The following is a 55502-nucleotide window of genomic DNA, read 5'->3' on the forward strand; positions in this document are numbered from 1 at the left end:
GCAGCTGATCATCGGCATGATGACGGTATCCATCGCGCTGATCGCCTTCGCGCCGCCCTATGCCGCGATCGGTGTCGCCGCACCACTGCTCATCGTGCTCGCCCGCCTGCTGCAGGGCTTCGCGACCGGAGGTGAGTTCGCCAGTGCTACCTCCTTCCTGATCGAGAGTGCGCCGGCCAATCGCCGCGGGCTCTATGGCTCTTGGCAGATGTTCGGCCAGGGCCTGGCAGTGTTCTGTGGCGCCGCCATTACCGCACTGGTGACCAACGGACTAACGCCGGAGGCGCTGGACGCCTGGGGCTGGCGCATCCCCTTCATCATCGGCTTGATCATCGGTCCGGTTGGTCTGTGGATGCGCCGTCACCTGTCGGAAACCAGTGCCTTCCTCGAGGCTCGGCAGGCACCTAAGGAAAAGCAGTCGCTCGCCCGCATGCTGCGTAATCATCTGCGCGAGGTGATTACCGTCATGGGGCTCACCGTATGTGGCACCGTCGGCTTCTACGTGATCCTTGTCTACATGCCGACCTTCGCCAATCGGCAATTGAGCTTGGCGCTGACCGACGCCTTTACCGCCCAGGTGATTGCCGTCGCCCTGATGACGCTGCTGATGCCGGTATTCGGCGCGCTGTCCGACCGGCTTGGCCGCAAAGCGCTGATCATCAGCGCGACCGCCGGCCTGCTTATCGCCCTGTATCCATTGTTTAGCTGGGTCCATGCGGCGCCATCCTTTGCTCGCCTGATGACCATGCAGGTGGTGCTGTGCACCCTGCTGGCCGCGTACTTCGGGCCAATATCCGCGGCGATGGCCGAGCAATTTCCCGCCGGCGTGCGCTCCACGGGGCTTGCGTTGGCCTACAACCTGGCAGTGATGATCTTCGGTGGCTTCGCCCAGTTCATCGTCACCTGGCTGATTCACACCACCGGCCTGGCCATTGCTCCGGTGTTCTACGTGATGTTCGCCGCGGCCCTGGGCCTGGTGGCTGCTTTCTTCCTCATCGACCGCACCCACGAGGCTCGTCTGGCAGTCGTCGATGACAGGGGGGCGGCGAGTCCTGAGGCGTCATCGAGCAAGGTCGACCTGCCCAGCAGTCGGGTGAGCACGCAAGGCCTTTAGGCTCAGGCCATAGACCAGTCCTGGCGTAAGCCGTTGGCATTCGAGACCAGGCGCCGTCACCGAGTCGAGCGCCCGGGCTTGCCAGGCAGCGGGCTGGTCACCACTTCTTGCCGCCCCACTCGCACGATGTCTGCGAGGGGCGGTGCGGGGAACCCCATGCACTGAGCATGGCGGTTGATCAAGACTACCTGTCGGGAATAATAACAATGCACCATACCCAATCGAGTGGCGCGAGCGCGCTCGCGCGCCTGTCCGTCGCCCCCTGTCTGCTGATGGCATCCATGGCCATGGCCGGCGTCGTCGACGATAGCAAGGCCAGCCTGGAACTGCGCAATTTCTACCTGAATCGCGACTTCCGTCAGGAGTCGGCCCGCCAGGCAAAAGCTGCCGAGTGGGGCCAGGGCTTCATCGCCCGGTTCGAGTCGGGCTTCAGCGAGGGCCCGGTAGGCGTCGGACTCGACGCCATCGGCGAGCTTGGAATCAAACTGGACTCCAGCCGCGATCGTCGTGGCACCGGGTTGTTGCCGTTCGACCCAGCCAGCAAGGAGCCGGTGGACGATTACAGCGAACTGGGCTTGACCGGGAAGCTGCGCGTCTCGAAGAGCGTGTTGCGCCTGGGCACCCTGCAACCATGGCTGCCGGTCGCCCTCTACAACGACACCCGCTTGCTCCCATCGACTTTTCAGGGCGGCATGCTCACATCCCAGGATATCGAGGGCCTGACGCTCGATGCTGGCCGCCTGACCCGCACTAATCTGCGCGACTCCTCAGGACGAGACGAGATCGGCTACGGCAGTGCCCGCAGCGACGCCTTCAACTTCGCGGGGGGCAGCTACGCGATCAATCCGCAGCTCGCCCTCAGTTACTACTACGGCCAGCTCGACGAGATCTATCGCCAGCAGTTCGTCGGCCTGGTGCACAACCAAGTGCTTCCCGGTGGATTCAGCCTGCGCAGCGATATCCGCTACTTCGACAGCCGCGGCGACGGCAGTCGGCGCGCGGGGGAGATCGACAACCGCAACTTCAATGGCATGTTCAGCCTCAGCCACGGTGGTCACAAGGTCAGTGCGGCCTGGCAATCCCTGTCCGGAAACAGCGCCTTTCCCTACCTGAACGGCGGAGCGGCCTACGTCGTCAACCTGGTGACCCTCAACGACTTCACGCGTGCCGATGAAGACTCCTGGCAGCTGCGCTATGACTACGACTTCGCCGCCATGGGCGTTCCCGGACTGACGTTCATGACCCGTTACGTCGATGGTCGCAACGTCAGAACGGCGACGACCGGCAACGGCGAGGAATGGGAGCGCGATACGGACCTGGCTTACGTTGTGCAAAGTGGCAGCCTCAAGGGCCTGAGCCTGCGCTGGCGCAACCTGAGCTTCAGGTCTGGTAATGGCCTCACGACCGATATTGACGAGAATCGCCTGATCCTCGGCTACACCCTGGCGCTCTGGTAGGGATCGAAGCTCTGCTGCGGAGTGACTCAGGCGTTCCTGGGCTTTGGAAGTCCAGTTGGCGGGTGTACCGCGGCTGTTCAACGCTAAGGACTAAGCTACAGCCAATGCCATCTGCCGAGAGCATCGCCTTGCGCTCGTTGCTCCATTGCTGCTTGTCCCAACTGCGCGGCGGTGCGCGATGCCGGCTACCGCGTGCAACTCGGTGCGATCCGGGCGCCAACCCTGATCGTCGCCGACAGCGCCGATCCGGTGACCACCGTGGCGGGCGGCCGCTTCATGGCCGAGCGCATCGCCGACGCGCGGTTGCTCGAACTGCGCGCCGCCCACCTGTCCAACGTCGAAGCAGGGGAGGCCTTCATCCGTCCTGTGCTGGACTTCCTCAAAGGCTGAGCGAAGGTTAGGGAAAGGGCGGCGAAGCAGAGCGGCTGTCCACCCGAGTAGTGGCCTACAGCCGAGCAATGAAGTGCCCTTTGGTCGTGGCGCCGGAAAACTGAGTGGGCGGTCAGTCCGGTCTGAGCTTCAAGTGCGTCGCAGGGATTGGATCTACCTATCGGGCGACTCTGAACAACTCTGCGTCGAAGTTAGACAGATTCTGTAGCCGGTAGCGGCCGAAAATCCTCATCAAATCACGCACCGGATGGTGCGCAGTGATAGAGGATTCGCTATGGCCATCAGTGTGTTCGACCTGTTCAAGATCGGTATTGGGCCGTCCAGCTCCCATACCGTTGGCCCCATGCGCGCCGCGGCCCTGTTCGTCGGCGCCCTGCGCGAGCGTCATATGCTCGAGCGCGTCGGCCGTGTCGAGGTGCGCCTGTACGGCTCGCTGTCGGCCACCGGCGTCGGTCACGGCAGCGACACCGCGGTGATCATGGGGCTGATGGGCGAGTGGCCCGACAGCATCGACCCGAGCCAGATCAACTCCCGCATCGAGGCGCTGCGCGCCAGCGGCCAGCTGCAGCTGGACGGGCGTCTGGCGGTGGCCTTCGACTGGCAGCGCGACATGCTGCTGCTCGACGAAAACCTGCCGTACCACCCCAATGCCATGACCCTGACCGCGTTCTGCGGCGAAGGCCGCGAGCTGCACAGCGACACCTACTACTCGATCGGCGGCGGTTTCGTGGTCGACGCCGAGCAGGCCGCCGCCGGTCAGCTCGACCAGGACGGCACCCAGCTGCCCTACGACTTCTCCAGCGCCGCCGAACTGCTGCGCCTGTGCAAGCAGCACGGCCTGCGCGTATCCCAGCTGATGATGGAGAACGAGAAGGCCTGGCGCAGCGAGGCGGAGATCCGCGCCGGCCTGATGCGCCTGTGGCAGGCCATGCGCGAGTGCGTGGACAACGGCCTCAAGCACGAGGGCATCCTGCCCGGCGGCCTCAACGTCAAGCGCCGCGCGGCCAAGCTGCACCGCAGCCTGCAGGAGATGAGTAAGCCCAACGTGATCGGCTCGACCCTGAGCGGCATGGAGTGGGTCAACCTGTTCGCCCTGGCGGTGAACGAGGAGAACGCCGCCGGCGGGCGCATGGTCACCGCGCCGACCAATGGCGCGGCGGGGATCATCCCGGCGGTGCTGCACTACTACGTGCGCTTCAGCCCGGCGGTGAGCGAGGCCGACGTGGTCGACTACCTGCTGGCCGCCGCCGCGGTGGGCATCCTGTGCAAGAAGAACGCCTCGATCTCCGGCGCCGAAGTGGGCTGCCAGGGCGAGGTCGGCTCGGCCTGCGCCATGGCCGCCGCTGGCCTGGCGGAGATTCTCGGCGCCACCCCGGAGCAGCTGGAGAACGCCGCGGAGATCGGCCTGGAGCACAACCTCGGGCTGACCTGCGACCCGGTCGGCGGCCTGGTCCAGGTGCCGTGCATCGAGCGCAACGCGATCGCCGCGGTAAAGGCGATCAACGCGGCGCAGATGGCCCTGCGCGGCGACGGCGAGCATTTCATCTCCCTCGACCGGGTGATCCGCACCATGCGCGATACCGGTGCCGACATGCACGACAAGTACAAGGAAACATCGCGCGGCGGCCTGGCGGTCAGCGCGGTCGAGTGTTGAGCCCCGTTATTCATTCGTTAGTGAGCCGCTTGCCGCTCCATTGCCAGGCCGTTGCCGAGGAGATATCCCCATGTCCGCTTACCAGGCGCTGAAGCAGCCGGCTGAGGTTGCGATCCAGTCGATCGGCTTCATGCTCAGCGACGATTTCAGCCTCATCACGCTAGCCGCGGTGCTGGAGCCCTTGCGCCGCGCCAATCAGTTTTCCGGCAGCAACCTGTATCACTGGCGAACCCTGACGATGGATGGCCGGCCGGTACGTGCCAGCAACGGCATGCTGGTCACGCCGGATGGCGCCGCCACGTTCGAGGGCGACTTGGATGCGTTGATCATCTGTGGTGCGGAAAACCTCCAGCGCCGCTGCGATCCGGAACAGATTCGCCTGCTGCAGCGGCTGGCCGATCGAGGCGCCCACCTGGGCAGCCTGGGTTCTGGCAGTTGGCTTCTGGCCAATGCCGGCCTGCTGGACGGCTATGAATGCTGCACCAGCTGGGAGTACCGGGTCGATATGCAGGAAGCCTTTCCCGGCGTCGTGCTCAGTGGCCGGCATTTCGTTCTGGATCGTGATCGCTTCACCGCGGGGAACGGCAGCGATGGGGCGGACATGATGCTGCAGCTGATCCAGCGCAGCCATGGCCCCGTGCTGGCGCAGGCGATCGGCGATACCCTGGTGCTGGAGCGCATCCGCAGTGAGCAGGTGCCTCAAAGACTGACGCTACGGCAGACCTTGGGCAGCGCCCAGCCGAAGTTGCAGGAGGCGATCGGGCTGATGGAGGCGAATCTCGAAGAGCCCATCGAGTTAGGAAAGCTGGCGAGCTTTGTCGGCTTGTCCAGACGACAGCTCGAGCGAATCTTCTGTCAGCATCTGCATTGTTCGCCGTCGCGCTACTACCTGAAGTTGCGGCTGCTGCAGGCCCGCCAGCTACTGAAGCTGACGAGGCTATCGATACTGGAAATCGCCACCGGTTGTGGGTTCGTATCCCCGCAGCATTTCTCCAAGTGCTATCGCGAGCACTTCGGTGCGGCTCCGAGTCGCGAGCGTCAAAACAGTTCGCAGTGCGCTGCTTTGGCCATGCACTGACCTAATCAACGCCTGGATTTTCCTTAGGCTCGCCCGTGCGACATAGCACCGGCGGGCTTTTTTGTTTTCGGGAACGCGTGGGGGCGCAACCAATGCCCGGTGCGAAGCAAGCGCGCAGTCGGTGCCCGTGTGCGTTGAATGGGCCTGCTCGAGCCTTGTGCAGGCTCCGTTCCGCTGGGCTCCGAAGGCCATGGTCCGCCGCGTGGCCAGTGCCTGGAGGGCGCCCCAGGCGGGGTAGCGGATCTGACCAATTTCGGGTCGGAAACGTACAAAAGTGGCAGAAGTGCATCTGGTGGAATGCGTTCCAACGGCTCGCCAAACCGGCGGACCGAGTCACTGGAAAACGAAAAGGATTCACGCCATGCAAATGCCCAAGACGATCCGGATTCAGAACGGCGACAAGGTCAACTCCACGTTCTCCGCCCAGGAGTATGCCAACCGCCAGGCCAAACTGCGCGCCCACCTGGCGGCGCAGGATATCGACGCCGCGGTCTTCACCTCGTACCACAACATCAACTACTACAGCGACTTCCTGTTCTGCTCGTTCGGTCGTCCCTACGCCCTGGTGGTGACCCAGAACGACGTGGTCAGCATCAGCGCCAACATCGATGGCGGCCAGCCGTGGCGCCGCACCGTCGGTACCGACAACATCGTCTACACCGACTGGCAGCGCGACAACTACTTCGTCGCCATCCAGCAGGCGCTGCCGAAGGCGCGTCGCATCGGCATCGAGTACGACCACATCAACCTGCAGAACCGCGCCAAGCTGGCCGACCGCTACCCGGACGCCGAGCTGGTCGACATCGCCGCCCCGTGCATGGGCATGCGCATGATCAAGTCCGCCGAAGAGCACGAGATGATCCGCCACGGTGCGCGCATCGCCGACATCGGTGGCGCTGCGGTGGTCGAGGCGCTGCGTGATCAGGTGCCGGAGTACGAAGTGGCCCTGCATGCCACCCAGGCCATGGTGCGCGAGATCGCCCGTACCTTCCCGGACGTCGAGCTGATGGACACCTGGACCTGGTTCCAGTCCGGTATCAACACCGACGGCGCGCACAACCCGGTGACCACCCGCAAGGTGAACAAGGGCGACATCCTCAGCCTGAACTGCTTCCCGATGATCGCCGGCTACTACACCGCGCTGGAGCGCACCCTGTTCCTCGATCACTGCTCCGACGACCATCTGCGCCTGTGGCTGGCCAACGTCGAGGTGCACGAGGCCGGCCTGAAGCTGATCAAGCCGGGCATGCGCTGCAGCGATATCGCCCGTGAGCTGAACGAGATCTTCCTCAAGCACGACCTGCTGCAGTACCGCACCTTCGGCTACGGCCACTCCTTCGGCACCCTCAGCCACTACTACGGCCGTGAAGCAGGGCTGGAGCTGCGCGAGGACATCGACACGGTGCTCGAGCCGGGCATGGTGGTGTCCATGGAGCCGATGATCATGCTGCCGGAAGGTCTGCCGGGCGCCGGTGGCTACCGCGAGCACGACATCCTGATCGTCAACGAGCAGGGCGCGGAGAACATCACCAAGTTCCCGTACGGGCCGGAGAAAAACATCATTCGCAAGTAATACGCGTAACAGGCGGCGCAACGCCGCTTGGTTACTACGTTCCTGGCCCACAAGGTGCGGAGGAGTTTGGGTCTCCGTGCCTTGTCCCCGCCTATCAAGCCCGATGCAGCCACGGCCCATTGCAGAGTGTCAGGCACGGAGTCCGCGCATGAGCAGGCACACCAGTGCCAGCGCTTGCTCTGTGGCGAGCAACCAATCTCCTATGAGCGCTTGCAGCTGACGGGCCTTCCTGGCGAAGGTGATTCATCCTGGATGTCACCCCGGAAAAAATACTGTCTTACGCAGAGCGCCGCGAACTTTATCATCGGTTAATGAATAGCTTCGTTCTCAATCTACCCAATGAAACCGCGATGAGGTCCTGGCAGCCTACGATTCATCGGCACCCTGAGATCGGCATGAGCGAGTTGGCGCCAAGTCCGTTGGTTGCTGAGTGCCGGGCAGCCCTCGTGCGGATGCACCGCGAAGGACGTCTGTCGGGTAGAGCTAACGGAACCTGATCTTTTATCCCGCCGAGAGGCTGGTCGATGGCGGAGTAGGGCGCATGTTCGGCGAGGGAGCGTTCGAGCGCTTTCCTTGATGCCCCTTTTTTAGTGCCAACGAGTAAGCGTTAGTGAGCGTCCGCAGCAGAGCCGAAACTGGCTATCTGCTGGTACGGCTGACGAGTCAGGCAAGTAGGAAGCGTACTCGCAGCCGGCTTCATTACTGCCAACGCGCTGGTTGGTGGTTCCGCCCCCCAAAAAAGAGTGGCCACCTGGCTGTCTGCACAGACAGGTATCACCCCGGCATCGCCCGAATGCACTGGCCGCCGCTGCTGCTCTTTAGAGGGCGGGCGGATGATCAGCGAGGCGGCACATAGGCGCGCGCTGGCCCGCATCCTGGCGAGTGTGACCAACTTAGGGTCGGGTATGTACAAAAACGGCACTGCTGCTTCTGCTGCAATGCCAGGCAGTGAGAGGCCACCTGCGCCTGCACTCTCAGGAGACGAATTGATGACTAGAAGCGTTTTTGTAGGCGAACTGACCTGGAAAGAATACCAATCCAGGGTCAGTCGAGGCGATTGCGTGCTGATGTTGCCGGTAGGTGCGCTGGAGCAGCACGGTCACCACATGTGCATGAATGTTGATGTGCTGCTGCCCACCGCCGTATGCCAGCGGGTCGCCGAGCGCATTGGGGCGCTGGTCCTGCCGGGGCTGCAGTACGGATACAAGTCGCAGCAGAAGTCTGGCGGTGGCAACCACTTTCCTGGCACCACCAGCCTGGATGGCGCCACCCTCACCGGCACGGTGCAGGACATCATCCGTGAGCTCGCACGTCATGGCGCGCGCAGGCTGGTGCTGATGAATGGCCACTTCGAGAACTCGATGTTCGTAGTCGAGGGTATCGATCTCGCCCTGCGCGAGCTGCGTTATGCCGGCATCGACGATTTCAAGGTGGTGCTGCTGTCCTACTGGGATTTCGTGAACGACCCGCAGGTAATCGCCCAGCTCTATCCCGAGGGATTCCTCGGCTGGGACATCGAACATGGCGGCGTATTCGAGACCTCGCTGATGCTGGCGTTGTACCCCGAGCTCGTCGACATGACCCGTGTCGTCGACCACCCCCCTGCAAGCTTCCCCCCCTATGACGTCTTTCCCATCGTGCCGCAGCGAACACCTGCATCCGGCACCCTGTCCTCCGCGCGCGGCGCCAGCCGGGAGAAGGGGGAACTGATTCTTGACGTCTGTGTTGCGGGAATCGCCGCCGCGGTGCAGGAGGAATTCGAACCGTTTCGTTGATTCGACCACTTCGTACGCTCGACCAGCACCCACAAGAACAATCAGAGGGCTGTAACATGAAACCAGAAGAATGCGCGGTCGAGGCCGCGCCCACGCTCTTGAGTCACGACCTGAGGAGTGACTTGCACGAGGCCAGTGTAGCGATCTCGCAGAGTCCCTGGCTCAAGGGCCTCAATCCAGTTGTCACCCTTGGTTCACTGGCGATTATCGTCGGTGTGATCTTCGCGGTACTGGGATTTCAGGAGGAGGCGGCGGCGCTCTTTGATCGTGTCCGCAGCGGCATCACCTACTACTTCACCTGGTACTACGTGCTGATTGCCGCGTTGTTCCTGATCTTCAATGGTTGGCTGGCGTTCAGCCGTTTCGGCAGCATCCGCCTCGGGCACGCCGACGAGAAGCCGCAATACGGTTATTTCTCCTGGTTCGCCATGGTGTTTTCCGCCGGCCAGGGCATCGGCCTGATTTTCTGGAGCATCGCCGAGCCGATCTTTCATCTGCAGAGCAACCCGTTCGCGGCCGAGGGCATGACCCCGGAGGCGGCGGAAAGCGCCATGCGCATCACCTTCTTTCACTGGGGGCTGCATGCCTGGTCGATCTACTGCATCGTCGCGCTGGCACTGGCGTATGCCGCATACCGCAAGGGCCTGCCGCTGACCATCCGCTCCACGCTGCGGCCGCTGTTCGGCAGGCGCATGGATGGCCCGCTCGGCCATACTGTGGACATCATGGCCATTCTGGCCACCATCTTCGGCGTGGCGACATCCCTGGGCCTTGGCGCGCAGCAGATCAACGCGGGCCTGAGTCGCCTGGTCGGGCTGGACAGCTCGGTGGCGGTGCAGCTGGCGATTATCGCGGTGATCACCCTGGTGGCGATGTTCTCGGCGGTCTCGGGGGTCGATCGGGGGGTCAAACGCCTCAGCGAGCTGAATATCTGGCTGACCGTGGCGCTCGTCTTGTTCTTCTTTATCTGGGGACCATCGCGTTACCTGATCATGTCGCTGGTCGACGCCACCGGCGATTACCTGGCCAGCTTCATCGAAATGAGCTTCTGGACCGACGCCAGCCATCAGGACCCGGCCAAGTGGGAAGGCTGGAAGTCGAGCTGGCAGGGCTGGTGGACGGTGTTCTATTGGGGCTGGTGGCTGTCCTGGGCGCCTTTCGTTGGCGTGTTCATCGCCCGCGTTTCCCGCGGCCGCACCATCCGCGAGTTCATTTTCGGCGTAATCGGCGTGTCCTCACTGCTGACCTTCATCTGGGTCGTCGCCTTCGGTGGTACGGCGGTGAGCAATGAGCTGTTTGCCGACGGGGGTATCAGTGCCGCGGTTTCCAAGGATGTGGCCAATGCCTTCTTCGCCACTGTCGACTCCATGTCACTGGGCGGGTTGGGGACCATGGCGCTCTGGTTGGGCGCGGTGCTGGTGGCCACCTACTTCATCACGTCTTCGGACTCGGCGACCTTGGTGATGACTACCATCATGTCCCATGGTGCTGTGCATACCGCGACCCGCCATCGCGTGTTCTGGGGCGTGCAGCAGGGCTTGGTAGCGGGCGTGCTGCTGGTTGCAGGAGGGGCAGCATCTCTGGCCACACTGCAGACTGCCGCCATCGCCAGTGCGCTGCCGTTCTCTGTGATCATGCTGTTGATGTGCGCAAGTCTGGTGCGGGCACTGCAGCAAGAGAGCATCGCCAAGGACTGAGCCAGACCTGGGGCGGTGACCCTTCCGACACCCACTCGGGGACCGAGAGTGGAACGCCCATGAAGACAAAGCCACGGACTTGGAGAAGTCCGTGGCTTTGTGCTGTCAGTGCTCCGTTCTGTGGTCAACAGACACCGAGTGGAGTGATGGCAGGGCGTCAGGACAGGCGCGGCAGGCCGAGGCAAGCTCAGGCCTGGGGAAGCCCAGGGACGGCAAGCGGATCTGACCAACTTCGGGTCGGGAACGTACAAAAGCGGCAGAAGTGCATCTGGTGGAATGCTTTCCAACGGCCCGCCGAACCGGCGGACCGAGTCACTGGAAAACAAAAAGGATTCACGCCATGCAAATGCCCAAGACGATCCGGATTCAGAACGGCGACAAGGTCAACTCCACGTTCTCCGCCCAGGAGTATGCCAACCGCCAGGCCAAACTGCGCGCCCACCTGGCGGCGCAGGATATCGACGCCGCGGTCTTCACCTCGTACCACAACATCAACTACTACAGCGACTTCCTGTTCTGCTCGTTCGGTCGTCCCTACGCCCTGGTGGTGACCCAGAACGACGTGGTCAGCATCAGCGCCAACATCGATGGCGGCCAGCCGTGGCGCCGCACCGTCGGTACCGACAACATCGTCTACACCGACTGGCAGCGCGACAACTACTTCGTCGCCATCCAGCAGGCGCTGCCGAAGGCGCGTCGCATCGGCATCGAGTACGACCACATCAACCTGCAGAACCGCGCCAAGCTGGCCGACCGCTACCCGGACGCCGAGCTGGTCGACATCGCCGCCCCGTGCATGGGCATGCGCATGATCAAGTCCGCCGAAGAGCACGAGATGATCCGTCACGGTGCGCGCATCGCCGACATCGGTGGCGCCGCCGTCGTAGAAGCGCTGCGTGACCAGGTGCCGGAGTACGAAGTAGCCCTGCATGCCACCCAGGCCATGGTGCGCGAGATCGCCCGTACCTTCCCGGACGTCGAGCTGATGGACACCTGGACCTGGTTCCAGTCCGGTATCAACACCGATGGCGCGCACAACCCGGTGACCACCCGCAAGGTAAACAAGGGCGACATCCTCAGCCTGAACTGCTTCCCGATGATCGCCGGCTACTACACCGCGCTGGAGCGCACCCTGTTCCTCGATCACTGCTCCGACGACCATCTGCGCCTGTGGCTGGCCAACGTCGAGGTGCACGAGGCCGGCCTGAAGCTGATCAAGCCGGGCATGCGCTGCAGCGATATCGCCCGCGAGCTGAACGAGATCTTCCTCAAGTACGACCTGCTGCAGTACCGCACCTTCGGCTACGGCCACTCCTTCGGCACGCTCAGCCACTACTACGGCCGTGAAGCAGGGCTGGAGCTGCGCGAGGACATCGACACGGTGCTCGAGCCGGGCATGGTGGTGTCCATGGAGCCGATGATCATGCTGCCGGAAGGTCTGCCGGGCGCCGGTGGCTACCGCGAGCACGACATCCTGATCGTCAACGAGCAGGGCGCGGAGAACATCACCAAGTTCCCGTACGGGCCGGAGAAAAACATCATTCGCAAGTGATGTCCGGGCGCTGCCGTGCCCTCCACGCGGGGCACGGCAGCGCCACGGCTGAGTCGAGTCAGCCAGCGCCTCGATACGGCGCCGATCAGCAGTCTTAAGAGTGAATTCAAAGGGAAGGTTTTATTGCGTCCATCCGGACGGCGCTCATTGTGTGAAGTGGTGATTAAACCGATTGGCGAAGTTAAGTGCGCCAAGTTGGTGAGTGGCTTCTTCAACAGTTATTACAAATACAATAATGAGGCATTTGTTATGAATTCCTGGGTACTTACGCTCTTCGTAGCGCTCAACATTCTCATGTTCCTGATTGCGGCCGGAACCTACCTGTGCCGCTCCGCCAACGAACAAGCCAGGCAGCGAGGGTGAGCGCAGTGGACTTCTATGAACTGTTCAATTGGGGCCTGCTGCTCGTCACCTTCGCGGTAATGATCGGCATCGGCTTCCTCTCATCGCGTAAAGTCAAAGACAGCGATGAAGGCGGATTTCTTCTCGCGGGCAGGAGCCTCGGTGCTTTTGTCGGCGCGAGTACCATAGTGGCCACCGGCTTCAGCGGCTGGGGCTTTATGGGGTCGCCGGCGGTGGCTTACGAGTTCGGGGCCATCGAGCTGCTGGGCAACTTCTTCTTCGCTCCGGCGATCATGATCGCGGTGCTGTTCTTCGCCAACCATATGCAGAACCGCGCCATTCACATGGGCAGCAACACCATTCCCGAGTACATCGGCCAGATTCATGGCGGCGGTGCGGGTGGGCGACTGCTGCAGGGTGTGGCGGCGTTCATGACCATCATCCTGCTGATGGTGTTCCTGGTCAGCCAGATCAAGGCGGTCGGCATGCTCGGCGCCTCCTGGCTGAACATCGAGATGACCAGTAGCGCCTGGCTGATGATTTCGGTGATCATCCTCTACACCATGCTGGGTGGCCTGGCCGCCGTAGCCTGGACCGACACGGTGATGGTCTGCGGCATGGCCCTGGCGGCGATCGTGATCATGGTGCAGATGTTCACCAGCGTCGATCTGGGCCAGTGGCAGGCCAACCTCAACGCCATCAATCCCAGTCTGCTCAACCCGGAGACCGCGGCGCCCTATGGCCAGAGCAAGGGTTCGGTGTTTCTGGTGTTGCCTTACGCCTTCCTGTTTGCCGCGGTGCTGCCGTACATGGCGATCCGTTTCCTCGCCTTCAAGCCGAACGTGAAGATGCACAAGGTCGGCATCTACGTGGCGATTCTCGGCGCGCTGCTGAGCCTGATCCCGCTGGTTGGCCTGTACATGCGTGCCTTCGGTCCGCAACTGGCCGATCCCGACAGCGCCATGCCGATGTACCTGCAGACGTTCATGCACCCGGCGCTGCAGGGGATCATCACCCTGTTCATCATCTTCGCCATGAAGTCCACCGCCAATTCGATGCTGCACACCGTAGCGTCGGCGACCTCCCATGACCTGCGTCTGGCGCTGAACAAGCATGCCGAGGTGGACTCACCCCGTGCCCTGACCGTCAACCGGATTGCGGTAGTGGTGTTGGGCCTGCTGGGGCTGCTGATGATGATGTATGCGCCGCCGTTCATGCTGTCCTGGCTGGGCATCCTCGGCTCCGGCACCCTGCTGGCGGCGATGATCGGTCCGGTGTTCATCTCCACCTTCTGGCAGGGCAACGTGGCCGGTGCCCTGGTGGCGATGCTGGTCGGTTTCTTCACCAGCGCCGGCCTGCTGTTGACCACCGATATCGGCTGGGTCGAGGGGCCGCTGATTGGTTGCCTGGCCTCATCCCTCGCCTATGTCGCGGTCTCGGTGCTGACCCGCACCCGAATGCCGGTGGTGAGGCGGGCGCGATAGTCCAGCCGTTCTAGGCAAGGGCCACTGACACGGCGCAGTCAGTGGCCCTTTGCTTTTTGACGGTCTTTGCTGGGGGCGCTAGCTGCACATGCCGCAGGTGAGATGACTCATCCCAGGGCGCTCTGCTTGCGTTCGTCCCGTGGCGAGTGGCCGAACAGGCGGCTGTAGCACTTGGAGAAGTGCGCCGGCGAGGCGAAGCCGCAGGATAGCGAGACGTCGCGTACCTGCGCATCGGTGCGCAACAGCAGGTCGCGGGCGCGATTGAGGCGCAGCTCCAGGTAGTACTGGCTGGGCTTGCGCTCCAGGTACTTGTGGAACAGCCGCTCCAGTTGGCGCACCGACACCTCGTTGAGCTGGGCGAGCTCCTCCAGTTCCAGGGGCTCCTCCAGGTTGGCTTCCATGATCGCGACTATCTGGCTCAGCTTCGGCTGGGCATGTCCGAGCTTCTGCCGCAGCGGCACCCGCTGTTGCTCGCGGGAGCCGCGCATGCGATCGCACAGCAGCAGCTCCGCGGCATGCTCGGCAATCTCCGCGCCACCGGGTTCGCGGGCGATCAGTTGCAGGGTCATGTCCATGGACGCGGTGCCGCCGGAGCAGGTGTAGCGGTTGCGGTCCAGCTCATACAGCTGGTTGGAGATGATGATCCCGGGGAACTTCTCCTTGAGCTGCTCGATGTCCTCCCAGTGAATGGTGCAGCGGTGGCCTTTGAGCAGGTCGGCGCTGGCCAGCAGGTGGCTGCCGGTGCAGATGCCGCCCAGTGGCACGTCCTGATGGGCCAGCTTGCGCAGCCAGTTGAGCAGGTTGCGGTCGTGCTTGGCCGGAATCGGGTTGGAGCCGACCACGAACAGGGCGTCCAGCTCGGGGGCATCGGCGATGGAGTGATCCGGCACCACGCACATGCCGTTGCTGGCGCGTACCAGTTCATGGTCCGCGGCGATCAGCAGCGATCGGTACAGCGTGCGCCGCGCCGCCAGGTTGGCCATGCGCAGGGTTTCGATGGCGCAGGCAAAGCCGATGGTGGTGAAGTTGGGGGTAAGCAGGAAACCAAAGGTTTTCACTCGAGCTTCCGGCGCTTCCCTGAGCGGTCTGCCGACCTGCTCCAATGTTTTAGACGTTTGCGCCATGCGAGAAACCTCCACTGCAGTAGCTATCGCCTTTGCGCGCAGGGCAGGAGGGCGCAAAGGAGTCTACTGAGGCTCTTGTTGTTCTTGGGCTGCCTGGAACAGCCAGCCAGCGGTCGATTTTACACCCATTCCCGCATCTACCGATCGTTCCCTGGGGGCTATCTGGAGCCCTTTGCCGCGGCAGTTTCGCCAGGCAGAGGTGCCCGTACTTGCCGGGCAAGCCGAACATTTTCGCGTCGGAAATGAACAAACGGCGCCTTGGGCCTTTTCGCACAATCCATCGCAACAAGCCCTACCCATCCAGCTCCCGACCAGGTGCGCCATCTATGGCATTGCGGACGTCGGGAGAGGGGCTGGGGTTAACCCCTTCGGGCACAGGGCGGCCTTATACCAACAAGAGCGACTTCACCCTGTCGCAGGAGATCAGCGATGTTCAGCAAACAAGACCAAATCCAGGGCTACGATGACGAACTGCTCGCGGCGATGAACGCCGAAGAGGCCCGTCAGGAGCATCACATCGAGCTGATCGCCTCGGAGAACTACACCAGCAAGCGCATCATGGAAGCCCAGGGCAGCGGCCTGACCAACAAGTACGCTGAAGGCTACCCGGGCAAGCGCTACTACGGCGGTTGCGAGCACGTCGACGTGGTCGAGCAGCTGGCCATCGATCGTGCCAAGCAGCTGTTCGGTGCCGATTTCGCCAACGTCCAGCCGCACTCCGGCTCCTCGGCCAACAGCGCCGTCTACCTGGCCCTGCTCAACGCCGGCGACACCATCCTGGGCATGAGCCTGGCCCACGGCGGCCACCTGACCCACGGTTCCAAGGTCAGCTCCTCCGGCAAGCTGTACAACGCCGTGCAGTACGGTCTGGACACCGCCACTGGCCTGATCGACTACGACGAGGTCGAGCGCCTGGCCGTCGAGCACAAGCCGAAGATGATCGTCGCCGGCTTCAGCGCCTACTCCAAGACCCTGGACTTCCCGCGCTTCCGCGCCATCGCCGACAAGGTCGGTGCGCTGCTGTTCGTCGACATGGCCCACGTCGCCGGCCTGGTCGCCGCCGGCCTGTACCCGAACCCGATTCCGTTCGCCGACGTGGTCACCACCACCACCCACAAGACCCTGCGCGGCCCGCGCGGCGGCCTGATCCTGGCCAAGGCCAACCCGGAGATCGAGAAGAAGCTCAACGCCGCGGTCTTCCCGGGCGCCCAGGGTGGCCCGCTGATGCACGTGATCGCCGCCAAGGCGGTGTGCTTCAAGGAAGCCCTGGAGCCGGGCTTCAAGGACTACCAGCAGCAGGTGATCAAGAACGCCCAGGCCATGGCCCAGGTGTTCGTCGAGCGCGGTTTCGACGTGGTCTCCGGTGGCACCGACAACCACCTGTTCCTGCTCAGCCTGATCAAGCAGGGCCTGACCGGTAAGGACGCCGACGCCGCCCTCGGCCGTGCCGGCATCACCGTCAACAAGAACTCCGTGCCGAACGACCCGCAGTCGCCGTTCGTCACCTCGGGTCTGCGTATCGGTACCCCGGCCGTGACCAGCCGCGGTTTCAAGGAAGCCCAGTGCGTCGACCTGGCCGGCTGGATCTGCGATGTCCTCGACCACCTCGGCGATGCCGACGTCGAGGCCCAGGTGGCCAGCTTGGCAGCGGGATTGTGCGCGGACTACCCGGTCTATCGCTGAGTTTTCCCTCACCCCAGGGCCTCTGGCGAGGCCTGGGGGAACAGATTTCAGGAGCATACCCATGCAACGTTATTCCGGCTTCGGCCTGCTCAAGCACTCCTTCAGCCACCACGAGAACTGGCAGCGCATGTGGCGCAACCCGACGCCCAAGCCGGTTTACGACGTGATCATCGTCGGCGGTGGCGGCCACGGTCTGGCCACCGCCTACTACCTGGCCAAAGCGTTCGGCGTGAAGAACGTCGCGGTCATCGAGAAGGGCTGGCTGGGCGGCGGTAACACCGCGCGCAACACCACCATCGTGCGCTCCAACTACCTGTGGGACGAGTCGGCGCAGCTCTACGAGCACGCCATGAAGCTGTGGGAGGGCCTGTCCCAGGACCTCAACTACAACGTCATGTTCTCCCAGCGCGGCGTGTTCAACCTCGGCCACACCCTGCAGGACATGCGCGACATCGAGCGCCGGGTCAGCGCCAACCGCCTCAATGGCATCGACGGCGAGGTGCTCAACGCCAAGCAGGTCGAGGAACTGATCCCCTTCATGGACTGCAGCAAGAACACCCGTTACCCGGTGATGGGCGCTTCCCTGCAGCGCCGCGGCGGCGTCGCCCGTCACGATGCGGTGGCCTGGGGCTATGCCCGCGCCGCCGACGCCCTGGGCGTCGACCTGATCCAGCAGACCGAAGTGATCGGCTTCCGCAAGGAGAACGGCGCGGTCATCGGCGTGGAGACCAATCGCGGTTTCATCGGCGGCAAGCGCGTCGGCGTGGTCACCGCCGGTAACTCCGGGCACATGGCCAAGCTGGCCGGCTTCCGCCTGCCGCTGGAGTCGCACCCGTTGCAGGCGCTGGTGTCCGAGCCGATCAAGCCGATCATCGACAGCGTCATCATGTCCAACGCCGTACACGGCTACATCAGCCAGTCGGACAAGGGCGACCTGGTCATCGGCGCCGGCATCGACGGCTACAACGGCTACGGCCAGCGCGGCTCCTACCCGACCATCGAACACACCCTGCAGGCCATCGTCGAGCTGTTCCCGATCCTCTCGCGGGTACGCATGAACCGCCAGTGGGGCGGCATCGTCGACACCTGTCCAGATGCCTGTCCGATCATCAGCAAGACCCCGGTGAAGAACCTGTTCTTCAACTGCGGTTGGGGTACCGGTGGCTTCAAGGCCACGCCGGGTTCCGGCCATGTATTTGCCGCCAGCCTGGCCAAGGGCGAGATGCACCCGCTGGCCAAACCCTTCGCCATGGACCGCTTCTACAGCGGCGCGCTGATCGACGAGCACGGCGCTGCCGGCGTCGCCCACTAACAGGAGAAATACCGACATGCTGAACATCTTCTGTCCCCATTGCGGCGAGCTGCGCTCCGAAGAGGAGTTTCACGCCAAGGGTCAGGCGCATATCCCGCGTCCGCTCGATCCGAATACTTGCACCGACGAACAGTGGGGTGACTACCTGTTCTTCCGCGACAACCTACGGGGCATCCACCACGAGCTGTGGATTCATGCCGCGGGCTGCCGGCAGTACTTCAATGCCACACGCGACACCATCAGCTACGAAATATTCGAAACCTACAAGATTGGCGAGAAGCCGAGCGTGACGGGCCAGCCGAAGCCGGCTCGCCAGGTCACCCGTGCGTCAGGAGAAAAGGCATGAGTCAGATCAATCGTCTCTCCCAGGGCGGGCGCATCGATCGCAGCCAGCCCCTGACCTTCAAGTTCAACGGCGAGACCTACCAGGGCTATGCCGGCGACACCCTGGCCGCCGCGCTGCTGGCCAACGGCGTCGACATCGTCGGCCGCAGCTTCAAGTACTCGCGTCCGCGCGGCATCGTCGCCGCCGGCGCCGAAGAGCCGAACGCGGTGCTGCAGATCGGCTCCACCGAAGCGGCGCAGATCCCCAACGTGCGCGCCACCCAGCAGGCGCTGTACAGCGGCCTGGTAGCGACCAGCACCAACGGCTGGCCGAACGTCAACAACGACCTCATGGGTATCCTCGGCAAGGTCGGCGGCAAGATGATGCCGCCCGGGTTCTACTACAAGACCTTCATGTACCCGCAGAACCTCTGGCTGACCTACGAGAAGTACATCCGCAAGGCCGCCGGCCTTGGCCGTGCGCCGCGGGAAAACGACCCGGACAGCTACGACTACATGAACCAGCACTGCGACGTGCTGGTGGTCGGCTCCGGCCCCTCCGGTCTGGCCGCCGCCCTGGCCGCCGGCCGCAGCGGCGCGCGGGTGATCCTCGCCGACGAACAGGAAGAGTTCGGTGGCAGCCTGCTCGACAGTCGCGAGACCCTGGATGGCAAGCCGGCCGCCGAGTGGGTGGCCAAGGCCCTCGCCGAGCTGGAGAAGCTGCCTGAAGTGTTGCTGCTGCCGCGCGCCACGGTCAACGGCTACCACGACCACAACTTCCTCACCATCCACCAGCGCCTGACCGACCACCTCGGTGAAGTCGCGCCGATGGGCCAGGTGCGTCAGCGCATGCACCGCGTGCGCGCCAAGCGCGTGGTCCTGGCCACCGGCGCCCACGAGCGGCCGTTGGTTTACGCCAACAACGACGTGCCGGGCAACATGCTGGCCGGTGCCGTGTCTACCTACGTGCGTCGCTATGGCGTCGCGCCCGGCAAGCAGTTGCTGCTGTCGACGACCAACGATTACGCCTACCGCGTGGCCCTGGATTGGCTGGAAGCCGGCCTGCAGGTGGTGGCCATTGCCGATGCCCGCCCCAATCCACGCGGTGCCTGGGTCGAGGAGGCAAGGGCGAAAGGACTTCGCGTCATCAGCGGCAGTGCGGTGGTCGAAACCCGAGGCAGCAAGCGCGTCAGCTCGGCGCGGGTGGCTCGCATCGATGCCCAGACTCACAAGGTCACCAGCCCGGGCGACTGGCTGGAGTGCGACCTGGTGGCCAGCTCCGGCGGCTACAGCCCGGTGGTGCACCTGGCTTCGCACCTCGGTGGCCGCCCGGTGTGGCGTGAAGACCTGCTCGCCTTCGTACCAGGTGACGGCTTCCAGCAGCGCCTGTGCGCCGGCGCGGTCAATGGTGTGTTCGCCCTCGGCGATGCCCTGGCCGACGGTTTCGAGGCCGGCGCCAAGGCGGCGGGCGAGGTGGGCTTCAAGCCGGTGAGCGGCGAGTTGCCGAAAGTATTCGGCCGCCATGAGGAGGCCGGACTGGCGCTGTTCCTAGTGCCCCACGACAAGCCGACGGCGCGCGCGCCGAAGCAGTTCGTCGACCTGCAGAACGACGTCACCGCGGCCGGCATCGAGCTGGCCACCCGCGAGGGCTTCGAGTCGGTCGAGCACGTCAAGCGCTACACCGCGCTGGGCTTCGGTACCGACCAGGGCAAGCTGGGCAACATCAACGGTCTGGCCATCGCCGCCCGTTCCATGGGCATCGGCATCGCGCAGATGGGCACCACCATGTTCCGCCCGAACTACACCCCGGTGACCTTTGGCGCCGTGGCCGGGCGCCATTGCGGCGAGCTGTTCGAGCCCAAGCGCTACACCGCGCTGCACGCCTGGCACCTGAAGAACGGCGCCGAGTTCGAGGACGTCGGCCAGTGGAAGCGCCCCTGGTACTTCCCCAAGCGCGGTGAGGACATGCACGCCGCCGCGGCCCGCGAGTGCAAGGCCGTGCGCGACAGCGTCGGTATCCTCGATGCCTCGACCCTGGGCAAGATCGATATCCAGGGCCCGGATGCCCGCGAGTTCCTCAACCGCGTGTACACCAACGCCTGGACCAAGCTGGACGTGGGCAAGGCCCGCTACGGCCTGATGTGCAAGGAAGACGGCATGGTCTTCGACGACGGTGTCACCGCCTGCCTGGCCGACAATCACTTCGTCATGACCACCACCACCGGTGGCGCCGGTCGGGTGATGGAGTGGCTGGAGATCTACCACCAGACCGAATGGCCGGAGCTGAAGGTGTACTTCACCTCGGTCACCGACCACTGGGCGACCCTGACCCTGTCCGGCCCCAACAGCCGCAAGCTGCTGGCCAAGGTCACCGACATCGACCTGGACAAGGACGCCTTCCCCTTCATGACCTGGAAGGAAGGCAATGTCGGCGGCGTGCCGGCCCGGGTGTTCCGCATCTCCTTCACCGGCGAGCTGAGCTACGAGGTCAACGTCCAGGCCGACTACGCCATGGGCGTACTGGAGCAGATCGTCGAGGCGGGCAAGCAGTACAACCTGACCCCCTACGGCACCGAGACCATGCACGTGCTGCGGGCGGAGAAGGGTTTCATCATCATCGGTCAGGACACCGACGGCTCGGTCACTCCGGACGACCTCAACATGGGCTGGTGCGTCGGTCGCAACAAGCCGTTCTCCTGGATCGGCTGGCGTGGCATGAACCGCGAGGACTGCCTGCGTGAAGACCGCAAGCAACTGGTCGGCCTCAAGCCGGTCGACCCGAACAAGGTGCTGCCGGAAGGCGCACAGCTGGTGTTCGATGCGAAGCAGCCGGTACCGATGAGCATGGTCGGCCATGTGACCTCCAGCTACTTCAGCAGCTGCATGGGCCATAGCTTCGCCATGGCCCTGGTCAAGGGCGGCCTCAAGCGCATGGGCGAGAAGGTCTTCGCGCCGCTGGTCGACGGCAGCGTGATCGAGGCCGAGATCGTCAGTGCGGTGTTCCTCGACCCGAAGGGCGAACGGCAGAACATCTGAGGCTTCAGCATTCACCTCCAGGCGCCGGCGAACCGCCCCTGGAGGTCAACCAGACAACCTCGAAGGTTAACGATATGACAGCGTTCAACGTCTACAAGCAGCGCCCCGATGCCGGCCAGGCCGAATCCCCGCTGTTCCACGCCGGCCTCGACGAGCTGGCATGCAAGGGCAAGAGTAGCGCCGGGGTTACCCTGCGCGAGAAGAAGCTGCTCGGCCACCTGATCCTGCGCGGCGATGGCCATGATCCGGCTTTCTCCAGCGCCGTACACAAGGCCATTGGCCTGGAGCTGCCGGTGGCCCTGAGCCTGGTGGCCAGCGGCGAGACTTCCTTGCAGTGGTTGGGACCGGAGGAGTGGCTGCTGATCGTGCCCAGCGGCTCCGAGTTCGAAGTGGAGCAGAAGCTCCGGGCAAGCCTTGCCGGTCAGCATCATCAGGTGGTCAACGTCAGCGGCGGCCAGACCATTCTCGAGCTGAGCGGTCCCAAGGTCCGCGAGCTGCTGATGAAGTCCAGCTCCTACGACGTGCACTCGAGCAACTTCCCGGTGGGCAAGGCGGTCGGCACCGTCTTCGCTAAGTCCCAGCTGGTGATCCGCCATACCGGCGAGGAGACCTGGGAGCTCTTGGTGCGCCGCAGCTTTACCGATTACATCTGGTTGTGGCTACAGGATGCGTGTGCCGAGTTCGGACTGGCGATTAAGGCCTGACATGTCGCTAACTCGTCCCTCGCTCGGCCTCGGGGGGCGGGTTAGCACATCTATAGGCAGTGTAACTGTAGTGATACTTCGCTGGAGCCAATAGCGGTAAAGGGGGGAATCTCAGCTCGGTGGTACAAGGGTGGTACGAGGTCGGCAGAGGGTGAGCCTGCAGCCCAGTGTTTCCAGCCCTTAGAGGCTTTGATCCTTCCAATCCATCATCGGCGCCACGGAGAAGCGGCGGGACAGCGAAGGGCACGTGATTGCTGGTGTTGAGGCTGATTCTAGAGGCATTTGTTCCAGGCCGGTTAAGGGCTCAAAAGGCTCGTTTTGGCCCATTTTCGCGCATGTTGTGCAAAATTTAAGCACTGGTAAATGTATTTTTAGCACTGGTGGTGAGCGATATGGGAACGATCACTCGGCGCGTGAATAAAAGCGGGCAGACCAAGTAAACGGTTCAGATTCGGCTGCGCCGCAAGGGGGTCATAGTTTACCAAGAAAGTCAGTCTTTCGACCGCAAGCAGGTGGCCCGGGCCTGGATGACCAGGAGGGAGGCAGAGCTGGCGTTGCCCGCTACCACTTGAGCGGCCTCCTCAGAGGCCCGCTCCGCCCTGCTGCGCTAGTCCCAACGGACGATGTTGCGCCTCGGCCTAGCCGATTAAATCGCTCTCCATAGGGCCTCCCCGGCAACGTGCGCGGGTAGGCCGAGGCCTGACTGCAACGAGGAGAGCGCCCATGGATATCCGTGGTCTGGGTTACGTCACCGTATTGGCCAGCGACCTGAACCGCTGGCGCGACTACGCCACACAAGTGCTCGGCCTGATGGCCGATGCCAGCGCCCAGGCCGACGGTCTGCTGTACCTGAAGATGGACGAGCGTCCCTACCGCTTGCTGGTCGAGCAGGCCGAGCGCGACGGCTACGGCGCCTGCGGCTGGGAGCTGGCCGGCGCGGCCGCCTTCGAGCAGGCCATCGCCGAGCTGCAGCAGGCCGACGTGCAGGTCAGCCGTGGCAGCGCCGCCGAGGCCACGCAGCGCAAGGTGCAGGCACTGGCGCGCTTCTGCGACCCGGACGGCAACCGCCACGAGCTGTTCTGGGGGCCGCTGCAGGACTTCGCCCGCTTCGTCTCGCCGGTCGGTGTGCACGGCTTCGTCACCGGCGAGCTGGGCATGGGCCACGCGGTGCTGCCGGCGCCGAACTTCGAGCGCTGCCTGGACTTCTACCAGAACGTCATGGGCCTGGGCCTGTCCGACCTGATGAAGGTGCGCTTCAGCGACGACCCGGCCGAGCCGCAGAAGCGCATTCACTTCCTGCATTGCAACAACGGCCGCCACCATTCCCTGGCGCTGTTCGAGTGCCCGATTCCCTCCGGTTGCGTGCACCTGATGCTCGAGGTGGACAACCTCGACGACGTCGGCCGCGCCCTGGACCGCCTGCATGGCGCCGGCGGCAAGCTGTCGGCCACCCTCGGCCGGCACACCAACGACGAGATGACCTCCTTCTACATGCAGACCCCGGGCGGTTTCGACCTGGAGTACGGCTACGGCGGCAAGGTCATGGACTGGCAGCGCCACACCCCGTTCGAGAGCACCGTGGTCAGCCACTGGGGCCATGACTTCAGCGTGGGGCGGCGGTGATGGAGGCGAGCATGAACAAATGCACCACGGCGGCCGAGGTGGTCGCCCAGTTGCGCGACGGCATGACCATCGGCATCGGCGGCTGGGGCCCGCGGCGCAAGCCCATGGCCCTGGTGCGCGAGATCCTGCGTTCCGAGCTCAAGGACCTGACGGTGGTCGCCTATGGCGGCGCCGACGTCGGCATGCTGTGCGCCGCCGGCAAGGTCAGGAAGCTGGTGTTCGCCTTCGTCTCCCTGGACTTCATCCCGCTCGAGCCCTATTTCCGCAAGGCCCGCCAGGACGGCGCCCTCGAGGTGCTGGAGATCGACGAGGGCATGCTCCTGCTCGGCCTGCGCGCCGCGGCCATGGGCGTGCCCTTTATCCCCACCGCGGTGGGCCTGGGCACCGACGTGCTGACCCACAACCCCGAGCTCAAGCTGGTCGCCTCGCCCTATGCCGACGGCAAGGACTGGCTGGCCATGCCGGCGCTCAAGCTGGACGCCGCGCTGATTCACGTCGACCGCGCCGACGCCCGCGGGGTCTGCCAGATCCAGGGCCCGGACCACTATATGGACGACCTGTTCGTGCGCGCCGCCGAACGCGCTTACGTCAGCTGCGACGAGCTGGTCGACAGTGACTGGTTCCACGCCCACCCCGAGGCCGCGCGCCAGGTGTTCTGGGAGCGCAACCAGACCAGCGCCGTGGTGCACCTGCCGGGCGGTGCCCATCCCAGCTCCTGCGCGCCGCTGTACGGCTTCGACGTCGCCCACTTCAAGGCCTACAACGCCTCGGCCAGCGAGCCGGACGGCTGGCCGGCCTACGTCGAGCAGTACGTCAACTGCAGCCATGTGCATTACCTGGAGCGGGTCGGCGGCCTGGCCGCGATTCGCCAGCTCCCCCTGCCGGTTTTCTAAGCGAGGCTCGACATGACCACTGCTACCACTCCCTATAGCCTCGCCGAACTGCTGATCTGCGCCGCCAGCGAATGCTGGCGCGACGACGGCGAGGTGCTCGCCACCGGCATCGGCGTGATCCCGCGCCTGGCCGCCTCGCTGAGCATGCAGAGCAGCAACCGCGACCTGCTGATGACCGACTCCGAGGCCTTCATGGTCGCCGAGCCGGTGCCGCTCGGCGCGCGCGGCGGTTACCAGCCCAAGCTCGACAGCTGGATGGGCTTCTCGCGCATCTTCGACAACGTCTGGGGCGGCAAGCGCCATGCCCTGGTCGGCCCGACCCAGATCGACCGCTTCGGCCAGGCCAACATCTCCTGCATCGGTGGCGACTACCGCAGGCCCAAGGTGCAGATGCTCGGCGTGCGCGGCTTTCCCGGCAACTCCATCAGCCACGCCAACTCCTTCTTCGTGCCCAGCCACAACCGCCGGGTGTTCGTCGAGGGCGAGGTGGATATGGTCGCCTCGGCCGGCTACAACCCGGCGCGCCTGGCCCGCGGCTGGTCGCTGGACGACATCGACATCCGCCTGATCGTCACCGATCTGTGCGTGCTGGATTTCCAGGGCCCGCAGCGGCAGATCCGCGTGCGCTCGCTGCATCCGGGCGTGAGCCTGGCCGAGGTGCAGGACAACACCGGCTTCGCCCTGCATGTGCCGGCGACCGTCCCCACCACCGCCGCACCGAGCCCGGAACAGCTGCAACTGGTCCGGCAGCTGGACCCGCACAACCTGCGTGCCCAGCAGCTCAAAGACAACCCGCCGGGCGAGCGCCGCCCGCGCTGAGCGCCACAGGCAGTGCGCCTGCCGGAGAACCCGAAGATGAGCGAACACAATCCGCAAGACAGCCAGGTGGTGCTCTACGAGGTGCAGGGGCCGGTGGCCCTGGTCACCATGCACCGTCCCGAGTACCACAACGCGCAGAACTCGCAGATGACCTACGCCCTGGACGCCGCCTTCCAGCGCGCCTGTGCCGACGACGCGGTCAAGGTCATAGTGCTGCGCGGCGCCGGCAAGCACTTCTCCGCCGGCCACGACATCGGCACCCCGGGGCGCGACGTCGACCAGAGCTTCGAGCGCGCCAGCCTGTGGTACGACCATGTCAATAAGCCCGGCGGCGAGTTCCTCTATGCCCGCGAGCAGGAGGTCTACCTGGGCATGTGCCGGCGTTGGCGCGAGATGCCCAAGCCGACCATCGCCATGGTCCAGGGCGCCTGCATCGCCGGCGGCCTGATGCTGGCCTGGGTCTGCGACCTGATAGTGGCCAGCGAGGACGCCTACTTCGCCGACCCGGTGGTGCGCATGGGCATTCCCGGGGTGGAGTACTTCGCCCACGCCCACGAGCTCAACCCGCGCATCGCCAAGGAATTCCTCTTCCTCGGCGAGCGCATGTCGGCGGCCCGCGCCCAGCAGATGGGCATGCTCAACAAGGTGGTGCCGCGCGACGTGCTGGAGGACGTGACCCTGGACATGGCCCGGCGCATCGCGCAGATGCCGCGCCTGGGCCTGCAGCTGACCAAGCAGGCGCTGAACAACGCCGAGGACCTGATGGGCAAGCGCGCCACCATGGACATGGTGTTCGGCCTGCATCACTTCGCCCACGCCCACAACGAACTGGTATCCGGTGACCGCCTGGGCGGCTACGACGCCAAGGCCATGGCCAGTTCCCAGCGCAAGCCGGCGGAGGCCTGATGACCGTGGCTTTGAATACCCGCCTGACCGAACTGCTCGGTTGCCGCTACCCGATCCTCCAGACCGCCATGGGCTGGGTCGCCGACCCCAGGCTGGTGGCCGCCACCGGCAACGCTGGCGGCTTCGGCTTCCTCGCCGGCGCCACCATAGAGCCGCAGCGCATGGAGGCGGCGATCCGCGAGACCCAGCGCCTGACCGACGCGCCCTTCGGCGTCAACTTCCACATGTACCAGGCCAACGCCGGCGATATAGTCGAGCTGGTGCTCAAGCACAGGGTCAAGGCGGTCAGCTACAGCCGTTCGCCGGGCAAGGCCATGATCGGCCGCCTGAAGGACGCCGGGGTGGTCTGCATGCCCACGGTGGGCGCGCTCAAGCATGCGGTCAAGGCGGTGGAGATGGGCGCCGACGCGGTGACTATCCAGGGCGGCGAGGGCGGCGGCCATACCGGCTCGGTGCCGACTGCCCTGCTGCTGGCCCAGGTAGTGGACGCGGTGCCGGTGCCTGTGGTGGCCGCCGGCGGTTTCAAGGACGGTCGCGGCCTGGTCGCGGCCCTGGCCCTGGGCGCCTCCGGCATCGCCATGGGCACGCGCTTTTTGATGAGCGCCGACAGCCCGGTACCGCGCGCCACCCTGGCGCGTTACCTGGCGGTGCGCGATCCGGCGGCGATCATCGTCAGTCGCGCCATCGACGGCATGCCGCAACGGATGATCCGCAACGAGCTGCTCGACCAACTGGAGCGCAGCGGCGGGCTCAGGCGCCTGCTGCTGGCCCTGCGCTGCGCCCTGGCCTACCGCAAGCACAGCGGCGCCAGCCTCGCTCAGCTGCTCGCCAGCGCGCTGAAGATGGGCGGCGCCGGCGAGCTGAGCGCGGCGCAGACCTTGATGGCGGCCAACGCCCCCATGGTGATCCAGAAGGCCATGGTCGAGGGCCTGCCGGCGCAGGGCGTGCTGCCCGCCGGCCAGGTCGCCGCCAGCATCGACAGCCTGCCGGGCTGCGCAGAATTGATTGGCCAGATCGTCCGGGAAGCCGAAGCGCGCCTGGCCGAGCTGGGTCGCCGAGCCACCGCCACCGCATTGCCTGAAAGGACCACCCCATGAGCCATCCCTTTAGCGTCAGCATCGACAACGGCATCGCCGAGCTGGTGTTCGACCACCCGCCGGTCAATGCCTTCGACTGCCAGGGTTGGGCGGCCATCGCCGCCGAACTCACGCGTCTGGGCGAGTCGGCCGAGGTGCGGGTCATCCTCATCCGCGCCGAGGGCCGCGGCTTCTGCGCCGGGGTCGACATCAAGGAGCTGGCCGCCGACGGCAACCTGATCGTGGCGGTGAACAAGGGCAACTACGACAGCTTCAAGGCGGTGCACCGCAATCCCAAGCCGGTGATCATCGCCGTGCACGGCTTCGTCCTCGGCGGCGGCATCGGCCTGTGCGGCGCCGCCGACATCCTGGTGGCCAGCGACTGCGCGCGCTTCGGCGTGCCCGAGGTGGACCGCGGCGCCATGGGCGGCGGCGCCCACCTGCAGCGCCTGTTCCCGGTGCAGAAGGTGCGTCACATGTACTTCACTGGCGAGCCGATCGACGCCGCCGAGGCCCATCGACTGGGTGCCGTGGAGCGTGTGGTGGCGCGCGGCAAATTGCGCGAGGCGGCGCTGACCATCGCCCGGCAGATCGCCGCCAAGAGCCCGGCGATGATCGCCCTGGCCAAGGAGGCGCTGACCGGCATCGAGGACGGCAACCTCGAAGACAAATACCGCTGGGAGCAGGGCTTCACCCTCGAGGCCTACCGCTCGCTGGATTCCCAGGAGGCCCGCGACTCCTTTGTCGAGAAGCGCGGCGCCCAGTTCAACGGCTGACAGGACAGACTTCTATGGACCTTCACTACACCGAGGGCCAGCAGGCCTTCCGCGCCGAGGTGCGCGCCTGGCTGGCGGCCAACGTGCCGGCAGAACCGCTGCAGTCCTTCGACACCGAACAAGGCTTCGCCCAGCACCGCGCCTGGGAGGCCAGGCTCAATGAGGGGCGCTGGGGTATGGTGACCTGGCCGACCGAGCTGGGCGGGCGCGGTTGCGACCTGATCGAGTGGCTGATCTTCGAGGAGGAGTACTACCGCGCCGGCGCCCCGGCGCGGGTCAACCAGAACGGCATCTTCCTGCTCGGCCCGACCCTGATGGAGTACGGCACCGAGGCGCAGAAGGTGCGCTTCCTGCCGAAGATGGCCACCGGCGAGGAGGTCTGGGCCCAGGGCTGGTCGGAGCCGGGTGCCGGCTCCGACATGGCGGCGATCCGCTGCCGCGCCGAGCGGGTCGGCGACAAATACCTGATCAATGGTCAGAAGACTTGGTCGACCCGCGCGGTCTGGGCCGATTGGCTGTTCGGTATCTTCCGCACCGACCCGCAGTCCAGCCGCCATCACGGCCTGACCTTCATCCTGGTGCCGCTCAGCAGCCCGGGCATCACGGTGCGGCCGATCGAGCAGCTCAACGGCCTGCCGGGCTTCGCCGAGGTGTTCTTCGACGACGTCGAGGTGCCGGCGGCGAACGTGCTCGGCGGCGTCGGCCAGGGTTGGCAGGTGGCCATGTCCACCGCCGGCTTCGAGCGCGGCCTGATGCTGCGCTCGCCGGCGCGCTACCAGGAAACCGCGCGGCGCCTGGTGCAGCTGTACCTGGACAACCGCGAGCAGGCCGACCAGGACCCGGCCATAGGCGAGGCGGTGATGCGCGCCTACCTGGATGCCGAGGCCTACTGCCTGGCCACCTATATGACCGCCTCGCAGCTGGACAAGGGCGGCAAGATCGGCGCCGAGTCCTCGACCAACAAGATCTTCTGGTCCGAGCTGGACCAACGCATGCACGAGACCGCCCTGAGCATCCTCGGCCTGCGCGGCGAGCTGCTGCCCGAGGCGCCGGACGCAGGCGTAGTCGGCCACTGGCTGGACGGCTTCCTGTTCGCCCAGGCCGGGCCCATCTACGCCGGCACCAACGAGATTCAACGCAACATCATCGCCGAACGCATGCTCGGCATGCCGCGCGCATAACAGGGGGCGTCATGGACTTTAGCTTTAGCCAGGATCAACTGCTGTTCCAGGCCAACGTCAGGAGCTTCCTGACCAACGAGGTCACCCCCGAGCGCATCCGCGAACTGTGGCAGACCGGCAGCGGACGCAGCGACGAGCTGTGGACGCAGCTCGCCGAGCTGGGCCTGACCGCCCTCAGCGTGCCGGAAGCCCACGGCGGCCTGGGCATGAACGAGCTGGACTTCGTCCTGCTGGCCCAGGAATGCGGCTATGCCGGGTTGGCCGAGCCGCTGGTGGATACAGTGCTGCTCGGCGTGCCGCTGCTCAGTGGTCTGGGCGACGAGCAACTGGAGCTGCAAAACGACTGGCTGAGCCGCGTCGCCGAGGGCCGTGCGCGCCTGGCGGTGGGCCAGCCGGGCAACCCGCTGGTGAGCGATGCGCATGTCGCCGACCTGCTGCTGCTGCCCCATGGCGACGAGGTGCACGCGCTGCCGCGGGCGGCGGTGCAACTGACCCGCAACCCATCGGTGGACCCCAGCCGCCAGCTGTTTCGCGTCGACTGGACGCCCAGCGTCGCCACCCGCGTGGGCGCCGCCGAGCAGGGCCGTGCGCTCTGGGCCGCCACCGGCAATCGCGGCGCCCTCGGCACGGCGGCGCAGTTGCTCGGCCTGGCCAAGCGCATGGTCGACCTGGCGGTGGACTACAGCTTCGAACGCAAGCAGTTCGGCAAGCCGGTGGGCTCCTTCCAGGCGGTCAAGCACCTGATGGCCAACGTCGCGGTGCAGATCGAGTTCGCCAAGGGGCCCTTGTACCGCGCCGCCTATGCCCTGGCCGAGGGCCAGCCGGGGGCGGCCGTGCAGGTCGCCCATGCGCGCCTGGCCTGCGCCGAGGCCGCGCTGTTGGCGGCCAAGAACGCCATCCAGACCCACGGCGCCATGGGCTACACCTGGGAGGTCGACCTGCAGATCTTTATGAAACGCGCCTGGGCCCTGGACAAGGCCTGGGGCGACCGCGGCTGGCACAAGGCGCGCATCCGTCAGGCGCTGTTCGGCGGGGCCCTGTGCCCGGGCGCCGGGCAGACCTTCCAGTAATAGACAGGAGCTCTTCCCATGCCCGAAGCCTATATAGTCGACGCCCTGCGCAGCCCCACCGGGCGGCGCAAGGGTGGCCTGAGCCAGATCCACGCCGCCGACCTGGGCGGCCATGTGCTGCGCGCCCTGGTCGAGCGCAACGGCATTCCCGAGCAGGACTACGACGACGTGATCTTCGGTTGCGTCGACACCATAGGTCCGCTGGCCGGCGACATCGCCCGCACCAGCTGGCTGGCCGCCGGCCTCGACCAGGCGGTGCCCGGCACCACCATCGACCGCCAGTGCGGCTCCTCGCAGCAGGCCGTGCACTTCGCCGCGCAGGCGGTGATGAGCGGCACCCAGGACGTGGTGATCGCCGGTGGCGTGCAAACCATGACCCAGATCCCCATCTCCTCGGCCATGATCGCCGCCGAGCCGCTGGGTTTTTCCGACCCCTTCAGCGGCTCCGAAGGCTGGGTGCGCCGCTACGGCAGCCAGCCGCCGACCCAGTTCAAGGCGGCGCAGATGATCGCCGAGAAGTGGGGACTGTCGCGCGAGGCGCTGGAAGCCTATTCACTGGAGTCGCACCAGCGCGCCCTGCGCGCCATCGCCGAAGGCCGTTTCGCCCGCGAAATCGTGCCGCTGGCCGGGGTCGAGCAGGACGAGACGCCACGCCAGACCTCGCTGGAGAAGATGGCCGAGCTGGATTTCCTGTTCGGTTGCGACCGGGTCACCGCCGCGGTGTCCAGCCAGACCTGCGACGCCGCCAGCGCCCTGTTGATCGTCTCCGAGGCAGCGCTCAAGCGTTACGACCTGACCCCGCGCGCGCGCATCCAGCACCTCAGCGTGCGCGCCGACGACCCGATCTGGATGCTCACCGCGCCGATTCCGGCCACCGCCTACGCGCTCAAGCGCGCCAGCCTGCGCCTGGACGACATCGACTTGGTGGAGATCAACGAGGCCTTCGCCTCGGTGGCCATGGCCTGGCTCAAGGAGACCGGTTACCCCCACGCGCAGACCAACGTCAACGGCGGCGCCATCGCCCTCGGCCACCCGCTCGGCGCCACCGGCACCCGGCTGATGTGCAGCCTGCTGCACGAGCTGGAACGCAGCGGCGGTCGCTACGGCCTGCAGACCATGTGCGAAGGCGGCGGCCAGGCCAACGTCACCATTATCGAGAGGCTGTGACCCGTAGCCCGGATGCAATCCGGGACGGCGCGCCCCCGGATTACATCCGGGCTACCCCTGAAGCTACTGCGTTCGGCCATACGGCGTTCGTGACGCTTCAGGGGCCAACTTTCCCCCGCGTTTCTGGAGAACAAAATGGCAATCTGCAAAGACCGCGTAGTGATCATCACCGGCGCCGGCGGTGGCCTGGGCAAGGCCTATGCCCTGGCCTTCGCCGCCGCCGGCGCCCAGGTGCTGGTCAACGACATCAACCTGGCCGCCGCCGAAGCAGTGGTTGCCGAGATCCGCGCCCAGGGCGGCGTGGCTCAGGCCAATAACGGCGACATCACCGACTATGCCGCGGCCGGCGCCATAGTGCGCCAGGCCCTGGAGGCCTTCGGCGACCTGCACGTGCTGGTGAACAACGCCGGCATCTGCCGCGACCGCATGTTCGCCAGCCTCACCGAGGCCGACTGGGACGCGGTGATGGCGGTGCATCTCAAGGGCCACTTCTGCCTGGCCAGCCACGCGGTCAAATACTGGCGCGAGCAGGCCAAGGGCGGCCAGACGGTCAAGGCGCGGATCATCAACACCAGCTCCGGCGCAGGGCTGCAGGGCTCCATCGGCCAGTCCAACTACGCCGCGGCCAAGGGCGGCATCGCCGCCCTGACCCTGGTCCAGGCCGCCGAGCTGGCGCGCTACGGCATCACCGCCAACGCCCTGGCCCCGGCCGCGCGCACCGGCATGACCGAGCAGGTGTTCGCCGCGGTGATGCAGAAGCCGGAGCAGGGCTTCGACTACTTCGCCCCGGAAAACGTCGCGCCGTTGTTGGTCTGGCTCGGCTCGGAGCAGTCCCAGCAGGTCAGCGGCCGGCTGTTCGAGGTGGAAGGCGGCAAGCTGTCCATCGCCGACGGCTGGCGCAAGGGCCCGGAACGCGACAAGGGCGGGCGCTGGCAGGCGGAGGAGCTGGGCGAGGTGGTCGAGCAATTGCTGGCCGAGGCCGTGCCGGCGCAGAAGGTGTACGGCAGCTGAACATCGTTGCGCCGCCAGGAACCGGGCCTAATGGCCCGGTTTTTTATGGGCGGCAGCTCGGCGGGCCTGCGGCGCTTACAGCGAACCGGCGATGAATTCCCGCAGCCAGCGATGGGCGGGGTCGCGGTGGGCTCGCTCGTGCCAGATCAGGGCCATCTCGTAGCCCGTCACCTCGACGGGCGCCTCGACCACTTGCAGCGCGGCACTGTCCCGCACCAGGCGCGAGGGCAGCATGGCCACCAGGTCGCTGCGCTGCAGCACCGAGATCAGGAACAGGAAGTGCGGCACCGACAGCACCACCCGGCGCGTCAGGCCCCGCGCGGCCAGCGCCTGGTCGGTGATGCCGTGAAAGCCGCCGCCATCCGGCGAGACTATCGCCTGCTCGAGCGCGCAGAACTGCGCGAGCGTTGGCCGTTTGCGCAGGCCTGGATGCCCGGCGCGGCCTACCAGCACGTAGCGTTCCTGGAACAGCGCGCGGCGATGCAGGCCGGCCGGGGCCTCGTCGCTGACATGAAAGGCGAGGTCGATCTCGGCGTTCTCCAGCTGCTTGGCGATGCGCTGCGGGGCCAGTTCGAACACCGCCAGGCGGGTGCCGGGAGCGGCCGCGCGCAAGGCGGGCAGGGCCGGCAGCAGCACGGTCGATTCGCTGTAGTCGGTGGCGGCGACGCGCCAGCTGTGGTTCGCCTCGGCCGGGTCGAAGGGGCTGGCCGGCGCGACCACCCGCTGCATCGCCTCCAAGGCCTGGCGCAGCGGCTCGCGCAGTTCCTCCGCGCGGCTGGTGGGGCGCATGCCTCGTGGCCCCGGCAGCAGCAGGGGGTCGTCGAAGATCTCCCGCAGCTTGGCCAGGTGCACGCTGACCGAGGGCTGGGAGAAGTGCAGGCGCTCCGCAGCGCGGGTCACGTTGTGCTCGGCGAGCAGGGCGTCGAGGGTCACCAGCAGGTTGAGGTCCAGCCGGCGTAAATTAGTCATGACAATACCTGGGATATTGGATATTCATTTCAAATATACCTGGTGCCACGCCAAGCTGCGCGCCCCTGGTATTGGAGACCCCGCCATGAATGTTCTGCTCGTCTACGCCCATCCCGAACCCCGCTCGCTGAACGGCTCGCTCAGGGACTTCACGGTCCAGCGCCTGGCCTCGGCCGGTCACGCGGTGCAGGTGTCGGACCTGTACGCCATGAACTGGAAGGCCGCGTTGGATGCCCAGGACAGTCTCGACCCGCCGGCCGAGGCGCGCTTCAACCCATCCCTGGACTCCAAGCGTGCCTTCGAGAACGACCGGCAAAGCCCGGACATCGCGCGCGAGCAGGACAAGCTGCGCTGGGCGGATGCCGTCATCCTGCAGTTCCCCCTCTGGTGGTTCTCCATGCCGGCGATCCTCAAGGGCTGGGTGGAGCGCGTCTATGCCCACGGCTTCGCCTACGGTCTGGGCGAGCACTCGGCCAGCCGCTGGGGCGACCGCTACGGCGAAGGCAGCCTGGCCGGCAAGCGCGCCATGTTGCTGGTCACCGCCGGCGGCTGGGAGTCCCACTTCGGTCCACGGGGCATCCACGGACCGATAGACGACCTGCTGTTTCCCATCCACCACGGGGTGCTCTACTACCCCGGCTTCGACGTGCTGCCGCCGTTCGTGGTGTACCGCACCGGGCGTATCGACCAAGACCGTTATGCGGGGATTCGCGAGAAGCTCGGCGCGCGCCTGGACGCGCTGTTCGACACCGCGCCCATCCCCTACCGTCCGCAGAACGGCGGGGCTTACCAGATCCCCGAACTCACCCTGCGCGCCGACATCGCCCCGGAGCGCATCGGCTTTGCGGCGCATATCGTCTAGCGGGGAGAAGGCCTTGGCCGCGAGGCTTGGTTGGCGCTCAGGTTGGCGTTCAGGCCGCCGCCTAGTTATTGGCTTTGCACTTAGGTTCCACCCTTACGGCGGGTCACTTCTGGCAGTCGCCCCAGAAGTAACCAAGAGGGCTTGCCCCTGCATTCGGCCTGCCTACGGCGGGTTCCCTCACTCCATCATTGCTCCGATGGCCCGCTGCGAAGGGCCATCCCTTGATGGTTCCCACGCTCCGCGTGGGCACGATCAAAAGCTCTTTGCTGCTGGGTTGCACAGTTCGTCCAGACGACGCGGTCCGGGGGCCCGTCAGGAGGCCGAGTGGAGGTGCTGTGTAGAAGGGCATTTGGCATGGATGCCAAACGAGGAACGATGGGCCAGGGATGGCCCTTCGTGACGACCCTCGGAACAGCACCGGAGCGAGGGAAGTTGAGCGTAGCGAAACCCGTATGCCGGGCGCGCTTTCTCTTTGCTGACCCTGATATAAAAAGTCTCTTTCGCGCGAGCAAAGAGAGACGGAGCGAAGCGAAGTAACAGCCGCAGGCTGGCCCGAAGGGTGAGCGTAGCGAATCAAGTAACTCGCCGTAAGGGCGAAAAGGGTCGTTTAGCAGCAATGCAGATGCGGCGGGGTATCGTCGGTGTGCGGGTCAAACGCAGCGTCGACAAGAAGGGAGGGGAGTTTATTAGTTGGGGCTCGCCATCTATGCGCCATGCCGGGCACAACGCCATTACACGCCCATACGCCTGACCACGATCACCCGACTGCCCCATCAGCGGATCGTCGTAAAAGTCGCGAAGCCATTTAGCCCCAAGCCCCTCAGCCCGCGAGAAAGCGCGCAATGGCCTGATTAACTACGTCCGGGTGAGTGATCGGCCCCATATGCCCCAGCCCTTCGAACTCGATCACCTGCACCCGCGGCAGGGCAGCGGTCAGCAGCCGCCCCACGGCCCGCGACGAAGCTGGGGAGTTTTGCCCGATCATATAGAGCACGGGCACATTCAAGGCGGCGAACGCCGCCAGGGGCGTGGGCTCGCCGAGCAGGGCGTGCGCCCAGCCGGGCAGGTTGCCGATGGTCGCGACAATCGGGCCCTGGCGCGTGGCCGGCATGCGGGCCCATGAACCCTTGCCCATCCAGTAGTCGATGAAGTGTTCGGCGGCGCCGGCCGGGTTGTCGGTCTCCAGTTCGGCTACCGCCGCAGCCACCGTGGCGCGGATGCCATCGGCGGCATTCGGCGGCGGGTTTTCGGCGTCGAGCAGGGCGAACAGGGTGGGCTCGTACAGGGCCAGGGCGCGGATGCGGCGGGGCTGCGTCACTGCCGCGAGCAAGGCCACCGCGGCGCCGTAGGAGTGGGCGACCAGGGTGCAGGGCGCGCCCGCGCGGGCGAACACCGGCTCGAGCAGCGCCAGCTCGTCGCCCAGCGTCAGTGGGCGCTCCCCTGGCCAGGCCGGGCTCTGGCCCGCGCCGTAGGCGTCGGCGGCCAGCACGTGGAACTCGGGGGCGAGGTGCTCCAGCAGGGCGCGCCATTGGTTGCAGCTGCTGGCGTTGGCGTGCAGGCAGACCACGGCGGGGCCGGAGCCTGCCTCGCGGAAGTAGGGGGTTGGCGACTTCATGCTGGGTCCTCGGGCGCTGGGCGACCTTGCTGGGGCGTGGCTGTTGGGCTGCGGCCGCCAAACCAGCCGGCCCCTAGCGCTTGAACAGCGACGAGTCCAACTGGTTGAAGCAGCGCACTAGGCGTTCGCGGGGAACCTCCGGGAAGTTCTTCTGCGTCAGCTCCACCAGCACGGCCGGCTTGACCCGCCCAGACCTGAGCTGGCGCTGCATATAGGCGCCAATCTGTTCGTCGCTGACCGGCGCTGGCTGCTGCTCGTCCATTCCCTTCTCACTCCCCACGCATTGGCTGTCTGTGGAGCATGACTATACGCCCATCGGCCTCGGCCTAAACACGTCCGCCTGGCGCCAGGGGGGCGGTTTGCTCTGGCCGCTGAGCGGGGCGGCCCTGGCATCGGCCATTCGGACTAGTCAGCGCTAACGATTTGCCGCCCGGCCATTGCCGCCAGACTCCCCGGCAAGCGGGCGCAGTTCCGGGTGCCCGACCCGATCAGTGACAAGGCACAGACCATGGAATTTGCATTCAGCGACGAGCAGGACATGATTCGCGAGTCCGCCGAGAGCTTTCTCGCGGATGTCTCAGACTCCGCCGCGGTGCGGGCGGCGATGGCCAGCGAGCTGGGCCATGACCCCGCGCTCTGGCAGCGCCTGTGTGGCGAGATGGGCTGGTCGGCCATCCATATCCCCGAGGCCCATGGCGGCCTGGGCCTGGGCTTCGTCGAACTGGCCATCCTCCTGGAACAGATGGGCCGCCGCCTGCTCTGTTCGCCGTTCTTCGCCACAGCCTGCCTGGCCACCCCGGCGCTACTGCTGGGCGGCAGCGAGGCCCAGCGCAGCCGCTGGCTGCCGCCGATCGCCGAGGGCAGCCTGACCGCGGCCCTGGCCTTCAGCGCGGGGCGTGGCTGGGACGCCACGACCCTGGGCGCCACGGCGCGGGCCGAGGGCGAGGGCTTCGTGCTGAACGGCGAGCTGGCCCAGGTGGTCGACGGCCACGGCGCCGGGCTGCTGATCGTCGCCGCGCGGGCCCCGGGCTCGAGCGGCCTGGATGGCATCAGCCTGTTCGCCGTGGCGGCCGACAGCCCGGGCATCGGCCGGTGGCTGACGCCGACCCTGGATCAGACCCGCAAGCTGGCGCACATCGAACTGAACAACCTCTATGTTCCGGTCGAGGCCCTGCTGGGCCCGGCCGGGCAGGCCGGCGCGCTGCTGCAGCGGGTGCTGCAACTGGCCTGCGTGGCCCTGGCGGCCGAGCAGACCGGCGGCGCCCAGCAGGTGCTCGACCTGAGCGTCGCCTATATGCAGGAGCGCCAGCAGTTCGGCCGGCCGATCGCCAGCTTCCAGGCGCTCAAGCACCGCGCCGCGGACATGATGCTGCAGGTCGAGTGCGCCCGCTCGGCGGCCTACTACGCCGCCTGCGTGGCCCAGGAAGCGCTGGACCCGGCCGGCGACCCGGCGGTGGCCGCCGAGTTGCCGCTGGCCGCGGCCCTGGCCAAGGCCGAGTGCGGCGAGGCCTTCTTCCACTGTGCGGCCGAGTCCATCCAGTTGCACGGCGGCGTCGGCTTCACCTGGGAATACGACCCGCACCTCTATTTCAAGCGCGCCCGGGCCGGCGAGGCCTTCCTCGGCGCGCCGTCCTGGCACCGCGAGCGCATCGCCGCCGCGCTGCTGGACGCCCCACAAGCTGGAGAACAGCCATGAAGCTAGGATTCACCGCCGCGGACGAGGCATTTCGCGCCGAGGTCGCCGCCTGGCTGGCGGCCAATCTGGGTGGCGAGTTCGAGGAGTTGCGCTTTCGCGGCGGCCCGGGCGACGAGCACAGCTTTCCCGAGCAGCGCAAGGCCTGGGAACGCAAGCTGGCAGGGGGCCGCTGGACCTGCGTCGGCTGGGCGCCGGAGCACGGCGGCCGTGGCCTGTCGATCAACCAGCAGGTGATCTTCCACGAGGAGTACGCCCGCGCCGGCGGTCCCGGACGCATGGGCCATATCGGCGAGGGCCTGGCCGGGCCGACCATCGCCGCCTTCGGCACGGACGAGCAGAAGCGCCGCCTGCTGCCCGGCATAGTCGCCGGCACCGAGTTCTGGTGCCAGGGCTATTCCGAGCCGGGCGCCGGCTCGGACCTGGCCAACGTCAAGACCCGCGCGACGCTGGACGAGGCCGGCGGCAAATGGCGGATCAACGGGCAGAAGGTCTGGACCTCCCTGGCCCACGAGTCCGACTGGTGCTTCGTCATCGCCCGCACCGAAGCGGGCAGCGTCGGCCACCAGGGCCTGTCCTTCCTGCTGGTGCCCATGGCCCAGGCGGGCGTCACGGTGCGGCCGATCGAGCAGCTGACCGGCACCAGCGAGTTCAACGAGGTGTTCTTCGACGACGCCGAGACCGACGCGGCCAATATTCTCGGCGCGCCGGGGGAGGGCTGGAAGATCGCCATGGCCCTGCTCGGCTTCGAGCGCGGGGTCTCGACCCTGGGCCAGCAGATGCTGTTTCACAACGAGCTGGAAGAGATCATCGCCATCGCCAAGGCCAATGGCGCCGCCGCCGATCCGCTGCTGCGCCAGCGCATCGCCAAGGCCTGGAGCGGCCTGCGCATTCTGCGCGCCAACTCCCTGCGCATGCTCTCGGGCCCGCAGGACGGGCGGCTGCAGCGCGAGGCGATGATCTACAAGCTGGGCTGGTCCACCTGGCACCTGGAGCTGGGCAAGCTGGCCATGGACGTGCTCGGCGCCGACGCCGAGCTGCTGGAGGGCGGGCCCTACCAACTGGGCCGCCTGCAGTCGATGTTCCTGTTCAGCCGCTCGGACACCATCTACGGCGGCAGCAACGAAATTCAACGCAACATCATCGCCGAACGCGCGCTGGGCATGCCCCGCGAACCGCGCGTGCGCGGCTGAAGCCCTGTCGAGGAGATTGCCCATGTCCATTCCCCATTACGTGCCGGGTCACGGCCTGCTACGCGGCAAATCGGTGCTGATCACCGCCGCCGCCGGCGCCGGCATCGGTTTCTCCGCCGCCCTGCGCGCCGCCGAGGAAGGTTGCCGGGCGCTGTTTATCAGCGATATCCACGAGGGCCGCTTGGCCGAGGCGGTGGCAAAGATCCGCGAGCAGAGCGGGTTGCAGCAGGTATTCAGCCAGGTCTGCAACGTCGCCGATGAGGCCCAGGTGCAGGCGCTGATCGAGGCGGCCGAGGGTGAGCTGGGCGGCGTCGATGTGCTGATCAACAACGCCGGCCTGGGCGGCTCGCGGCTGCTGGTGGAGATGAGCGACGAGGAGTGGAGCCGGGTGCTCGACGTGACCCTCACCGGCACCATGCGCATGACCCGCGCCATGCTGCCGAAGATGATGGCGCGTCAGCGCGGGGTGATAGTCAACAACGCCTCGGTGCTCGGCTGGCGCGCGCAGAAGGAGCAGAGCCACTACGCCGCCGCCAAGGCCGGGGTCATGGCGCTGACCCGCTGCGCCGCGGTCGAAGCCGCCGAGCATGGCATCCGCATCAACGCGGTGAGCCCGAGCATCGCCCTGCACGATTTCTTGCGTAAATCCGCGCCGCAGGCGGTGCTGGAGCAGCTGGCGGCCAACGAGGCCTTTGGCCGCGCTGCGGAAGTCTGGGAGGTGGCCAACGTGATGATGTTCCTGGCCAGCGACTACAGCTCCTATATGACCGGCGAAGTGCTGTCGGTCTCCAGCCAGAGGGCCTGAGCATGCCGCAGATATTCGAGACGCCCTTTGCGCTGGCCGACCGGGTCGGCGAACAACTGGGCCACAGCGACTGGCTGACGCTGGAGCAGCAACGCATCGATCAGTTCGCCGAGGCCACCGGCGACCACCAGTGGATTCATGTCGACCCCGTGCGCGCGACCAGCGGCCCGTTTGGCGCCTGCATCGCCCACGGCTACCTGAGCCTGAGTCTGGTCAACCTGTTCCTGCCGCAGATCCTCGAGGTGCGCGGCATCAGCATGGGGGTGAATTACGGCTGCGAGCGGGTGCGCTTCCCCAATGTGGTCAAGGCAGGCAGCAGGGTACGCGGCAGCGCGCAATTGATCGCGGTGGAGGAGGTCAAGGGCGGCGTACAGGCCACCACCCGGGTGACCGTGGAGATCGAGGGTGAGGAACGCCCGGCCTGCGTGGTCGACACCATCAGCCGTTATTACCCGAGCTGAAAGTTACCCGAGCTGAAAGCTGCTGCGGGCTTCGCGCGCGGTGCTACTGCCGCCTTGCCTGCGTTCGCGACGCTTTCAGTCCTATAGCCCGGATGCAATCCGGGAGCGGAATTTCCCCGGGTTGCATCCGGGCTAGCAGAACCGCTGTGCGTCCTTCTTCCGCCGGGAGAAGGGTGGGGCGAGGGATGCAGATCCCCGCCGTAACAATCCGAGGATTCAGTAATGAAAGAAGCCGTCATCGTCTCCACCGCCCGTACCCCGATCGGCAAGGCCTTTCGCGGCGCCTTCAACGACACCGAGGCGCCGGCCCTGGGCGGCCACGTGGTGGCCGAGGCGGTGCGCCGCGCCGGCCTCGAGCCGGGTGAGGTGGACGACGTGCTGATCGGCGCCGCGGCGCAGCAGGGCACCCAGTCCTACAACCTCGGCCGGCTGTGCGCCATGGCCGCCGGCCTGCCGTCGAGCGTGGCCGGCATGGCCATCGAGCGCCAGTGCGCCTCGGGCCTGATGAGCATCGCCACGGCGGCCAAGGCGATCATCTGCGACGAGCTGGACATCGCCGTGGCCGGCGGTCTGGAGTCCATCTCGCTGGTGCAGAACAAGCACAAGAACCTCTACCGCAATCAGTCCGAGGAGGTGCTGGCGCACGACCCACGGGCCTATATTCCGATGATCGAGACCGCCGAGATAGTCGCCGAGCGCTACGCCATCAGCCGCGAGGCCCAGGACGACTACAGCTACCAGAGCCAGCTGCGCACCGCCCAGGCCCAGCGCGCCGGGCTGTTCGACGCCGAGCTGGCGCCGCTGACCAGCCGCCAGGCGATCTTCGACAAGGCCAGCGGCGAGACCCGCTACCAGAGCGTCACCCTGGAGCGGGACGAGTGCAACCGCCCGGATACCAGCCGTGACAGCCTGGCGGCGCTGGAGCCGGTGTGGCAGGGCGGGCAGTGGAGCGGACCGGGTCGCTGCATCACCGCCGGCAACGCCTCGCAGCTGTCCGACGGCGCCAGCGCCTCGGTGCTGATGAGCGCCACGCTGGCCGAGCGCAAGGGCCTGGCGCCCCTGGGCCTGTACCGGGGCCTGGCGGTGGCCGGCTGCGACGCCGACGAGATGGGCATAGGCCCGGTGTTCGCCATTCCCAAGCTGCTCAAGCGCCACGGCCTCAAGGTCGATGACATCGGCCTGTGGGAGCTCAACGAGGCCTTCGCCTGCCAGGTGCTGTACTGCCGCGACCGCCTGGGCATTCCCGACGAGCGCTTGAACGTCAACGGCGGCGCCATCGCCATCGGTCATCCGTTCGGCATGTCCGGCGCGCGCATGGTTGGCCACGCCCTGCTCGAGGGTAAGCGCCGCGGCCTGCGTTACGTGGTGGTGAGCATGTGCGTCGGCGGCGGCATGGGCGCCGCGGCGCTGTTCGAGGTGCTCTAAGTCCGCCGGCGCGGACGGCCAGGAAAGGAGGAGGCGATGGCCAAGGTCTATGGCTTCGAGGGCGTTATTCCGGTGGTCGATCCGGCCGCCTTCGTCCATCCGGATGCGGTGCTGATCGGTGACGTGATCATCGCTGCGCACTGCTATATCGGCCCGGGCGCCTGTCTGCGCGGCGACTTCGGGCGCATCCGCATCGAGACCGGAGCCAACGTCCAGGACAACTGCGTGCTGCATTCCTTTCCGGACGCCGAGATGTGGGTCGGGCCGGGCGGCCATATCGGCCACGGCGCCATCCTGCACGGCTGCCGGGTGGGTGCCAATGCCCTGGTCGGCATGCATGCGGTGTTGATGGATGGGGTCGAGGTCGGCGAAAACGCCTTCGTCGCCGCCCTGGCGTTCGTCAAGACGGGGCAGGCGATTCCCGCCAACAGCCTGTTCGCCGGCCAGCCGGCGCGCTGGGTGCGCGGCCTGACGGCCGACGAGATCGCCTGGAAGCGCCGTGGTTCGGCCCTCTACCAGGAGCTGGCGGGCCGCTGTTTGAAAGGGATCGAGGCGGTCACGCCGTTGTCCGCCGAGGAACCCGAGCGCCCGCGCATAGGCTGGGCCGCGCAACCCAACAAACCCCAGGCAGCTGTCAAACCATAACCCCCCGAAGGGACTGCAGATGATCAAACCGGAACAGATACAGCAATGCATGGCGCGTTACATCGAGTTGGTGGATGCCGGCGATATCGACGGCATAGTCGCGTTGTACGCCGCCGATGCGGTGGTCGAGGACCCGGTGGGCCAGGCGCCGATAGTCGGCATCGAGGCCATCGAGGCCTTCTACCGCGAGGGCCTGGGCCTGAGCGAGGCCCGCGCGACGCTCAGCGGGCCGGTGCGCGCCACCCTCAATGGCTGTGGCGCCATGGCCTTTCGTGTGGACCTGAACTGGAGCGGCGAGCGCTGCTCGATCGAGGTGATCGACGTGATGGAGTTCGACGACGCCGGCAAGATCCGCTCGATGAAGGCCTACTGGAGTGCGCTCAACCTGCAGATGGGAAGTGCAGCATGAGCCTGGAGCAACGCATTGCCCGGCTGGAGGCGCTGGAGGCGATCCGCCAGCTCAAGCACCGCTACCTGAACGCCTGCGACCTGAAGGATGTCGAGGCCATCCGCGACTGCTTCGCCGAGGGGCAGATACTGATCGACTACGGCCCGCTCGGGGTGTTCGAGGAGCGTGACAGCTTCGTCGCCCTGTACCGCGAGCTGGTCTGCCGGGACGCGGTGATCGATCTGCACCACGGCGCCAACCCGGAGATCGAGCTGCGCTCGGCGACCGAGGCTTCGGCGCGCTGGGCGCTCTACTACTTTAACCTGGACGGCGAGAGCGGCGCCACCCGCCAGCTCGGCGGCTTTTACCAGGACCGCTATCGGTTGACCGAGGCTGGCTGGCAGATAGTCGAGACGCGTTTTCGTGCGCATTCGCAGGTAGTGGGGCAGTCGGCTCCGTAGACCAGGCCGTGATCGGTGTCAGAACCTGGGATGGGAGGCGCGCAGCGACTCCCATCGCGGCCGTGGGACTCCACCCATGAGATCGCAGGCTCAACCCCTCCTGCGGGGCTAGATGTCGCGCGGCTTGAACGCCGGGTTTTGCGTCTCGCCGGTCTCGTAGAAGACCTTGAGGTTGACGGCGATCTGCGCCACCACCTTGTTCAGCGCCCGCCTCAGCAGCAGGCGGTCCAGCAGGCGGCCGAACAGCCCGCCGGCCGGGCGGTAGATCAGGCTGGCGGTGAAGCGCGTGCGCGTGCCGTCCGGGGCGATGGCGTAGCGGAACCAGGCCTGGCGAAAGGGTGGCGGCGCGCCCTTGGCGCCACGGTGCAGGCGGATCAGAAAGCCCTCGCCCTCGCGCCATTCTTCCACCGTCTCATCCAGCCACTGGCCGTTCTTCTGCAGTACCCGGCGACTGGCGCCTTGGCCGTGCGCAGGGCCGCGATGCAGCTGGCAGCCGGTCAGGTTCGGCACGTAATGGGGGGCCAGGCTCAGGTCGCGGAGTTTGTCCCAGACCTGTTCCTGGGGGAGCTCGATATGCAGGCTATGGCTGGCGCTTGAGGTCATCTGTGAAGGCTCCACTCAATGCTCCCGGGCAGCGTCGAGAAAGGCCGGGCGTTCGCCGCCGCCGTGCACGCAGAGGTCGGCGCCGCTGACGTAGCGGGCCAGCGGCGAGGCCAGGTACAGGCAACTGTCGCCGATATCCTCGGGCTCGGCCAGACGTTGCAGCGGAATGGTCGCCGCCACCCGGGCCACGCCGGCGGCATCGCCGTAGTGCAGTTCGGCCTGCTCGGTGCGGATCAGCCCGGCGGTCACCGCGTTGACCCGCACCCTGGGCGCCCACTCCACCGCCAGCGAGCGGCTCAGGTTGAGCAGCCCGGCCTTGGCCGCGCCATAGGCGGCGGTGCCCGGCGAGGGGCGGGTGGCGCTGACGCTGCAGATATTGATGATGGCGCCGCCCTCGGCCTGCTGCTGCATCACCCGGTTGGCCAGCTGACAGAGGTTCAGCGGTGCCAGCAGGTTGAGGCGGATGATCGCCTCGGAGAAGCGCGGCGAGGCCGTGGCGGCGTCGGCATTGGGCGCGCCGCCGGCATTGTTGACCAGTACGTCGAGGCGGCCGAAGCGCTCGACCACCGCGTCGATCAGGGCCACCGCCTGCTCCCAGTCGCGCAGGTCGCAGGGCAGGAACAGCGCCTGGCGGCCGTCATGCTCGGGCAGGCTGGGCGGCGCTTCACGCCCGCAGATCACCAGCTCGGCGCCGCATTGCAGAAAGCGCTGGCTGATGCCGCGGCCGACGCCCTTGCCGCCGCCGGTCACCAGCACCACCTTGCCGCGAAAATCCATGGGATCGCGCATCGTTGTTTCGCTCCTCGGTTCGGGATAGACGCGAGGCTAGGGCGCGGCGCCAGCGCTGCCTACGTCCGAGCGGACTAGGGCGGCTGCTAGTCCTGTCGGACGATGTTGCCCAGCAGGGGGCTGGGAATAATCCGCTAAACCGCGAACTCCCAGGAGGACCCCATGGGCGCTAGACCGCAAGGGCATTTCGTCACGCTGAACGATGGACTCAGACTGCACTATCTAGATCTTGGGGCCGGGCAGGGCGAGCCGCTGGTGTTTATCCACGGCAGCGGCCCCGGCGCCAGCGGCCACAGCAATTTCAAGCAGAACTACCCGCAGTTCGCTGCCGCCGGTTATCGGGTGCTGGTGCCCGACCTGCCGGGTTACGGCGCCTCGGACAAGCCGGAAACCACCTACAGCCTGGACTTTTTCGTCGCCGCCCTGGTCGGCCTGCTGGATGCCCTGGACATCCGGCGCTGCGTGCTGGTGGGCAACTCCCTGGGCGGTGCGATCGCCCTCAAACTGGCCCTGGATCAACCGGCGCGGGTCAGCAAGCTGGTGCTGATGGCGCCAGGCGGCTTGATGGAAAAAGAGCAGTACTACCTGCAGATGGAAGGCATCCAGCAGATGGCGGCGGCCTTCGTCAATGGTGAGCTGAACGATGCTGCGGGCATGCGCCGGCTGCTGACCCTGCAACTGTTCGACCCGGCGCTGATCGACGACGAGACCGTGGCCGAGCGGGTGGCGGTGGTGGCGCAGCAGCCGCCTTGCGTACTGAGCAGCATGCAGGTACCGAACCTGAGCGCGCGCCTGGGCGAGTTGGCCTGCCCGATTCTCGGCTTCTGGGGGATGAACGACAAATTCTGCCCGGCGTCCGGGGCGCAGACCCTGATGCAGGCCTGCCGCAACATCCGCTTCACCCTGCTCAGCGAGTGCGGGCACTGGGTGATGGTCGAGCACCGCGAGCTGTTCAACCGCCAGTGCCTGGACTTTTTCGCGGAGGGCCGGCCATGACTCAGGCCTTGCGTGACCAGCATGCCGAGGCGCTGTACCAGGCCCTGAGCAGCGGCACCACCCTGCAGCCGCTGACCGCGCGCTGGCCGGCCATCAGTATCGAGGACGCCTACCACATCTCCCTGCAGGTGGTGCAGCGGCGGGTGGCCGCCGGCGACGCCATAGTCGGCAAGAAGATCGGCGTTACCTCGGCGGCCGTGCAGCGCATGCTCGACGTGCACCAGCCGGACTTCGGCTTTATCACCCGCGACATGAGCTTCGCCGACGGCGCGGCGATCTCGCTGTCCGCCAACAAGCTGATCCAGCCGCGCGCCGAGGGCGAGATCGCCTTCAAGCTGAAACGCGACCTGGTCGGCCCCGGCGTCACCGAGCAGGACGTGCTGGACGCCACCGAGTGCGTGATGCCCTGCTTCGAGATAGTCGACTCGCGCATCCATGACTGGAAGATTCGCATCCAGGACACCGTGGCCGACAACGCCTCCTGCGGGGTCTTCGTGCTCGGCGCCGAGCGGGTCGATCCGCGCGAGCTGGACCTGCCCAACCTGCGCATGCGGGTATTCAAGAACGGCGCGCAGATCAGCGAGGGCCTGGGCTCGGCGGTGCAGGGCAACCCGCTGACCGCGGTGGCCTGGCTGGCCAACACCCTGGGCGCCTTCGGCATTCCCTTCAAGGCCGGCGAGATCATCCTCTCCGGCTCGCTGGTGCCGCTGGAGCCGGCGCGGGCCGGCGACCGCTTCGAACTGACCATCGACGGCCTGGGCAGCGCCCGGCTGTCCTTCGAGGAGTGACCATGAGCAAGAAACTCAAGGCGGCCATCATCGGCCCGGGCAACATAGGCACCGACCTGTTGATCAAGATGTGCCGCTCCGACTGGATCGAGCCGGTGTGGATGGTCGGCGTCGACCCCGAGTCCGAGGGCCTCAAGCGCGCCCGCGAGCTGGGCCTGAAGACCAGCGCCGCGGGCGTCGACGGCCTGCTGCCGCACGTGCTGGACGATGACATCCGCATCGCCTTCGACGCCACCTCGGCCTATGTGCACGCCGAGAACAGCCGCAAGCTCAATGAGCTGGGGGTGATCATGATCGACCTCACCCCGGCGGCCATCGGCCCCTACTGTGTGCCGCCGGTCAACCTCAAGCAGCACGCCGAGACCCTGGCGCTGAACGTCAATATGGTCACCTGCGGCGGCCAGGCCACCATCCCCATGGTCGCCGCCGTGTCGCGGGTGCAGCCGGTCAGCTACGGCGAAATCGTCGCCACCGTGTCGTCCCGCTCGGTCGGCCCGGGCACCCGGCAGAACATCGACGAATTCACCCGCACCACCGCCGGCGCAGTGGAGAAGATCGGCGGCGCCCAGCGCGGCAAGGCGATCATCGTCATCAACCCGGCCGAACCGCCTTTGATGATGCGCGACACCATCCACTGCCTGACCGAATCCGAGCCGAACCAGGACGCCATCCGCGCCTCGGTGCTCGACATGGTCAAGGAGGTGCAGCGCTACGTGCCCGGCTACAAGCTGATCAACGGCCCGGTGTTCGACGGCCGCAAGGTGTCGATCTTCGTCGAGGTCGAGGGGCTCGGCGACTTCCTGCCGAAGTCCGCCGGCAACCTCGACATCATGACCGCCGCCGGTCTGCGCACCGCCGAGATGTTCGCCGAAGAGGCCCATAAGGGCGCCCTGCAACTGCCTGCCCGTTGAGTGGAGAAACAACATGAACCTGCAAGGTAAGCGCGTGCGCCTGCACGACATGAGCCTGCGCGACGGCATGCACGCCAAGCGCCACCAGATCGGCCTGGACGAGATGGTCAACGTGGCCACCGGCCTGGACGCCGCCGGCGTGCCGCTGATCGAGATCACCCACGGCGACGGCCTGGGCGGCGCCTCGCTGAACTACGGCTTCCCGGCCCACAGCGACGAGGAGTACTTCGCCGCGGTGATCCCCAAGATGAAACAGGCCAAGGTCTCGGCCCTGCTGCTGCCCGGCATCGGCACGGTCGATCACCTGAAGATGGCCCATGAGCACGGCGTCTCCACCATACGCGTGGCCACCCACTGCACCGAGGCGGACGTGTCCGAGCAGCATATCGGCATGGCGGCGAAGATGGGCCTGGACACCGTCGGCTTCCTGATGATGGCGCATATGGTCAGCGCCGAGAAGTTGCTGGAGCAGGCCAGGCTGATGGAGAGCTACGGCGCCAACTGCATCTACTGCACCGACTCGGCCGGCTACATGCTGCCGGACGAAGTGACCGAGAAGATCGCGGTGCTGCGCGCCGGCCTGAATGCCGAGGTGGAGATCGGCTTCCACGGCCACCACAACATGGGCATGGCCATCGCCAACTCCCTGGCCGCCATCGAGGCCGGCGCGGCGCGCATCGACGGTTCGGTGGCGGGCCTCGGCGCCGGTGCCGGCAACACCCCGCTGGAGGTGTTCGTCGCGGTGCTCAAGCGCATGGGCGTGGACAGCGGCGTCGACCTCTACGCCATCATGGACGTGGCCGAGGACCTGGTGGTGCCGATGATGGATCAGCCCATTCGCCTGGATCGCGACGCCCTGACCCTGGGCTATGCCGGGGTCTACAGCTCCTTCCTGCTGTTCGCCAAACGCGCCGAGAAGAAGTACGGCGTCTCCGCCCGCGAACTGCTGGTGGAACTGGGCCAGCGCGGCACCGTGGGCGGTCAGGAAGACATGATCGAAGACCTGGCGCTGACCCTGTCGCGCTCGCGCGAGGTATTGCCGACCTGAGGGGCTAGCGTCTGCGCCACAGACGGCAGGGCTTGCGCGGCAAGCCCTGCCGTTTTTGTTTGCGTGGTTGGCACGAGGGTCGAGTTTTTGGGGCGCCTCAGGGCCACAGGTGCTGGCGCGGGTGGATAGTGCCGGTTATGGGGCTCTGCCCGGCGGGCGACTCGGTCGTTCTCTCGCTGAGCGCGCCCTACAGTCCCTGCTCCAGCCTGGGCGTCCGCGCACAGTGCGCCGGCCGCAAGGGGATGCAGCGGTTAACCCGGCCCAGGGCTTGAAGGAGCTGGCGCTGCCGCTTCAGGGCAGCAGGCGATGGATCGAGGGGGCGGGCATATAGCAGCCGCCGACATAGGCCTGGCAGGCGGGCTGGCTCGCCAGTCGGTAGCTAGGTTGCTGCAGCAGGCTGAGGGCGGCGGCGCTGGTGATGCAGACGAAGAGCAACAGGGTAAGGGTGACTTTCTTCATGGCGCACCTCGGCTTGCAGGAGCCGCCGCGTTCGGACTGTTGCGCCGTCGCGGCCGGAACCGGGTTTTGTTGTTGTTGTGCAGCCACCTTAGGCGCGGATGTGGCGGTCGGCTTCGTCCGAATGGACTAGGGTGCGGCACGGGCGATCAGTGGTCGGCAGCTGGCGCCTTAGCCGCGTCGCGCCAGGGCGCTCAGGGCCATAAACAACGCGGCGATGGCGCGGGCCTCGTGCAGTTCGCCGCAGGCCACCAGCTCGCCGATCTGGCTCAGCGGCAGGCGGATCAGGTCCAGCGGCTCGGGTTCGTCGCCGGGCAGGTAACTGGGACTCAGCTGTTCGGCGAGGACCACCTGACAGCTATGGCACAGGTGGCCGGGGGCCAGGGTCAGTTCGCCCAGTTCGGTCAGGCGATCGGCGCGCAGGCCGACTTCTTCTATCAGTTCGCGCTGGGCCGCCTGCAGGAAACTCTCGTGCGGCTCGGCGCCGCCCTTGGGCAGGCCGAGCACCTGGCGTTCCACACCCACCGCGTACTCACGCACCAGCAGCACGTGCTCGGGATCGGGCAGGGCCACCAGCATCACCGAGCGATAGCCGGTGCCGCGCAGGCGTTCGTAGACCCGTTGCTGGCCGTTGCTGAATTGCAGGTGCAGGGCCTCGATCTGGAAGTAGCCGCTCTCGGCCAGCAGTTCGGTTTTCAGGATGGTCGGACAGCTTCGCATGGCATGGCCCCCTGCGCCTGGGGATGGAGTCTCGATGGAGGCACTGTGCGCGTCGGCAGCCGCCCCGCCATCGTCCATGCGGACTACGGACGGGGCTTAGCCGAGGGTCGCCACGCTGCGCAGGATCAGCCGCACCAGCATGGTCTGGCGGGTCACCCCGGTCTTCGAGAAGGTCGAGCGCAGGTGCGCGCGCGCGGTGTTGCGGCTGATGCCCAGTTCTTCCGAGGCTTCGTCGAGGGTCAGGCCGTTGGCCAGCAGCAGGGCCAGCTGGGTCTCGGCCGGGGTGAGGTCGAACAGCGCGCGGACGATTTCCTGGGGGGCGCTGGACTGCTGTTCCGGGTCGCTGATGAAAATCACCACCGCCGGGCACTGCTTGCCCTCGCTCCAGGCCGCCAGCGGCACCGAGCGCACTATGATGCCCAGGTCCGCACGGCCGGACGGGCGCTGCACGCGCAGGGCCTCGACCACCGAGGGACTGCCGCTCTTCTGCGACAGCAACGACTGCTTGAGCAGGCGGCGGAACTCCTGGGTGTCGCGGGCGGTGCCGACCTGCAGGCCGTCGTTGACCAGCTTGAGACCGTCCTTGTCCTGCAGCAGCTGGTCGGCGATCTGATTGGTCTGCAGCACCTTGCCGGTCTCGTCGAGGATGATGGTGCCCACCGCCATCTGGTCCACCGCGCCGGCATAGAGGTCGCGCTCGGTCTCGATGCGGTTGAGGCGCATATGGATCTCTATCGAGCGCTCCAGGTGCGGGATGAACTGCGCCAGCAGGGCCTTGTCGGTGTCGTCGAAGGGCGGTGCGGTGCGGCTGCGGCTGATGCGGATGCGGCACTGCGCGCCGTCGCCAGTGTTGATGTCGGCGCCGAGGATGTGGAAGACGTCCACCGGCTCGAGGAAGCTTTTGTAGAACTCGGAATTCTGCCAGGCGTCGTCGGAGAGGAATTCCGCATTGGTCACGACCTGGCGATTGGGCAGGTCGACGAAGGGGTCGAGGGCGAAGAAGTGACGGTTGTAGGACGCCGTGGCCTCGGCCGAGGTGCCGGTGGTGTTGACCATCAGGCCGGCGTCGTGCTGGCTCGGCGGGCGCAGGATGAAGGTGACGTACTTGCTGTCCAGGTGCAGGTTGAGCTGGTTGAGGAAGCTGGCCCAGGGAATAGTCTCCAACGGTCCCTGATAGAGATTGCCGAGCAACTCGCTGAACGTCTCGAGGCTGAGAGTGCGTGCCATAGCCATAGGGGTACCGTTGTTATTTTTATGCAGTGTCGGCCCCCGAGCATAAACGGCGTCTTCCGTCGAACGCAACGCGCGGGCTAGAGGGGGCGGCTGGCGGCAGGCGCAGCCGCCAACCTCGGGTTCAGGCCGGCTCCGGGCTGCGTACGGAGAACACCTTGCGTTCGCCGAGTTCGGCCGGCAGCGCGGCGACGTCGTGGTAGAACTGCTGGTACCACTTGCGCAGCTGGTAGACCGGACCGTCGCCGTCGCACAGCAGCGGGTTGTCGACCCGGGTCTTGCTGTGCCAGATCGCCACGTCCTCGTAGAAGGCTTCTTGCGCCTGCTGCACGTAGGCCTTGGCCATGGCGCTGTTCTGCTCGTCGCTGAGCCCGGGGATCTTCTTCACCAGCACGCCGTAGCGCAGGGTGAAGCTGTTGAGGTCGATCGGCACATGGCAGTTGAGCAGGATCGAGTGGATGGGCTGGCCATCCATCTCGCCGGTCATCTGGGTGATCTGGTAGGCCGGACCGAAGTAGGTGGCCACCGTGCTCAGCTCGCTGTCGCCGGACAGCCGTTCGCTGCGCGCACGCATGATCTGGGTCGCCGTATGGCCCTCGAAGACGTTGCTGAATGCCTCGACCGGGGCGCCGTGCACCGTGCCGAAGTGCGCCATGTCGGCGACGTTGTCGATCAGCTCGCGGCAGTTGGTCGCGATCTGCAGCTCGGCCACCTCCCAGTTGGCCCAGTCGTCGCTGAAACACTCGGCGATCCGCGGGATGCGCTGCGCGGCGATCGGCGGGTTGCCCTCGGGATCGTTCCAGATGAACAGCAGCTGGTTCTCTTCGAGCAGCGGCCAGCTCTTGATTTTGGCCCGTGGCGGGATGCGCTTGGCGTAGGGGATGTCGTCGCACACGCCGTCGGCGCCCCAGCGCCAGGCATGGAAGGGACAGCGCAGCGAGTTGCCCTCGACGCAGCCCTGGCTGAGGTCGGCGCCCATGTGCGGGCAGTAGCCGTCGAGCACGCGCAGCTCGCCGTCCTCGCCCTGGAAGGCCACCAGACGGGTGCCGAACACGTCCAGGCGGTGGGCCTTGCCGTCGCGGTACTGCGCGGCCAGGCCGAGGCAATGCCAGCCGCGGGCGTAACGGTCTTCCAGGGGGCGCGTTTCGATGCGATGCAGGGTGCTCATCTTGTTGTTCTCCGCAGATGGGGCTGATTGGGCCGGCGCAGGTTCAGGCAAACCCGGGGCAGCGCTGATGCACGCTCTGGATTCTGCAATGCCTGTGGTTGAGGGCATCGTCTGAATGGACGATGGCCGCTGCGGTCTGGACGGCTCTACTGGTTGCGCTACCACTATCAGCAGGAGCCGAGCATGAGCAGTGAACAGGGCCGCGTGGCGGTGATTACCGGGGCGGCCAGCGGCATCGGCCGCGGCCTGGTCGAATATGCTGCGGGGCAGGGGTTGCGCCTGGTGCTCAGCGATGTCGACGCGCCGCGCCTGCGGGCGCTGTGCGCCGAGTTGCAGGGCCGGGGCGCCGAGGCGTTAGCCTGCGTCGCCGATGTCGCCGACCCGGCCCAGGTCGAGGGCCTGCGCGACCTCGCGGTCGCACGCTACGGCGGTGTCGACCTGCTGTTCAACAACGCGGGGGTGATGCAGACCGGGCACTGCTGGGAGATCAGCACGGCGCAGTGGCAGCGCATGCTCGGGGTCAACCTGCAGGGGGTGATCAACGGCATCCGCAGCTTCGTGCCGTTGCTGCTCGCGCAGGGCCGCCCGGCCCATGTGGTCAACACCGCCTCGCTCGCCGGGCTGGTCAGCAGCCCGCTGATGGCACCCTACACCGTGACCAAGCAGGCGGTGGTGGCGCTCTCCGAAACCCTGCATTACGAGCTCGCCATGCTCGGCGCCCAGGTCGGCGTCTCGGTGCTCTGCCCGGGGCCGGTGACCAGCGCGATAATGGATTCCAACTGCATCACCGGCGCCGCCGATGCGCAGCTCGACGCGCTGCTCGGCAGCAGTATCCGCGAGGGCATGAGCCCGCAGGCGCTGGCCGAACTGGTGTTCGCCGCGGTGGAGGAGAAGCGCTTCTGGATCCTCCCACACAAGTTCTTCAAACCGGCGCTGCAGAGCCGCCTGCAAAGCATCCTCGACGAGACCAACCCGATATTCCAGATGGCCCAGGAGGACTCCCATGCCGCTCGATAAGCAGATCGCCGCCGTCCTTTCCCAGTTCAGCGGCCAGCCGCAACCCGACTTCAGCCGGCTCGACGCGGCCAGCTACCGCCAGGTCGTCGACCATATGATGCCGCCGCTGCCCGGCGCCGAGATGGCCGAGGTGCGCGCGCTGCGCGTGGCCGGCGCGGCCGGCCCACTGGAGGCGCGCCTGTACCGGCCGAGCGCAGAGAGCAACCTGCCGCTGCTGGTGTTCTTCCATGGCGGCGGCTTTGCCTTCGGCACCCTGGATACCCACGACAACCTGTGCCGCAGCCTGGCTGCGTTGACTGACGCCGCGGTGGTGTCGGTGGCCTATCGGCTGGCCCCAGAATGCAAGTTTCCGGTGGCGCCGCTGGACTGCTACCAGGCCACTCGCGATCTGTGCGAGCGCGCCGCCGAGCTGGGTGTGGACGCCTCGCGCCTGGCCCTGGCCGGCGACAGCGCCGGCGCCAACCTGGCGCTGGCGGTCAGCCGCCTGGCGGCCGAGCAGGGCGGGCCGCGCATCGCCTACCAGTGCCTGTTCTACCCGGTCACCGATGGGCGCTGCGCCTCGGCCTCCTATGCGGCGTTCGCCGAGGGCTACTTCCTCACTCGCGAGCAGATGCACTGGTGCTGGCGTCAGTACCTGCCCACGCCGGAGCAGGCGGTCGACCCGCTGGCCTCGCCGCTGCTGGCCGAGGACCTGGAGCGGCTGCCTCCGACCACCCTGCTGACCGCCGAGTTCGACCCGCTGCGCGACGAGGGCGAGGCCTTCGCCGAGCGTCTGCGCCAGGCCGGGGTGAGCGTGCGGGCCAAGCGCTGCGCGGGGATGATCCACGGCTTCGTCAGCCTGGCGCCCTTCGTCGAGCAGGGCGCCGAAGCCCTGGCCACCGCCGCCGCCGATCTGCGTGCGGCGCTGAATCGAGAGTCTTAACATGCAATTGAACGCAATTCAGGAGCTGCTCGAAGCGCTGCGCCACGGCGAGATGGTGGTGCTGACCGATGACGAGATGCAGACCGAAGGTATGCTGATCATGGCCGCCGAACAGGTTGACGCCGAGGCGATCAACTTCATGGCCATGCAGGCCCGCGGCCTGATCGCCCTGGCGCTCACCGAGGAGCGTTGCCGGACACTCGGTCTCGGTCTGATGGTGCCGCATTCGCGGGCGCCCAACGGCCAGGGTTTCACCGTGTCGATCGAGGCCGCGCAGGGCGTCAGTACCGGAATTTCCGCGGCCGACCGGGCGCGTTCTGTGCAGGTCGCGGTCGATCCGGCCAGTCGGCCCAGCGATCTGGTGCAGCCCGGGCATATCTTCCCGATCCAGGCGCAGTCGGGCGGGGTGATGAACCGCGCCGGTCCGGCCGAGGCGGCGTGCGATCTGACCCGCCTGGCCGGTCTGTTGCCGGCCGCCACCCTGGTCAGCATCCTCGACGAGACCGGCGAGATGGCCCAGGGCGAGACGCTGTGGCAATTCGCCCAGCAGCACGGCCTGAAGATCGGCAGCATCGCCGAGCTGATCCACTACCGCATCCTCCACGAGGGTTGCATCCAGCATTCCGGGGAGTATCCGCTGCATACCCGGCATGGCGAGTTTCGCGTGTTGACCTATCAGGACAGCTATCAGGGGCAGTTGCATTTGGCTCTGGTCAAGGGCCGGGGCGAGCGCCAGCGCCCCACCCTGGTACGGGTGCAAGCGGTCGAGACCCTGCGCGACGCCCTGGGCTGCGAGTCCGAGAGCGGTCCGGCGCAATGGAACCTGGACCGGGCTCTGGCGCACGTGGCCGCTGAGGGTTGCGGTGTGGTGGTGCTGTTGGCTCAGCGCGAGACCCCGGACGCGCTGCTCGAGCAGTTGCGCCAGCGCAGCGCCGGCGAGCCGCGGCCACCGCAGTTCGCCCAGCGCACCCTGGGCATAGGGGCGCAGATACTGCGCGATCTGGATGTGCGCAAGATGCGCCTGCTGAGTTCACCGGTGCCCTACAAGGCGGTCGCCGGCTTCGAGCTGGAGGTGGTGGAGTTCGTCTCCTTTCAGCAGTAGCGTCGCGTGGCTGGCAGAGACGGGTGGCGAGCGCTGCGCAGGGAAACCCTGCTGTTGGGAATACGACGCTACGCGACTAGCCATGCCCTGACCCAACAGGCTCTTGGGTGAATACAGAAGGCCCTGCCGCAACCCGGCAGGGCCTTCTGACTTTCCAGTGCATCAACTCATGACGAAGTTATGGGGTCAGGCCCTTAAGCATCTTCTTGGTTTGCTTCAGCAGGGCCCCGGGGGCGGTCATATTGCCGTCGATCACGGTGATCACCGCCTTGCCGGCGAACAGCTGGTAGGCATCGGCCTGCTGCTGCTCGGCGCTAGGCATCGGCGGCGGCACCAGATTGACCCGTACCACGCCATCGGCCCCGCGCTGGCTCTGGAAGACGACCATGCCCCAGTCGCCGATCGGCGCATAGG

General features: G+C 66.4%; 51 protein-coding genes and 3 pseudogenes (2 of these 54 only partly in view). 42 read left to right on the forward strand and 12 right to left on the reverse strand.

The features are described 5' to 3' along the window. From ACSX1C_RS03880 to ACSX1C_RS03925, 10 genes and pseudogenes are all read left to right on the forward strand, one after another. Positions 1–1114, forward strand: partial view of an MFS transporter gene (locus tag ACSX1C_RS03880; protein ID WP_439888317.1) — the 3' portion only. It extends 254 nt beyond the left edge of the window; the window shows 1114 of its 1368 coding nt (coding positions 255–1368); the start codon falls outside the window, past its left edge; the stop codon is at positions 1112–1114. 272 nt (positions 1115–1386) lie between these two features. Then, positions 1387–2571, forward strand: a complete 1185-nt coding sequence (locus ACSX1C_RS03885) for an OprD family porin (RefSeq protein ID WP_439889365.1) — start codon at positions 1387–1389, stop codon at positions 2569–2571. A 159-nt stretch (positions 2572–2730) separates the two neighbouring features. Continuing rightward, positions 2731–2961 (forward strand): annotated as a pseudogene (locus ACSX1C_RS03890) (3-oxoadipate enol-lactonase); the annotation flags it as partial. Between the two features lie 274 nt (positions 2962–3235). Beyond that, on the forward strand, positions 3236–4615 hold the full coding sequence (locus ACSX1C_RS03895) for an L-serine ammonia-lyase (protein ID WP_439888318.1): 1380 nt from the start codon (positions 3236–3238) through the stop codon (positions 4613–4615). Between the two features lie 70 nt (positions 4616–4685). Next, positions 4686–5693, forward strand: coding sequence for a GlxA family transcriptional regulator (locus tag ACSX1C_RS03900; RefSeq protein ID WP_439888319.1), 1008 nt, complete (start codon positions 4686–4688; stop codon positions 5691–5693). 361 nt (positions 5694–6054) lie between these two features. Continuing rightward, positions 6055–7266: a M24 family metallopeptidase gene (locus tag ACSX1C_RS03905; RefSeq protein ID WP_439888320.1), complete on the forward strand. Its 1212-nt coding sequence runs from the start codon at positions 6055–6057 to the stop codon at positions 7264–7266. A 989-nt stretch (positions 7267–8255) separates the two neighbouring features. Then, entirely contained in the window at positions 8256–9041 is a 786-nt protein-coding gene (locus tag ACSX1C_RS03910; RefSeq protein ID WP_439888321.1) for a creatininase, read from the forward strand. 56 nt (positions 9042–9097) lie between these two features. Beyond that, on the forward strand, positions 9098–10738 hold the full coding sequence (locus ACSX1C_RS03915; protein WP_439888322.1) for a BCCT family transporter: 1641 nt from the start codon (positions 9098–9100) through the stop codon (positions 10736–10738). Positions 10739–11078: 340 nt separating this feature from the next. Then, positions 11079–12290, forward strand: a complete 1212-nt coding sequence (locus tag ACSX1C_RS03920) for a M24 family metallopeptidase (protein WP_439888323.1) — start codon at positions 11079–11081, stop codon at positions 12288–12290. Between the two features lie 359 nt (positions 12291–12649). Next, positions 12650–14116: a sodium:solute symporter family protein gene (locus ACSX1C_RS03925; RefSeq protein ID WP_439888324.1), complete on the forward strand. Its 1467-nt coding sequence runs from the start codon at positions 12650–12652 to the stop codon at positions 14114–14116. Positions 14117–14223: 107 nt separating this feature from the next. Here the strand turns inward: ACSX1C_RS03925 and ACSX1C_RS03930 are convergent, their stop codons facing one another. Beyond that, positions 14224–15240, reverse strand: a complete 1017-nt coding sequence (locus tag ACSX1C_RS03930; protein ID WP_439888325.1) for a GlxA family transcriptional regulator — start codon at positions 15238–15240, stop codon at positions 14224–14226. Positions 15241–15669: 429 nt separating this feature from the next. Here ACSX1C_RS03930 and glyA point away from each other — a divergent pair, with 429 nt between their 5' ends. From glyA to ACSX1C_RS03955, 5 genes are all read left to right on the forward strand, one after another. Next, complete coding sequence (glyA, locus tag ACSX1C_RS03935; RefSeq protein ID WP_439888326.1) at positions 15670–16923, forward strand: serine hydroxymethyltransferase; 1254 nt, start codon at positions 15670–15672, stop codon at positions 16921–16923. A 61-nt stretch (positions 16924–16984) separates the two neighbouring features. Further along, complete coding sequence (locus ACSX1C_RS03940; RefSeq protein ID WP_439888327.1) at positions 16985–18235, forward strand: sarcosine oxidase subunit beta family protein; 1251 nt, start codon at positions 16985–16987, stop codon at positions 18233–18235. Between the two features lie 16 nt (positions 18236–18251). Then, on the forward strand, positions 18252–18581 hold the full coding sequence (locus tag ACSX1C_RS03945) for a sarcosine oxidase subunit delta (protein WP_439888328.1): 330 nt from the start codon (positions 18252–18254) through the stop codon (positions 18579–18581). Next, complete coding sequence (locus ACSX1C_RS03950; protein ID WP_439888329.1) at positions 18578–21595, forward strand: sarcosine oxidase subunit alpha; 3018 nt, start codon at positions 18578–18580, stop codon at positions 21593–21595. Before ACSX1C_RS03945 ends, ACSX1C_RS03950 begins: the two co-directional genes overlap by 4 nt. A 74-nt stretch (positions 21596–21669) precedes the next feature. Continuing rightward, entirely contained in the window at positions 21670–22299 is a 630-nt protein-coding gene (locus tag ACSX1C_RS03955; protein ID WP_439888330.1) for a sarcosine oxidase subunit gamma, read from the forward strand. A 189-nt stretch (positions 22300–22488) separates the two neighbouring features. Here the strand turns inward: ACSX1C_RS03955 and ACSX1C_RS03960 are convergent. Beyond that, positions 22489–22581, reverse strand: a pseudogene (locus ACSX1C_RS03960) (hypothetical protein); the annotation flags it as partial. A 110-nt stretch (positions 22582–22691) separates the two neighbouring features. Between ACSX1C_RS03960 and ACSX1C_RS03965 the strand changes: the two are divergent. From ACSX1C_RS03965 to ACSX1C_RS04015, 11 genes and pseudogenes are all read left to right on the forward strand, one after another. Beyond that, positions 22692–22859: pseudogene (locus ACSX1C_RS03965) on the forward strand (site-specific integrase); the annotation flags it as partial. Between the two features lie 163 nt (positions 22860–23022). Beyond that, complete coding sequence (locus ACSX1C_RS03970) at positions 23023–23922, forward strand: VOC family protein (protein WP_439888331.1); 900 nt, start codon at positions 23023–23025, stop codon at positions 23920–23922. An 11-nt stretch (positions 23923–23933) separates the two neighbouring features. Next, entirely contained in the window at positions 23934–24815 is an 882-nt protein-coding gene (locus ACSX1C_RS03975) for a CoA transferase subunit A (RefSeq protein ID WP_439888332.1), read from the forward strand. Between the two features lie 12 nt (positions 24816–24827). After that, positions 24828–25634: a CoA-transferase subunit beta gene (locus ACSX1C_RS03980; RefSeq protein WP_439888333.1), complete on the forward strand. Its 807-nt coding sequence runs from the start codon at positions 24828–24830 to the stop codon at positions 25632–25634. 36 nt (positions 25635–25670) lie between these two features. After that, positions 25671–26540 (forward strand): enoyl-CoA hydratase, encoded by an 870-nt coding sequence (locus tag ACSX1C_RS03985; RefSeq protein WP_439888334.1) that lies wholly within the window; start codon positions 25671–25673, stop codon positions 26538–26540. Continuing rightward, positions 26540–27637, forward strand: a complete 1098-nt coding sequence (locus ACSX1C_RS03990) for an NAD(P)H-dependent flavin oxidoreductase (RefSeq protein ID WP_439888335.1) — start codon at positions 26540–26542, stop codon at positions 27635–27637. The genes ACSX1C_RS03985 and ACSX1C_RS03990 overlap by 1 nt, the downstream gene beginning before the upstream one ends. Continuing rightward, positions 27634–28392 (forward strand): enoyl-CoA hydratase family protein, encoded by a 759-nt coding sequence (locus ACSX1C_RS03995; RefSeq protein ID WP_439888336.1) that lies wholly within the window; start codon positions 27634–27636, stop codon positions 28390–28392. Before ACSX1C_RS03990 ends, ACSX1C_RS03995 begins: the two co-directional genes overlap by 4 nt. A gap of 14 nt (positions 28393–28406) precedes the next feature. Then, positions 28407–29573, forward strand: coding sequence for an acyl-CoA dehydrogenase family protein (locus ACSX1C_RS04000; RefSeq protein WP_439888337.1), 1167 nt, complete (start codon positions 28407–28409; stop codon positions 29571–29573). Between the two features lie 11 nt (positions 29574–29584). Further along, positions 29585–30643, forward strand: a complete 1059-nt coding sequence (locus ACSX1C_RS04005) for an acyl-CoA dehydrogenase family protein (RefSeq protein WP_439888338.1) — start codon at positions 29585–29587, stop codon at positions 30641–30643. A gap of 18 nt (positions 30644–30661) precedes the next feature. Beyond that, the gene (locus ACSX1C_RS04010) at positions 30662–31810 is read left to right on the forward strand and encodes an acetyl-CoA C-acetyltransferase (RefSeq protein WP_439888339.1); all 1149 of its coding nucleotides are present in this window, start codon (positions 30662–30664) and stop codon (positions 31808–31810) included. A 135-nt stretch (positions 31811–31945) separates the two neighbouring features. Continuing rightward, positions 31946–32821 carry an SDR family oxidoreductase gene (locus tag ACSX1C_RS04015; RefSeq protein ID WP_439888340.1) on the forward strand — a complete coding sequence of 292 codons (876 nt, stop codon included), beginning with the start codon at positions 31946–31948 and terminating at the stop codon, positions 32819–32821. A gap of 75 nt (positions 32822–32896) precedes the next feature. On the opposite strand, the gene ACSX1C_RS04020 is transcribed toward ACSX1C_RS04015, so the two are convergent. Next, positions 32897–33790 carry a LysR family transcriptional regulator gene (locus ACSX1C_RS04020; protein WP_439888341.1) on the reverse strand — a complete coding sequence of 298 codons (894 nt, stop codon included), beginning with the start codon at positions 33788–33790 and terminating at the stop codon, positions 32897–32899. Between the two features lie 85 nt (positions 33791–33875). Here ACSX1C_RS04020 and ACSX1C_RS04025 point away from each other — a divergent pair, with 85 nt between their 5' ends. After that, on the forward strand, positions 33876–34652 hold the full coding sequence (locus tag ACSX1C_RS04025; RefSeq protein WP_439888342.1) for an NAD(P)H-dependent oxidoreductase: 777 nt from the start codon (positions 33876–33878) through the stop codon (positions 34650–34652). Positions 34653–35472: 820 nt separating this feature from the next. Here the strand turns inward: ACSX1C_RS04025 and ACSX1C_RS04030 are convergent. Together ACSX1C_RS04030 and ACSX1C_RS04035 are read right to left on the reverse strand one after the other, a co-directional pair. After that, positions 35473–36267, reverse strand: coding sequence for an alpha/beta fold hydrolase (locus tag ACSX1C_RS04030; protein WP_439888343.1), 795 nt, complete (start codon positions 36265–36267; stop codon positions 35473–35475). A gap of 73 nt (positions 36268–36340) precedes the next feature. Beyond that, positions 36341–36529 (reverse strand): hypothetical protein, encoded by a 189-nt coding sequence (locus tag ACSX1C_RS04035; RefSeq protein WP_439888344.1) that lies wholly within the window; start codon positions 36527–36529, stop codon positions 36341–36343. A 246-nt stretch (positions 36530–36775) separates the two neighbouring features. Between ACSX1C_RS04035 and ACSX1C_RS04040 the strand changes: the two genes are divergently transcribed. The 8 genes from ACSX1C_RS04040 (at position 36776) to ACSX1C_RS04075 (ending at position 43338) form a co-directional block, all read left to right on the forward strand. Beyond that, entirely contained in the window at positions 36776–37963 is a 1188-nt protein-coding gene (locus ACSX1C_RS04040; RefSeq protein ID WP_439888345.1) for an acyl-CoA dehydrogenase family protein, read from the forward strand. Continuing rightward, on the forward strand, positions 37960–39153 hold the full coding sequence (locus tag ACSX1C_RS04045; RefSeq protein ID WP_439888346.1) for an acyl-CoA dehydrogenase family protein: 1194 nt from the start codon (positions 37960–37962) through the stop codon (positions 39151–39153). The genes ACSX1C_RS04040 and ACSX1C_RS04045 overlap by 4 nt, the downstream gene beginning before the upstream one ends. A gap of 22 nt (positions 39154–39175) precedes the next feature. Beyond that, positions 39176–39958 (forward strand): SDR family oxidoreductase, encoded by a 783-nt coding sequence (locus ACSX1C_RS04050; RefSeq protein WP_439888347.1) that lies wholly within the window; start codon positions 39176–39178, stop codon positions 39956–39958. Between the two features lie 2 nt (positions 39959–39960). Continuing rightward, a complete protein-coding gene (locus tag ACSX1C_RS04055; RefSeq protein ID WP_439888348.1) occupies positions 39961–40419 on the forward strand; it encodes a MaoC family dehydratase in 459 nt (152 codons plus the stop codon). A 222-nt stretch (positions 40420–40641) separates the two neighbouring features. After that, entirely contained in the window at positions 40642–41844 is a 1203-nt protein-coding gene (locus ACSX1C_RS04060) for an acetyl-CoA C-acyltransferase (protein ID WP_439888349.1), read from the forward strand. A gap of 36 nt (positions 41845–41880) precedes the next feature. After that, the gene (locus ACSX1C_RS04065; RefSeq protein WP_439888350.1) at positions 41881–42489 is read left to right on the forward strand and encodes a transferase hexapeptide repeat family protein; all 609 of its coding nucleotides are present in this window, start codon (positions 41881–41883) and stop codon (positions 42487–42489) included. Positions 42490–42508: 19 nt separating this feature from the next. Beyond that, a complete protein-coding gene (locus tag ACSX1C_RS04070; protein WP_439888351.1) occupies positions 42509–42898 on the forward strand; it encodes a steroid Delta-isomerase in 390 nt (129 codons plus the stop codon). Further along, positions 42895–43338: a nuclear transport factor 2 family protein gene (locus tag ACSX1C_RS04075; protein WP_439888352.1), complete on the forward strand. Its 444-nt coding sequence runs from the start codon at positions 42895–42897 to the stop codon at positions 43336–43338. Before ACSX1C_RS04070 ends, ACSX1C_RS04075 begins: the two co-directional genes overlap by 4 nt. A gap of 108 nt (positions 43339–43446) precedes the next feature. On the opposite strand, the gene ACSX1C_RS04080 is transcribed toward ACSX1C_RS04075, so the two are convergent. Together ACSX1C_RS04080 and ACSX1C_RS04085 are read right to left on the reverse strand one after the other, a co-directional pair. Beyond that, a complete protein-coding gene (locus ACSX1C_RS04080; protein ID WP_439888353.1) occupies positions 43447–43941 on the reverse strand; it encodes an SRPBCC family protein in 495 nt (164 codons plus the stop codon). A gap of 15 nt (positions 43942–43956) precedes the next feature. Next, positions 43957–44730: an SDR family oxidoreductase gene (locus ACSX1C_RS04085; RefSeq protein ID WP_439888354.1), complete on the reverse strand. Its 774-nt coding sequence runs from the start codon at positions 44728–44730 to the stop codon at positions 43957–43959. A 162-nt stretch (positions 44731–44892) separates the two neighbouring features. Between ACSX1C_RS04085 and ACSX1C_RS04090 the strand changes: the two genes are divergently transcribed. From ACSX1C_RS04090 to dmpG, 4 genes are read left to right on the forward strand one after another with little or no spacing between them, the layout of a single operon-like run. Further along, positions 44893–45726 (forward strand): alpha/beta fold hydrolase, encoded by an 834-nt coding sequence (locus ACSX1C_RS04090; protein WP_439888355.1) that lies wholly within the window; start codon positions 44893–44895, stop codon positions 45724–45726. After that, positions 45723–46514, forward strand: coding sequence for a fumarylacetoacetate hydrolase family protein (locus ACSX1C_RS04095; RefSeq protein WP_439888356.1), 792 nt, complete (start codon positions 45723–45725; stop codon positions 46512–46514). The genes ACSX1C_RS04090 and ACSX1C_RS04095 overlap by 4 nt, the downstream gene beginning before the upstream one ends. 2 nt (positions 46515–46516) lie before the next feature. Then, positions 46517–47425, forward strand: coding sequence for an acetaldehyde dehydrogenase (acetylating) (locus ACSX1C_RS04100; RefSeq protein WP_439888357.1), 909 nt, complete (start codon positions 46517–46519; stop codon positions 47423–47425). Between the two features lie 13 nt (positions 47426–47438). After that, positions 47439–48473, forward strand: a complete 1035-nt coding sequence (dmpG, locus tag ACSX1C_RS04105) for a 4-hydroxy-2-oxovalerate aldolase (protein ID WP_439888358.1) — start codon at positions 47439–47441, stop codon at positions 48471–48473. A gap of 291 nt (positions 48474–48764) precedes the next feature. Here the strand turns inward: dmpG and ACSX1C_RS04110 are convergent, their stop codons facing one another. The 4 genes from ACSX1C_RS04110 to ACSX1C_RS04125 all read right to left on the reverse strand — a co-directional run bounded on the left by ACSX1C_RS04110 (position 48765) and on the right by ACSX1C_RS04125 (position 52047). Then, the gene (locus ACSX1C_RS04110; RefSeq protein ID WP_439888359.1) at positions 48765–48932 is read right to left on the reverse strand and encodes a hypothetical protein; all 168 of its coding nucleotides are present in this window, start codon (positions 48930–48932) and stop codon (positions 48765–48767) included. A 168-nt stretch (positions 48933–49100) separates the two neighbouring features. Continuing rightward, entirely contained in the window at positions 49101–49649 is a 549-nt protein-coding gene (gene nudE, locus ACSX1C_RS04115; protein ID WP_439888360.1) for an ADP compounds hydrolase NudE, read from the reverse strand. 96 nt (positions 49650–49745) lie between these two features. After that, positions 49746–50876 (reverse strand): helix-turn-helix transcriptional regulator, encoded by a 1131-nt coding sequence (locus ACSX1C_RS04120; protein WP_439888361.1) that lies wholly within the window; start codon positions 50874–50876, stop codon positions 49746–49748. Between the two features lie 127 nt (positions 50877–51003). Then, entirely contained in the window at positions 51004–52047 is a 1044-nt protein-coding gene (locus ACSX1C_RS04125; RefSeq protein ID WP_439888362.1) for a Rieske 2Fe-2S domain-containing protein, read from the reverse strand. Positions 52048–52230: 183 nt separating this feature from the next. Between ACSX1C_RS04125 and ACSX1C_RS04130 the strand changes: the two genes are divergently transcribed. The 3 genes from ACSX1C_RS04130 to ribB are packed head-to-tail and all read left to right on the forward strand — an operon-like array spanning position 52231 to position 55088. Further along, a complete protein-coding gene (locus tag ACSX1C_RS04130) occupies positions 52231–53064 on the forward strand; it encodes an SDR family NAD(P)-dependent oxidoreductase (RefSeq protein WP_439888363.1) in 834 nt (277 codons plus the stop codon). Beyond that, complete coding sequence (locus tag ACSX1C_RS04135) at positions 53051–53986, forward strand: alpha/beta hydrolase (protein WP_439888364.1); 936 nt, start codon at positions 53051–53053, stop codon at positions 53984–53986. The genes ACSX1C_RS04130 and ACSX1C_RS04135 overlap by 14 nt, the downstream gene beginning before the upstream one ends. Before the next feature lies 1 nt (position 53987). Continuing rightward, the gene (gene ribB / locus ACSX1C_RS04140; RefSeq protein ID WP_439888365.1) at positions 53988–55088 is read left to right on the forward strand and encodes a 3,4-dihydroxy-2-butanone-4-phosphate synthase; all 1101 of its coding nucleotides are present in this window, start codon (positions 53988–53990) and stop codon (positions 55086–55088) included. A gap of 178 nt (positions 55089–55266) precedes the next feature. Here ribB and surE read toward each other — a convergent pair whose 3' ends face one another. Next, positions 55267–55502 carry the end of a 5'/3'-nucleotidase SurE gene (gene surE / locus ACSX1C_RS04145; RefSeq protein WP_439888366.1) on the reverse strand. The gene runs 757 nt beyond the window's last position, so the window shows 236 of its 993 coding nt (coding positions 758–993); its start codon lies off the right edge, out of view — the gene reads right to left on this strand; its stop codon occupies positions 55267–55269.

The sequence above is a fragment of the Pseudomonas sp. MBLB4123 genome (genome assembly GCF_051904775.1).
GTDB classification, from domain to species: Bacteria; Pseudomonadota; Gammaproteobacteria; order Pseudomonadales; family Pseudomonadaceae; genus Aquipseudomonas; species Aquipseudomonas benzenivorans_B.

Excerpts from the sequence above, each read along its gene's own strand:
- ACSX1C_RS03885 (WP_439889365.1), top strand. The coding sequence starts at position 1,387 with ATGGCATCCATGGCCATGGCCGGCGTCGTCGACGATAGCAAGGCCAGC.
- ACSX1C_RS03895 (WP_439888318.1), top strand. The coding sequence starts at position 3,236 with ATGGCCATCAGTGTGTTCGACCTGTTCAAGATCGGTATTGGGCCGTCC.
- ACSX1C_RS03900 (WP_439888319.1), top strand. The coding sequence starts at position 4,686 with ATGTCCGCTTACCAGGCGCTGAAGCAGCCGGCTGAGGTTGCGATCCAG.
- ACSX1C_RS03905 (WP_439888320.1), top strand. The coding sequence starts at position 6,055 with ATGCAAATGCCCAAGACGATCCGGATTCAGAACGGCGACAAGGTCAAC.
- ACSX1C_RS03910 (WP_439888321.1), top strand. The coding sequence starts at position 8,256 with ATGACTAGAAGCGTTTTTGTAGGCGAACTGACCTGGAAAGAATACCAA.
- ACSX1C_RS03915 (WP_439888322.1), top strand. The coding sequence starts at position 9,098 with ATGAAACCAGAAGAATGCGCGGTCGAGGCCGCGCCCACGCTCTTGAGT.
- ACSX1C_RS03920 (WP_439888323.1), top strand. The coding sequence starts at position 11,079 with ATGCAAATGCCCAAGACGATCCGGATTCAGAACGGCGACAAGGTCAAC.
- ACSX1C_RS03930 (WP_439888325.1), bottom strand. The coding sequence starts at position 15,240 with ATGGCGCAAACGTCTAAAACATTGGAGCAGGTCGGCAGACCGCTCAGG.
- glyA (WP_439888326.1), top strand. The coding sequence starts at position 15,670 with ATGTTCAGCAAACAAGACCAAATCCAGGGCTACGATGACGAACTGCTC.
- ACSX1C_RS03940 (WP_439888327.1), top strand. The coding sequence starts at position 16,985 with ATGCAACGTTATTCCGGCTTCGGCCTGCTCAAGCACTCCTTCAGCCAC.
- ACSX1C_RS03945 (WP_439888328.1), top strand. The coding sequence starts at position 18,252 with ATGCTGAACATCTTCTGTCCCCATTGCGGCGAGCTGCGCTCCGAAGAG.
- ACSX1C_RS03950 (WP_439888329.1), top strand. The coding sequence starts at position 18,578 with ATGAGTCAGATCAATCGTCTCTCCCAGGGCGGGCGCATCGATCGCAGC.
- ACSX1C_RS03955 (WP_439888330.1), top strand. The coding sequence starts at position 21,670 with ATGACAGCGTTCAACGTCTACAAGCAGCGCCCCGATGCCGGCCAGGCC.
- ACSX1C_RS03970 (WP_439888331.1), top strand. The coding sequence starts at position 23,023 with ATGGATATCCGTGGTCTGGGTTACGTCACCGTATTGGCCAGCGACCTG.
- ACSX1C_RS03975 (WP_439888332.1), top strand. The coding sequence starts at position 23,934 with ATGAACAAATGCACCACGGCGGCCGAGGTGGTCGCCCAGTTGCGCGAC.
- ACSX1C_RS03980 (WP_439888333.1), top strand. The coding sequence starts at position 24,828 with ATGACCACTGCTACCACTCCCTATAGCCTCGCCGAACTGCTGATCTGC.
- ACSX1C_RS03985 (WP_439888334.1), top strand. The coding sequence starts at position 25,671 with ATGAGCGAACACAATCCGCAAGACAGCCAGGTGGTGCTCTACGAGGTG.
- ACSX1C_RS03990 (WP_439888335.1), top strand. The coding sequence starts at position 26,540 with ATGACCGTGGCTTTGAATACCCGCCTGACCGAACTGCTCGGTTGCCGC.
- ACSX1C_RS03995 (WP_439888336.1), top strand. The coding sequence starts at position 27,634 with ATGAGCCATCCCTTTAGCGTCAGCATCGACAACGGCATCGCCGAGCTG.
- ACSX1C_RS04000 (WP_439888337.1), top strand. The coding sequence starts at position 28,407 with ATGGACCTTCACTACACCGAGGGCCAGCAGGCCTTCCGCGCCGAGGTG.
- ACSX1C_RS04005 (WP_439888338.1), top strand. The coding sequence starts at position 29,585 with ATGGACTTTAGCTTTAGCCAGGATCAACTGCTGTTCCAGGCCAACGTC.
- ACSX1C_RS04010 (WP_439888339.1), top strand. The coding sequence starts at position 30,662 with ATGCCCGAAGCCTATATAGTCGACGCCCTGCGCAGCCCCACCGGGCGG.
- ACSX1C_RS04015 (WP_439888340.1), top strand. The coding sequence starts at position 31,946 with ATGGCAATCTGCAAAGACCGCGTAGTGATCATCACCGGCGCCGGCGGT.
- ACSX1C_RS04020 (WP_439888341.1), bottom strand. The coding sequence starts at position 33,790 with ATGACTAATTTACGCCGGCTGGACCTCAACCTGCTGGTGACCCTCGAC.
- ACSX1C_RS04025 (WP_439888342.1), top strand. The coding sequence starts at position 33,876 with ATGAATGTTCTGCTCGTCTACGCCCATCCCGAACCCCGCTCGCTGAAC.
- ACSX1C_RS04030 (WP_439888343.1), bottom strand. The coding sequence starts at position 36,267 with ATGAAGTCGCCAACCCCCTACTTCCGCGAGGCAGGCTCCGGCCCCGCC.
- ACSX1C_RS04035 (WP_439888344.1), bottom strand. The coding sequence starts at position 36,529 with ATGGACGAGCAGCAGCCAGCGCCGGTCAGCGACGAACAGATTGGCGCC.
- ACSX1C_RS04040 (WP_439888345.1), top strand. The coding sequence starts at position 36,776 with ATGGAATTTGCATTCAGCGACGAGCAGGACATGATTCGCGAGTCCGCC.
- ACSX1C_RS04045 (WP_439888346.1), top strand. The coding sequence starts at position 37,960 with ATGAAGCTAGGATTCACCGCCGCGGACGAGGCATTTCGCGCCGAGGTC.
- ACSX1C_RS04050 (WP_439888347.1), top strand. The coding sequence starts at position 39,176 with ATGTCCATTCCCCATTACGTGCCGGGTCACGGCCTGCTACGCGGCAAA.
- ACSX1C_RS04055 (WP_439888348.1), top strand. The coding sequence starts at position 39,961 with ATGCCGCAGATATTCGAGACGCCCTTTGCGCTGGCCGACCGGGTCGGC.
- ACSX1C_RS04060 (WP_439888349.1), top strand. The coding sequence starts at position 40,642 with ATGAAAGAAGCCGTCATCGTCTCCACCGCCCGTACCCCGATCGGCAAG.
- ACSX1C_RS04065 (WP_439888350.1), top strand. The coding sequence starts at position 41,881 with ATGGCCAAGGTCTATGGCTTCGAGGGCGTTATTCCGGTGGTCGATCCG.
- ACSX1C_RS04070 (WP_439888351.1), top strand. The coding sequence starts at position 42,509 with ATGATCAAACCGGAACAGATACAGCAATGCATGGCGCGTTACATCGAG.
- ACSX1C_RS04075 (WP_439888352.1), top strand. The coding sequence starts at position 42,895 with ATGAGCCTGGAGCAACGCATTGCCCGGCTGGAGGCGCTGGAGGCGATC.
- ACSX1C_RS04080 (WP_439888353.1), bottom strand. The coding sequence starts at position 43,941 with ATGACCTCAAGCGCCAGCCATAGCCTGCATATCGAGCTCCCCCAGGAA.
- ACSX1C_RS04085 (WP_439888354.1), bottom strand. The coding sequence starts at position 44,730 with ATGCGCGATCCCATGGATTTTCGCGGCAAGGTGGTGCTGGTGACCGGC.
- ACSX1C_RS04090 (WP_439888355.1), top strand. The coding sequence starts at position 44,893 with ATGGGCGCTAGACCGCAAGGGCATTTCGTCACGCTGAACGATGGACTC.
- ACSX1C_RS04095 (WP_439888356.1), top strand. The coding sequence starts at position 45,723 with ATGACTCAGGCCTTGCGTGACCAGCATGCCGAGGCGCTGTACCAGGCC.
- ACSX1C_RS04100 (WP_439888357.1), top strand. The coding sequence starts at position 46,517 with ATGAGCAAGAAACTCAAGGCGGCCATCATCGGCCCGGGCAACATAGGC.
- dmpG (WP_439888358.1), top strand. The coding sequence starts at position 47,439 with ATGAACCTGCAAGGTAAGCGCGTGCGCCTGCACGACATGAGCCTGCGC.
- ACSX1C_RS04110 (WP_439888359.1), bottom strand. The coding sequence starts at position 48,932 with ATGAAGAAAGTCACCCTTACCCTGTTGCTCTTCGTCTGCATCACCAGC.
- nudE (WP_439888360.1), bottom strand. The coding sequence starts at position 49,649 with ATGCGAAGCTGTCCGACCATCCTGAAAACCGAACTGCTGGCCGAGAGC.
- ACSX1C_RS04120 (WP_439888361.1), bottom strand. The coding sequence starts at position 50,876 with ATGGCACGCACTCTCAGCCTCGAGACGTTCAGCGAGTTGCTCGGCAAT.
- ACSX1C_RS04125 (WP_439888362.1), bottom strand. The coding sequence starts at position 52,047 with ATGAGCACCCTGCATCGCATCGAAACGCGCCCCCTGGAAGACCGTTAC.
- ACSX1C_RS04130 (WP_439888363.1), top strand. The coding sequence starts at position 52,231 with ATGAGCAGTGAACAGGGCCGCGTGGCGGTGATTACCGGGGCGGCCAGC.
- ACSX1C_RS04135 (WP_439888364.1), top strand. The coding sequence starts at position 53,051 with ATGCCGCTCGATAAGCAGATCGCCGCCGTCCTTTCCCAGTTCAGCGGC.
- ribB (WP_439888365.1), top strand. The coding sequence starts at position 53,988 with ATGCAATTGAACGCAATTCAGGAGCTGCTCGAAGCGCTGCGCCACGGC.